This is a genomic window from Variovorax glacialis (genome assembly GCF_051216375.1).
Classification (GTDB): Bacteria; Pseudomonadota; Gammaproteobacteria; order Burkholderiales; family Burkholderiaceae_C; genus Variovorax.
Genome location: NZ_JBPJZT010000008.1, coordinates 166,069 through 223,025, shown reverse-complemented (window position 1 = coordinate 223,025; position 56,957 = coordinate 166,069). Strand labels below are relative to the sequence as shown.

Annotated in this window: 48 protein-coding genes (2 of these 48 only partly in view); 22 read left to right on the top strand and 26 right to left on the bottom strand. The window is 67.6% G+C overall.

Annotation, left to right across the window (positions count from 1 at the left end; genetic code table 11):
- The 3 genes from ACSFBL_RS22065 to ACSFBL_RS22055 all read right to left on the bottom strand — a co-directional run.
- Nucleotides 1–388, bottom strand: the 5' portion of a protein-coding gene (locus ACSFBL_RS22065) for a hypothetical protein (protein ID WP_435517961.1). 146 nt of this gene lie to the left of the window's left edge; only the first 388 of its 534 coding nucleotides appear in the window; its start codon is at nucleotides 386–388; its stop codon lies off the left edge, out of view.
- Nucleotides 389–507: 119 nt separating this feature from the next.
- On the bottom strand, nucleotides 508–1,521 hold the full coding sequence (locus ACSFBL_RS22060; protein ID WP_435517960.1) for an FUSC family protein: 1,014 nt from the start codon (nucleotides 1,519–1,521) through the stop codon (nucleotides 508–510).
- Nucleotides 1,518–1,988 (bottom strand): MarR family winged helix-turn-helix transcriptional regulator, encoded by a 471-nt coding sequence (locus ACSFBL_RS22055; RefSeq protein ID WP_435517959.1) that lies wholly within the window; start codon nucleotides 1,986–1,988, stop codon nucleotides 1,518–1,520. The genes ACSFBL_RS22060 and ACSFBL_RS22055 overlap by 4 nt, the downstream gene beginning before the upstream one ends.
- A 153-nt stretch (nucleotides 1,989–2,141) precedes the next feature.
- Between ACSFBL_RS22055 and ACSFBL_RS22050 the strand changes: the two genes are divergently transcribed.
- Complete coding sequence (locus tag ACSFBL_RS22050; protein WP_435517958.1) at nucleotides 2,142–2,552, top strand: hypothetical protein; 411 nt, start codon at nucleotides 2,142–2,144, stop codon at nucleotides 2,550–2,552.
- A 6-nt stretch (nucleotides 2,553–2,558) separates the two neighbouring features.
- Here ACSFBL_RS22050 and ACSFBL_RS22045 read toward each other — a convergent pair whose 3' ends face one another.
- From ACSFBL_RS22045 to ACSFBL_RS22010, 8 genes are all read right to left on the bottom strand, one after another.
- Nucleotides 2,559–4,613 carry a hybrid sensor histidine kinase/response regulator gene (locus tag ACSFBL_RS22045; RefSeq protein ID WP_435517957.1) on the bottom strand — a complete coding sequence of 685 codons (2,055 nt, stop codon included), beginning with the start codon at nucleotides 4,611–4,613 and terminating at the stop codon, nucleotides 2,559–2,561.
- A gap of 22 nt (nucleotides 4,614–4,635) precedes the next feature.
- Entirely contained in the window at nucleotides 4,636–5,232 is a 597-nt protein-coding gene (locus ACSFBL_RS22040; RefSeq protein WP_435517956.1) for a class I SAM-dependent methyltransferase, read from the bottom strand.
- Between the two features lie 17 nt (nucleotides 5,233–5,249).
- Nucleotides 5,250–6,008: a PIG-L deacetylase family protein gene (locus ACSFBL_RS22035; RefSeq protein WP_435517955.1), complete on the bottom strand. Its 759-nt coding sequence runs from the start codon at nucleotides 6,006–6,008 to the stop codon at nucleotides 5,250–5,252.
- Nucleotides 5,996–7,009 (bottom strand): acyl-CoA dehydrogenase family protein, encoded by a 1,014-nt coding sequence (locus tag ACSFBL_RS22030; RefSeq protein ID WP_435517954.1) that lies wholly within the window; start codon nucleotides 7,007–7,009, stop codon nucleotides 5,996–5,998. Before ACSFBL_RS22030 ends, ACSFBL_RS22035 begins: the two co-directional genes overlap by 13 nt.
- 113 nt (nucleotides 7,010–7,122) lie before the next feature.
- Nucleotides 7,123–7,581, bottom strand: coding sequence for a guanylate cyclase (locus ACSFBL_RS22025; RefSeq protein WP_435517953.1), 459 nt, complete (start codon nucleotides 7,579–7,581; stop codon nucleotides 7,123–7,125).
- Nucleotides 7,582–7,587: 6 nt separating this feature from the next.
- Nucleotides 7,588–8,286: a glycosyltransferase family 2 protein gene (locus ACSFBL_RS22020; protein ID WP_435517952.1), complete on the bottom strand. Its 699-nt coding sequence runs from the start codon at nucleotides 8,284–8,286 to the stop codon at nucleotides 7,588–7,590.
- 175 nt (nucleotides 8,287–8,461) lie between these two features.
- On the bottom strand, nucleotides 8,462–8,668 hold the full coding sequence (locus ACSFBL_RS22015; protein WP_435517951.1) for a DUF3606 domain-containing protein: 207 nt from the start codon (nucleotides 8,666–8,668) through the stop codon (nucleotides 8,462–8,464).
- 224 nt (nucleotides 8,669–8,892) lie between these two features.
- The gene (locus ACSFBL_RS22010) at nucleotides 8,893–10,983 is read right to left on the bottom strand and encodes an NAD(+) synthase (protein WP_435517950.1); all 2,091 of its coding nucleotides are present in this window, start codon (nucleotides 10,981–10,983) and stop codon (nucleotides 8,893–8,895) included.
- 104 nt (nucleotides 10,984–11,087) lie between these two features.
- Between ACSFBL_RS22010 and ACSFBL_RS22005 the strand changes: the two genes are divergently transcribed.
- Nucleotides 11,088–11,348, top strand: a complete 261-nt coding sequence (locus ACSFBL_RS22005) for a hypothetical protein (protein WP_435517949.1) — start codon at nucleotides 11,088–11,090, stop codon at nucleotides 11,346–11,348.
- 23 nt (nucleotides 11,349–11,371) lie between these two features.
- Here the strand turns inward: ACSFBL_RS22005 and ACSFBL_RS22000 are convergent, their stop codons facing one another.
- Nucleotides 11,372–11,584, bottom strand: a complete 213-nt coding sequence (locus ACSFBL_RS22000; protein WP_435517948.1) for a hypothetical protein — start codon at nucleotides 11,582–11,584, stop codon at nucleotides 11,372–11,374.
- Between the two features lie 292 nt (nucleotides 11,585–11,876).
- Between ACSFBL_RS22000 and ACSFBL_RS21995 the strand changes: the two genes are divergently transcribed.
- From ACSFBL_RS21995 to ACSFBL_RS21965, 7 genes are all read left to right on the top strand, one after another.
- Nucleotides 11,877–12,509 (top strand): hypothetical protein, encoded by a 633-nt coding sequence (locus ACSFBL_RS21995; protein WP_435517947.1) that lies wholly within the window; start codon nucleotides 11,877–11,879, stop codon nucleotides 12,507–12,509.
- 85 nt (nucleotides 12,510–12,594) lie between these two features.
- Nucleotides 12,595–15,108 carry a hypothetical protein gene (locus tag ACSFBL_RS21990; protein ID WP_435517946.1) on the top strand — a complete coding sequence of 838 codons (2,514 nt, stop codon included), beginning with the start codon at nucleotides 12,595–12,597 and terminating at the stop codon, nucleotides 15,106–15,108.
- Nucleotides 15,105–18,572: a DUF6603 domain-containing protein gene (locus tag ACSFBL_RS21985; protein WP_435517945.1), complete on the top strand. Its 3,468-nt coding sequence runs from the start codon at nucleotides 15,105–15,107 to the stop codon at nucleotides 18,570–18,572. Before ACSFBL_RS21990 ends, ACSFBL_RS21985 begins: the two co-directional genes overlap by 4 nt.
- A gap of 12 nt (nucleotides 18,573–18,584) precedes the next feature.
- On the top strand, nucleotides 18,585–21,389 hold the full coding sequence (locus tag ACSFBL_RS21980) for a hypothetical protein (RefSeq protein WP_435517944.1): 2,805 nt from the start codon (nucleotides 18,585–18,587) through the stop codon (nucleotides 21,387–21,389).
- Between the two features lie 9 nt (nucleotides 21,390–21,398).
- Nucleotides 21,399–25,916 (top strand): hypothetical protein, encoded by a 4,518-nt coding sequence (locus ACSFBL_RS21975; RefSeq protein WP_435517943.1) that lies wholly within the window; start codon nucleotides 21,399–21,401, stop codon nucleotides 25,914–25,916.
- Between the two features lie 27 nt (nucleotides 25,917–25,943).
- On the top strand, nucleotides 25,944–27,929 hold the full coding sequence (locus ACSFBL_RS21970) for a hypothetical protein (protein ID WP_435517942.1): 1,986 nt from the start codon (nucleotides 25,944–25,946) through the stop codon (nucleotides 27,927–27,929).
- Between the two features lie 123 nt (nucleotides 27,930–28,052).
- Nucleotides 28,053–29,144 (top strand): ornithine cyclodeaminase, encoded by a 1,092-nt coding sequence (locus ACSFBL_RS21965; protein ID WP_435517941.1) that lies wholly within the window; start codon nucleotides 28,053–28,055, stop codon nucleotides 29,142–29,144.
- 6 nt (nucleotides 29,145–29,150) lie between these two features.
- On the opposite strand, the gene ACSFBL_RS21960 is transcribed toward ACSFBL_RS21965, so the two are convergent.
- Nucleotides 29,151–29,573, bottom strand: coding sequence for a nuclear transport factor 2 family protein (locus ACSFBL_RS21960; RefSeq protein WP_435517940.1), 423 nt, complete (start codon nucleotides 29,571–29,573; stop codon nucleotides 29,151–29,153).
- 294 nt (nucleotides 29,574–29,867) lie between these two features.
- On the opposite strand from ACSFBL_RS21960, the gene ACSFBL_RS21955 reads away from it, so the two are divergent.
- Complete coding sequence (locus ACSFBL_RS21955) at nucleotides 29,868–30,365, top strand: flavodoxin family protein (protein WP_435517939.1); 498 nt, start codon at nucleotides 29,868–29,870, stop codon at nucleotides 30,363–30,365.
- 102 nt (nucleotides 30,366–30,467) lie between these two features.
- Complete coding sequence (locus ACSFBL_RS21950; RefSeq protein ID WP_435517938.1) at nucleotides 30,468–30,668, top strand: hypothetical protein; 201 nt, start codon at nucleotides 30,468–30,470, stop codon at nucleotides 30,666–30,668.
- Nucleotides 30,669–30,685: 17 nt separating this feature from the next.
- Here the strand turns inward: ACSFBL_RS21950 and ACSFBL_RS21945 are convergent, their stop codons facing one another.
- The 5 genes from ACSFBL_RS21945 to ACSFBL_RS21925 are packed head-to-tail and all read right to left on the bottom strand — an operon-like array spanning nucleotide 30,686 to nucleotide 35,918.
- On the bottom strand, nucleotides 30,686–31,753 hold the full coding sequence (locus tag ACSFBL_RS21945) for an ABC transporter ATP-binding protein (RefSeq protein ID WP_435517937.1): 1,068 nt from the start codon (nucleotides 31,751–31,753) through the stop codon (nucleotides 30,686–30,688).
- 8 nt (nucleotides 31,754–31,761) lie between these two features.
- A complete protein-coding gene (locus tag ACSFBL_RS21940; protein ID WP_435517936.1) occupies nucleotides 31,762–32,685 on the bottom strand; it encodes a carbohydrate ABC transporter permease in 924 nt (307 codons plus the stop codon).
- The gene (locus ACSFBL_RS21935) at nucleotides 32,672–33,586 is read right to left on the bottom strand and encodes a carbohydrate ABC transporter permease (protein WP_435518122.1); all 915 of its coding nucleotides are present in this window, start codon (nucleotides 33,584–33,586) and stop codon (nucleotides 32,672–32,674) included. Before ACSFBL_RS21935 ends, ACSFBL_RS21940 begins: the two co-directional genes overlap by 14 nt.
- A gap of 4 nt (nucleotides 33,587–33,590) precedes the next feature.
- Nucleotides 33,591–34,946, bottom strand: a complete 1,356-nt coding sequence (locus tag ACSFBL_RS21930; protein ID WP_435517935.1) for an ABC transporter substrate-binding protein — start codon at nucleotides 34,944–34,946, stop codon at nucleotides 33,591–33,593.
- Nucleotides 34,947–34,961: 15 nt separating this feature from the next.
- A complete protein-coding gene (locus ACSFBL_RS21925) occupies nucleotides 34,962–35,918 on the bottom strand; it encodes a TauD/TfdA dioxygenase family protein (protein WP_435517934.1) in 957 nt (318 codons plus the stop codon).
- Between the two features lie 253 nt (nucleotides 35,919–36,171).
- Here ACSFBL_RS21925 and ACSFBL_RS21920 point away from each other — a divergent pair, with 253 nt between their 5' ends.
- Nucleotides 36,172–37,374, top strand: coding sequence for a DUF3095 family protein (locus tag ACSFBL_RS21920; RefSeq protein WP_435517933.1), 1,203 nt, complete (start codon nucleotides 36,172–36,174; stop codon nucleotides 37,372–37,374).
- Between the two features lie 14 nt (nucleotides 37,375–37,388).
- On the opposite strand, the gene ACSFBL_RS21915 is transcribed toward ACSFBL_RS21920, so the two are convergent.
- The 6 genes from ACSFBL_RS21915 to ACSFBL_RS21890 form a co-directional block, all read right to left on the bottom strand.
- Nucleotides 37,389–39,338 (bottom strand): acyl CoA:acetate/3-ketoacid CoA transferase, encoded by a 1,950-nt coding sequence (locus ACSFBL_RS21915; protein WP_435517932.1) that lies wholly within the window; start codon nucleotides 39,336–39,338, stop codon nucleotides 37,389–37,391.
- Nucleotides 39,339–39,346: 8 nt separating this feature from the next.
- Nucleotides 39,347–40,474, bottom strand: coding sequence for a zinc-dependent alcohol dehydrogenase family protein (locus ACSFBL_RS21910; protein WP_435517931.1), 1,128 nt, complete (start codon nucleotides 40,472–40,474; stop codon nucleotides 39,347–39,349).
- Entirely contained in the window at nucleotides 40,471–42,156 is a 1,686-nt protein-coding gene (locus ACSFBL_RS21905) for an acetolactate synthase large subunit (protein WP_435517930.1), read from the bottom strand. Before ACSFBL_RS21905 ends, ACSFBL_RS21910 begins: the two co-directional genes overlap by 4 nt.
- A 57-nt stretch (nucleotides 42,157–42,213) precedes the next feature.
- Nucleotides 42,214–42,750: a TIGR01841 family phasin gene (gene phaP / locus ACSFBL_RS21900; protein WP_435517929.1), complete on the bottom strand. Its 537-nt coding sequence runs from the start codon at nucleotides 42,748–42,750 to the stop codon at nucleotides 42,214–42,216.
- A gap of 168 nt (nucleotides 42,751–42,918) precedes the next feature.
- Nucleotides 42,919–43,710 carry a transglutaminase-like domain-containing protein gene (locus ACSFBL_RS21895; RefSeq protein ID WP_435517928.1) on the bottom strand — a complete coding sequence of 264 codons (792 nt, stop codon included), beginning with the start codon at nucleotides 43,708–43,710 and terminating at the stop codon, nucleotides 42,919–42,921.
- 119 nt (nucleotides 43,711–43,829) lie between these two features.
- Nucleotides 43,830–44,027: a hypothetical protein gene (locus ACSFBL_RS21890; protein WP_435517927.1), complete on the bottom strand. Its 198-nt coding sequence runs from the start codon at nucleotides 44,025–44,027 to the stop codon at nucleotides 43,830–43,832.
- 724 nt (nucleotides 44,028–44,751) lie between these two features.
- Between ACSFBL_RS21890 and ACSFBL_RS21885 the strand changes: the two genes are divergently transcribed.
- From ACSFBL_RS21885 to ACSFBL_RS21865, 5 genes are all read left to right on the top strand, one after another.
- Nucleotides 44,752–45,741 carry a sulfonate ABC transporter substrate-binding protein gene (locus ACSFBL_RS21885; protein ID WP_435517926.1) on the top strand — a complete coding sequence of 330 codons (990 nt, stop codon included), beginning with the start codon at nucleotides 44,752–44,754 and terminating at the stop codon, nucleotides 45,739–45,741.
- 142 nt (nucleotides 45,742–45,883) lie between these two features.
- Nucleotides 45,884–46,717, top strand: coding sequence for an ABC transporter substrate-binding protein (locus tag ACSFBL_RS21880; RefSeq protein ID WP_435517925.1), 834 nt, complete (start codon nucleotides 45,884–45,886; stop codon nucleotides 46,715–46,717).
- A gap of 82 nt (nucleotides 46,718–46,799) precedes the next feature.
- Nucleotides 46,800–47,495 carry an amino acid ABC transporter permease gene (locus ACSFBL_RS21875; RefSeq protein WP_435517924.1) on the top strand — a complete coding sequence of 232 codons (696 nt, stop codon included), beginning with the start codon at nucleotides 46,800–46,802 and terminating at the stop codon, nucleotides 47,493–47,495.
- 12 nt (nucleotides 47,496–47,507) lie between these two features.
- On the top strand, nucleotides 47,508–48,221 hold the full coding sequence (locus ACSFBL_RS21870) for an amino acid ABC transporter permease (protein WP_435517923.1): 714 nt from the start codon (nucleotides 47,508–47,510) through the stop codon (nucleotides 48,219–48,221).
- Between the two features lie 5 nt (nucleotides 48,222–48,226).
- A complete protein-coding gene (locus ACSFBL_RS21865) occupies nucleotides 48,227–48,970 on the top strand; it encodes an amino acid ABC transporter ATP-binding protein (RefSeq protein WP_435518121.1) in 744 nt (247 codons plus the stop codon).
- A gap of 17 nt (nucleotides 48,971–48,987) precedes the next feature.
- Here the strand turns inward: ACSFBL_RS21865 and ACSFBL_RS21860 are convergent, their stop codons facing one another.
- Nucleotides 48,988–50,589, bottom strand: a complete 1,602-nt coding sequence (locus ACSFBL_RS21860; protein ID WP_435517922.1) for a rhodanese-like domain-containing protein — start codon at nucleotides 50,587–50,589, stop codon at nucleotides 48,988–48,990.
- A 108-nt stretch (nucleotides 50,590–50,697) separates the two neighbouring features.
- Between ACSFBL_RS21860 and ACSFBL_RS21855 the strand changes: the two genes are divergently transcribed.
- The 5 genes from ACSFBL_RS21855 to ACSFBL_RS21835 all read left to right on the top strand — a co-directional run bounded on the left by ACSFBL_RS21855 (nucleotide 50,698) and on the right by ACSFBL_RS21835 (nucleotide 56,643).
- Nucleotides 50,698–51,633, top strand: coding sequence for a fatty acid desaturase (locus ACSFBL_RS21855; protein WP_435517921.1), 936 nt, complete (start codon nucleotides 50,698–50,700; stop codon nucleotides 51,631–51,633).
- Between the two features lie 254 nt (nucleotides 51,634–51,887).
- Entirely contained in the window at nucleotides 51,888–53,213 is a 1,326-nt protein-coding gene (locus tag ACSFBL_RS21850; protein WP_435517920.1) for an NAD(P)/FAD-dependent oxidoreductase, read from the top strand.
- A 146-nt stretch (nucleotides 53,214–53,359) separates the two neighbouring features.
- Complete coding sequence (locus ACSFBL_RS21845; protein ID WP_435517919.1) at nucleotides 53,360–53,575, top strand: hypothetical protein; 216 nt, start codon at nucleotides 53,360–53,362, stop codon at nucleotides 53,573–53,575.
- 21 nt (nucleotides 53,576–53,596) lie between these two features.
- Nucleotides 53,597–55,102, top strand: coding sequence for an ATPase domain-containing protein (locus tag ACSFBL_RS21840; protein WP_435517918.1), 1,506 nt, complete (start codon nucleotides 53,597–53,599; stop codon nucleotides 55,100–55,102).
- Nucleotides 55,099–56,643, top strand: coding sequence for a hybrid sensor histidine kinase/response regulator (locus tag ACSFBL_RS21835; RefSeq protein ID WP_435517917.1), 1,545 nt, complete (start codon nucleotides 55,099–55,101; stop codon nucleotides 56,641–56,643). The genes ACSFBL_RS21840 and ACSFBL_RS21835 overlap by 4 nt, the downstream gene beginning before the upstream one ends.
- A 15-nt stretch (nucleotides 56,644–56,658) precedes the next feature.
- Here ACSFBL_RS21835 and ACSFBL_RS21830 read toward each other — a convergent pair whose 3' ends face one another.
- On the bottom strand, nucleotides 56,659–56,957 hold the end of the coding sequence (locus ACSFBL_RS21830; RefSeq protein WP_435517916.1) for a TetR/AcrR family transcriptional regulator. The gene runs 307 nt beyond the window's last position; 299 of the gene's 606 nt are visible here — the last part of the coding sequence; the start codon falls outside the window, past its right edge — the gene reads right to left on this strand; its stop codon occupies nucleotides 56,659–56,661.

Sequence of the window (56,957 nt, the reverse complement as noted above, 5' to 3'; positions counted from 1 at the left end):
GCCGAAAGCTCTCGCCGGGCGCCACCCACCAGCGAGCGGAAAAGGCCTCGTTGTCGACCACGAGCGCGCAGCGATGTTCGCCTTCGGCCACCGGTGTGTCGTGCGAGGGCAATTTCGGCGGTCGCAACGTCAATTCGACGAGCGCATGTGCTTCGAAGGACAGCCGCTGATCGAAGGGCGAGGTCACCGGGACCGACCGACGCCGCACTCGCGCGACAAGCCACGCCACCACGTTGCCGATGATCGGCACCCACAACAGCATCAGCAGCGTGCCGACGTCCCGCAAGGTCGATCCGGGCGCCGCGAAGTGCCGCACGATGCCCCCGCCGACGGCGACGCACAGCAGGATGATCACGATGAGCCGGCGTCTGAACTGGATGGTCGTCATGGATGGTTATTCAAGTGCTCATTCCGGAGGCAATGCGGTGGAAAGCCGCGCCAGATCTGGCGTCGTGCCAGGGTCTCCCGCTGCTACACACAGCGTTATCCACAGAATGGCGGCACAACTCAGGCGTGGAGTTTCGACGATAGGCCCGCCAGGCGCTGAAGATCTTCCAGCAGGAGATGAAGCGGCGCCGCGAGCAGTGCTTCAGAGTGGTGCGACGCCGACGCCGACGCCGGTTCCCCCGCTTCGCGAAGCGATCGAAGATCCGGTTGGCCGAGGCCTGCCAGAGCATCGGCGACGCTCGAAAGTGCCAGGCTCGCGGCGGTGGCCGCATCCTGCGCCGGCTGGACACGCAACACCCGATTCAGCACCGAGGTGTCCTGCACGATGCGGCGAACGAGTGCCGCCGTGCGTTGATGAAGCCGTTCGTCGATCGACGCGCCCTTGCGCCGGAAAAGCCGCGATTCCCGATCCGCGCTCCCCGCGAGCACCGAGAGCCGATCGAGCGCGCCGCGCAGGGCCGCGGCGGCCTTCTCCGCATCCGCGTCGCCGGTTTTCCCGTGGGCCCCGGACAACTGCACCTGCCGGGCCATGCGATGCAGCAGTGCCGCGCATCCCTTGTTGAATCGGGCTGGCGCGCGATACCGCGACGAAACGAGCGCCACGGCCATCGCGACTCCGATGCCGATGGCAATCTGGATCACGCGCAACTCCGCTGCCTGCATCGCCGAATGGCCCGCGAGGTGGCCGGCGCCGAGGACGATCAAGGCCGCGATCGGCGCGCTGCGCAGCGCCGGACTGGCCGCACTCGCAAATGACAGCATCGCCACGATGGCCAGCGTGCTGGCGATGACGTCGACACCCGCATGCTGCAGCCAGGCGCCGAGCAATCCGCTGAGCACGCCGATCATCGTCCCGCGCGCCCGATCCCAGCCCGCATCGAGCGTGCCACCGCTGCTCGGCCGCATCACGATCAAGGTGCTCATCACCGCCCAGAACTGTTCCGGCAGGCCGATCAGCCTCGAAGCCGCATAGGCGAGCACGACGGCGGCCATGAGTTGCAGCCCATGGTGGCGCTTTTCCGCGTCCATGAAGAACTGGCGCATCACGCCGTGTGCGGATGGCGCGAGCTTCATGGCGTGGATCCGCTCTCGCCGGCGGCATCCAGTGTGATGACGAGGCCTTCGAGAATCCCGCAGGCACGTAGCAGCAGGGCGCGCTCAGCCTCGGTGAGCGTGGTCTCGATGATCCTGGCGAGCGAGACATCGCCAGCGTGCACCGTCGACGTCAGGCGCTTGACGCCGGTGCGGGTCAGGCTCAGCAGCGATTGGCGGCCGTCGGATGCATGCGCCTTCCGGGCAAGCCATCCGTCAGCTTCGAGTTCTGCAAGAAGACGCGTCAGCGACTGCAGCTTGACGCCTTCTCGTGCCGCCAGCTCGGTGGGCGTCATCGCGCCGCCCCGGTAAAGCTGCCCGACGACGCTCAACTTGGCGACGCTGAGGCCGCCCTGCTGCGACGTGGGTCGCAAGCGGCGGGAGAGGGTGGTGACGGCGCTGCGAAGGCGCGCGGCGCACTGTGCGGAGTCTGTGTTGGCTTGGGTCACGCGAATTGCTAAGACATGTCGTAGTACCAGATGCTAAGACATGTCTTGGTAAATCGCAAGGCCGGCGCGCTTCCAGCGACGCCCGGTAGCGCCACGTGATACTGACCATCTCCGATGCCTAAAAGCGGCAGCGCAATGCCTACATTCCGCTGCATGAACTTGTTTGCCTCCATCCCTTTCGGCTCCCAGGCTTTCAACGTCGTCGACGAACTGGACGAGGAGGACTGGCAGGAAACGACGCCCATGCCTGACAGGCCCGACACGGCCAGCGCAAGCCCTGCAGGCCGGGACTGGCTTTTCTGGAGCTTCTTCATGTGCATGGCGGTCGCGGCGCTTCCGCTCGTCGGCATCCGATGGACCGCCGCGGACGCCGCCTCCATGGAATGCGCCTTCGAGGACGCCGTGCTGCTGGCGTTGCCCGTGGTCATCCCGCTGCCGTTTCTGTTCGTGGGCTGCCTGGGCAGCCTGGTCTTCCATCGGCCTTCGCGCACGCCGGCCGCCTTCGGCATCTTCGGCATGGCGATGGCGATCGCCCTCGCAGCGGCGCATGCGCTGCTGGGCTGACCCCCGCTAGTGGCCGACCATCTCGCGCACCTTGTTGGCCAGCGCGGCGATCTCGAAGGGCTTGGTCATGACGGCCATCCCTCGCTCGAGATGGCCATTGCCCACGGCTGCGTTCTCCGCGTAGCCGGTGATGAAGAGCACCCGCAGGTCCGGCCGCGTGACCCGCGCCGCGTCGGCCACCTGCCGGCCATTCATTCCGCCCGGCAGGCCGACGTCGGTGATCAGGAGGTCGATCCGGGACTGTGACTGCAGGAGGCGCAATGCCCGCGCGCCTTCTTCCGCCTGGATGACGCGGTAGCCCGCCTGTTCCAGCACTTCGGCGATCAGGAGCCGTATGTTCGTCTCGTCCTCGATCACCAGCACCGTTTCGCCGTCGCCGCGCTCGAAGGTCTCCTGCGCGTAGCGCGGCTCGTCCTCATCGGGCGCACCGAGGTGGCGGGGCAGGTACAGGCACATCGTGGTGCCCGTGCCCAGTTCGGAGTAGATGCGCACCTGCCCACCGGATTGCCGCACGAAGCCGTAGACCATCGACAGGCCGAGGCCAGTCCCCTGGCCGATGGGCTTGGTGGTGAAGAAGGGGTCGAAGCAGCGCGCCTTGACTTCGGCCGACATGCCCGCGCCCGTGTCGGTGACGCACAGCGAGACGTATTGGCCCGGCGGCAGCTCGCGATCGGCCGCGGCCCGTTCGTCGAGCCACTTGTTGGCGGTCTCGATGGTGAGGCGGCCACCGTCGGGCATCGCATCGCGCGCGTTGATGCAGAGGTTCAGCAGGGAGTTCTCGAGCTGCGACGAATCGATGCGCGTGGACCACAGCCCACCGGCGCCGATCACCTCGACCTCCACCGCGGGCCCCACGCTGCGGCGGATCATCTCCTCCATGCTGCCGACCAGGCGGTTCACGTCCGTCGGCTTCGGGTCGAGCGTCTGCCGGCGCGAGAAGGCCAGCAGGCGCTGGGTAAGGGCCGCCGCGCGGCGCACCGATTCCTGGGCCATGGCGATGTAGCGCTCGGCGTTTTCCTGCTTGCCCTTGGCAAGCCGGGTTTCCAGCACCTGCAGGCTGGCGCTGATGCCGCCGAGCAGGTTGTTGAAGTCGTGCGCGATGCCGCCGGTGAGCTGGCCGACGGCCTCCATCTTCTGGGACTGGCGTAGCGCTTCCTGGGCGACGGTGAGTTCGATCTGCGCTTCCTTCTCGGCGCTGATGTCCCGCCCGCTGCAGTAGTACTTGCCGTCCTCGGGTACGCCGGTCCACGACAGCCATCGGTAAGTGCCGTCCTTGCAGCGGTAGCGGTTGACGAAGTTGACCGCCGGGATGCCTTCGGTGAGCTGGTTGAAGCCCTCGCGCGTCTTGTCGAGGTCGGCGGGGTGGAGCAGGTCGAAGATGGGGATGGTGCGGATTTCCTCTTCGGACCAGCCGAGCACCGCCTGCCAGGCGGGATTGGTCCGCTCGAACAGGCCGTCGCCGTTCAGCACGCCGAGCAGGTCCGATGTGAGTTGCCAGAAAAGGCTGCGTTCATGCGACCGCTCGACCACCTGGCGCTCCAGGTCCGCATTCAGGGCCCGCAGCCGGGCTTCGGCGAGGACCTTGGCGGTGGTTTCGACGACCACCGCCATCACGCCGGTGGGCACCCCCTGGTCGTCCAGCAGCGGGGAATAGTCGAGGTTCATCCACGCGGGTTCGGGGCGACCGCTTCGGTTGAGGGTGAGTTCCTGGTCCTGGTAGCTCAGCGTGCCGCCCGCCAGTCCGACCTTCATGACGTTGTCGTTGAAGTCGGCCACCTCTTCCCATCCCTCGCGGACATTGGATCCGAGCAGCCGGGGATGTCGCTCCCCGGCGAAGATCGCGTAGGCGTCGTTGTAGATCATCACGCCCGCTTCGCCCCAGAGCATGACGATCGGCACCACGGACCGCAGCATCAGCGCTGTCGCCGCCTTCATGTACGGCGGCCAGTCCTCGATCGGACCGAGGCTGGTCGTGCGCCAGTCCTGCCGGGCGATCAATTCGCCAAGTTCGCCGCCGCCCGCAAGGAACGGCAGGGAGGGTGCCTGGGCCTCACTTCGCATCTGCTTTGCCACCATCAACCTTTCATCGGATGCCTTCGCGCTGCGCGACCGATCGGCCATCGCCCGACCACACCTGGAGGATGAAATCCTCCTCCTCGTGGTGGACGATGCGCGGCAGGCCGATCGCCGACAGCAGTGATTGCACTGCATCGGTGGCCAGCACGCGCTCCTTGAAATCCGGTCGCCAGTCGCAGGCCACGAGTGTGCCTTGGGGCGCGAGTGAATGTCGACAGCATCCCGCGAGATGGCGCATGGCGGAAGCGTCGAGAAAGTAGCCGAGCTCGCTCAGCACGATCAGGTCGAAGGGGCCGGCGTCGTGCGGCCAGTCGTCCGGCAGGGTGTGCTGCTCGATGCGTACATTGCGCAGTCCGCGGGTGCGCGCGCTGGCGATCTCCACCGCCCGCTCCGAGAAATCGGCGGAAAGGACCTCGTCGCAGCGCTTGGACAGCGCCACGGTGAGCTCGCCGATGCCGCATCCGGGCTCGTAGGCATGCAGGTAGTGCCGCTGCGGAAGGGCTGCGAGCAGGAGCGTCCGCTTGCGCTCCTCGTACCAGCGCGAGCGCAACTGGTAAGGATCGTCGCTGGCACCGTAAAGATCGGCGAAGTAGGCGTCTTGCATCTCGCAGCTCCGGTGGCTCAGGTGAACATCACTTCGAAGGGCCGTGCCGCCCGTTCCACGGTGGTGGCCCGGAGAATCGGCTCGGCCCCCGTGGACGCGTCGGGTTCCAACTGGCTCGTGAAGCATTGCACCGCCTGGCGCTTGCGCCTCGCGGCGTCGGCGTCGAGTGCCAGGCGCGCTGCCCGATGCCAGGGGAGACGCTCGTCGCCCGGTGCGGCCCAGTGCCATGCCCACACCGGCACTTCCACCAGCCGCGCTCCGACGCGCGCCGCTGCAAACGCGCATGCGTGGCCGGTGGCCTCGTGGTCGGGGTGGCCGTCCTGCCGCCAGGTGGTGAAGATCACGTCGGAGCGGTCCAGCAGCGGCAGCATCCGGTCCGCCAGCAGTCCGCGCAATTCGTGCAGGCCGCCGTCGGGCATGCCCAGGCGAATCGGCTCGATGTCGACGCCCAGGCGATGCAGTGCGTCACGGCTCTCCCGGGGACGCTCCCGTGTCAGGCGGTCGGTCGGCCATTCGGTGGACCCGCGATGGCTGGCCGTGCCGTCCGTCACGGCGATCACGCAGATCGGTACACCGCTGCGCGCAAGCTGCGCCAGCAGGCCGCCCACGGCGAGCACTTCGTCGTCCGGATGCGGTGCCACCACCACCGCGCGGGCGCCCTCGGGAACGAGTTGGGCGGCCGTTGCCGGCCGAATCAGCCGCAGGCCCGGCCAATCGTTCCAGTCGAGCTCGGACGTTCCTTGCCCGCGGATCGGGCGATCGGTCACAACTTCCATGGCGGGGCGCCTCCATCCACGACTTGTTGACCCAGTGCCGCGAGGTCGCGCTCGGCGTGGCTCTGGCGCAGGAAGACCGGCAGGTCGGCCACGGCGCGCGCGAATCGCGGGTTGCGGCACAACGGGCCGGCGCCGACCGCGCGCCCGGCGTGGTGCATGACCTCATTGGCCGCGTGCTCGACGATCAGCCGCGCGCGCAGGGCGGCACATCGGGCGTCATCCTTCGGGTGTGCGTCGATCCATGCAGCTGTCTCGCGCAGCGCCGCGGCCGCTGCGATCAGCGCTACGTCGATGGCGCCCAAGTGGGCGAGCCGATGCGCATCGGGCGTCTTGCCGCTGGCCTGTCGCGCCGTGCGCGCGATGCCGAGCGCTCCACCGAACCAGCAGGCCGCGATGCCGGCGCCGCCTTGCCAGAAGCCGGGGCGGTTGACGTAGTCGCCGGGCCGCCCGACCTGCGAGGCGTCGGCATGCTCGAAACGCACATCCACGCTGGCGCTCGCCGCCATGCCCACCGCATGCCAGCCGTCGCCCGTCACGGTGACGCCCGGAGGCGCGATGGCCACCGCCGCCAGACAGGGCTCGCCATCGGCATTCCAGCAACTCACGACCGCGTGCGTCACCGTCGCGGCGCCGGAGCACCATGCCTTGGTGCCATTCAGGCGGACACGGGATGTGGGGGCGTCGTCGTCCAGGGCGTGCATCGCCAGCCGCGCATCCGGCGGCTCGGCGCACCACGTGCCCCAGCGCGTACCCGGAAGCGCAGCCGGCGCGCCAAGCTCCTGGAGGATCGCGAGTGCGTCAGTGTGGCCTTCGAATAACTTGACCAGCGAAAGGTCGAGCGCCGCCACTTCGGCCAGTGTTCGCCATCGCTCCAACGTTCGCCCGGATCCCGGCAAGGGGAGGCGGTCGATGCCGGCTTCGATCAGGTGCGCAAGCGCGAGACCCGTTCCGTGCTGCTGGTCGAGTCGGGCCAGGACATCGTCGGTGACGGAATCGAGCATGCGGACAGGTGGAGTGGTCGAAGGGGCGGGGTCGAGAAGCCCCCGGACCATAGGCGAATCCGTCACGTCGCCTCGTCAGCGCAAGGCGCCCACCCATGTAGGAAGGGCAGGGCTCAAGGCTCGACGAGGAAGCGGGCCAGCATCGGGGCCGCACCCTTCAGCAACTCGAATTCCTCATCAGGCAACGGCACGGGCCCGGTGTCGAAATGGCTGAGCGTGCCCCAGATCGCGCCCGCGCCATCGAGGATCGGGACGCTGTGATAGGACAGCGCGATGCTCGGATACGAATAGCCCTGCAGCCGCGTATCGGCCGCAGAGTTGTCCGTCCGGAACTGGCCATCGCGGACCACGAACTGGCAGTAGCTGCTGTCGAAGGGAATCGCCGCCAGGTACTCCGGCCGCAGCCGGCCGGTCTTGTCGTGCAGGAGCACGTTCTTCAGCGTGAGACCCGCGAGCCGGTAGACGGCGCTGTAGCGGTGGGCCACCCCTTCATTGAGGAAGGCAAGGCCTTTGGACGGACCTTCGGTCTCCAGGATGGATAAAAGCGTGTCCAGTGTGCGAACCAATCCCATGCGCCATTATGGGCTCGCCAATGTCGTCAGCGTCGCCGGATTGAGATGCTGCACCACAGCATTAAGGAGGGCATCCGCGAAGCCGCCGCGCGCTCTTGCTTCACGGCGGGCGCTCGTCACGACGCGAGGCTTCGCGCTCCATGCGATCTTCGCGCCCGAGGCTTCGAGCGCTCGCACGAACTCGACGTCCTCGTCGCAACCCAGGTGGCGGAAGCCGCCCGCGCGGCGGTAGGCCATGGCCGAAACCCCCAGGTTGGCGCCGTGCACGTGGCGGTGGCCGTCGTTGTCGCGGTAGGTTGTCAGGAAGTGCCGGTGCAGGAGATCGGCGTGGATCCCATGGGGCGTCCAGTCCTCCACGCCGACCGTGCCGCAGACCGCGTCGGCGTCGAGCGAGAGCTGGTCCGCCAGCCAACCCGGCGCCACCATCGTATCGGCGTCGGTGAACCCCAGCCACCGCGCACCGCGAGCGAGCAGGACCTCGGCCCCGACGGAACGGGCAACTCCGACATTGCGGGCCCGCACGCTGATGGTGATGGCGCCCGAGCGCGCCGCGATGACGCCCGTGGCATCCGTGCAGCCGTCGAGCACGACGATGATCTCGACCGGTTCGTCCAGCGTCGGGTGGGTGGCGGCATGGCGGGCCGCCTGCACGCATGCGGCGATCGTGTTTTGTTCGTTGTGTGCCGGTATGACGATGCCAAGCATGTAGTGCGTTCGGTGGTGGGGGCTCTGATCTGGATACGACAAAGTAGAGCCTCCGACGGCCGGAACGCGTCGGTCGACACATGGACGGCGCGTAGGGCGCTGCCGAGGAGTGCGGATGAAGATGTCTTAGGACATTGCGCCGCGGTCGGGCGCGTGGCTGGAAAGCGAAACGGTTCTATCGACCGGCTCGACCACCCGCCTGCTCGCGCGCTGCCAATTGCTCCCGCACGGCGGTCACATGGGATCCGACTTTCGCGAGGGCGCTGCGCAACGCCGCTTCGCTGCAGTGGAACTGCGCGCACCAGTACTGGACCTCCACGGGGTCCTGGGCGTTGACACGGCCCGGATCCAGCGGCTTGAAGTGGCTCAGATCGACAGTCATCGCACTCTCCTTGCGGTCCGCAACCAGGACTTATAGAGCGCCGGCCCTTCGCGGACAAGCGCAGGACGTCGACATCCGCAACCCCACGTAACACTGGCTTCATAGAGGAGGCGTACGCTTCGCACCAGACAGTCTGCCGGCGCTGGTAGAGGTTGCTTCGGCGCCCACCCGTCAAGAGTGGTTCCTCGATGCCGGCGGCTGTCCTTGCATCCTTCTTGCGCAAGCTATCGATCGCCGACGATCTCCTCGTCGGGAATGCCCTGCAGGTCCGCAAGCCATACCACGGCTTCCGAATCGCTCGGCGCACGCCAGTCGCCGCGTGGCGAGAGCGAGCCGCCGGAGCCCACCTTCGGCGCATTGGGCACGCACGAACGCTTGAACTGGCTGGTCTTGAAAAAGCGATGCAGGAAGGTGCCGAGGTGCTTGCGGATCTGGCTCAGCGAGTAGGCGTTGCGTTCCGCCTGCAGTTCATCCGGCCACCGCCCCTTGTCGCGGTCGCGCCATGCCGTGTAGGCAAGGAACGCCACCTTGCTCGGCGAAAAGCCATAGCGCAGCGTGTAGTAGAGGTGGAAGTCCTGGAGCTCGTAGGGCCCGACGAAATCCTCCGTGCGCTGTCCCGGCTGTGCATCGTCCGCTGCGCCGGGTTCGTTCGGCACCAGCTCCGGGCTCACCTCGGTGTCCAGGATCGCCTCCAGCACGGTGCTGCCGGCCGGTCCGATCTGTCCGTTCTGCGCGACCCAGTGCACGAGATGCTTGATGAGCGTCTTGGGCACGCTCGCGTTCACGTTGTAGTGCGACATGTGGTCGCCGACCCCGTAGGTGCACCAGCCGAGCGCGAGCTCGCTGAGGTCGCCCGTGCCCACCACGATCGCCCCATGGAAATTCGCGAGCCTGAAGAGATGGCTGGTCCGCTCGCCGGCCTGCACGTTCTCGAAGGTGATGTCGTACTGCGGCACCCCCTCCGCGAAGGGATGGCCGAGATCGACCAGCATCTGGCGACAGCTCGGCCGGATGTCGATCTCGCGCGCGGTGCATCCGACGGCCTGCATGAGCTGGTGGGCCTGGTCCCGGGTCCGGTCGCTGGTGGCGTAGCCGGGCATCGTGAACCCGAGGATGTTGGCGCGGGGCAGCGCGAGGCGGTCCATTGCCTGGGCGCAGACGAGCAGCGCATGGGTCGAGTCGAGACCGCCCGAGACGCCGATCACCAGCTTCCGGATGCCCGCGGCCTCCAGCCGTTGCACCAGCGATTGCACCTGGATGTTGAAGACCTCCATGCAGCGTTCGTCACGATGGCGTGCGTCGGCCGGCACATAGGGAAAGCGTTCGACATTCCGGCGCAGCGCAGGCGATGGGGTCGGGCGCGGCGGCACGCAGTCGAAGGCGACGGTGCGCCAGCCGGCCAGGGCCTGCTTGTGCCGCTGCACCGAAACGCCGAAGGAGTTCTGGCGCATGCGCTCGCGCGAAAGGCGTTCGAGATCGACATCCGACACGATCATGTGCGACCGGTTGCTGAAGCGCTCGCTCTCGGCCAGCATCTCGCCGCTCTCGTAGATCAGGGCCTGCCCGTCCCAAGCCAGGTCAGTGGTCGATTCACCGATGCCGGCCGACGAATAGAGATACGCCGCGAGACAGCGTGCCGAATGCAGGCTGACCAGCCGGTGCCGGTATTCGGACTTGCCGATCGTGATGTTCGACGCGGAGAGATTGACCAGCACCGTGGCCCCGGCGAGCGCGGCGTAGCTCGAAGGCGGAATCGGTACCCACACGTCCTCGCAGATTTCGACGTGCAGCTTCAGCAGCGGCAGTTGGCGTGCCTCCAGGATCACATCGGTGCCGAAGGGCACACGCTGGCCGCAGAGTTCGATCTCGGTCGAGAGGGCGCTGTCGGCGGCGCTGAACTGGCGTCCTTCGTAGAACTCGCCGTAGTTGGGAAGGTACGCCTTCGGCCACACCGCGAGGACCCTTCCACCACTCACGGCGGCAGCACAGTTGTAGAGCCGGTGGTCTACGCGCAGCGGCAATCCCACGATCGCGAGGGCGCCGAGTTCGCTCGACGCGGCGACCACTGTTGCGAGCGCATCCTCGCAGGCGTCCAGCAGCGCGGCCTGATGGAACAGGTCATCGCACGTGTAAGCGGACAGTCCCAGTTCCGGAAACGCGACGACGACCGCACCCTGCGCGCTCGCTTCGCGGTACAACGCGACGGTTTCATCGGCATTGAAGACCGGATCGGCAACGCGATTGCGCGGCACCGCGACCGCAACGCGGGCAAAACCATGGGCATAGGGGTCGAGGAACTCTGAAAGGGTGGTCATGGGTCTTTGCAAGGCCGTGCGGGCGTCAAGCTTGCGGGTTGGCTGCCTACAACGCAACTGTGTCTTCTCGTCCAACAATGTTTCCTTTGGGAACCGGAGGCATCGTGGAATCGCAAACGAAATCTTGGCTTGCAGCGCTCGAGGAAGCAGACGCCAAGCGGCCCGACCTGCCCGGCGAGCATCTCATCGTCCTGGGCGTCGGCCTGTTGCTCTTGATGGCGACCGGCCGCAGCCGCACGCTGATCGGCAGGGCATTGATCGGCGCCGCCGCCGGTGCTTTCATCGGGCGCGCGGCCAGCGGCACAGGCGGACTGGCGCGCCTGACGGCCAAGGTCGACGAACTGCTCACGCGGTACAGGCTCTAGTCGCCGCGTGGCGACGGGTGTGCTCAAAGTGCGCGCTTCGCCGGCGTGAGCGGCACGCGCTGCGCCCGTTTCGCGGGCTTGCGGGGCCCGAGGTCCGCAAGCAACGGCTGGGCTGTGTTTTCCGTTGGGGCCGGCGGCTCCAGGACAGTGCGCATGCCCTTGGAGAATTCGACACATGCGCGGTCGAAGTCGGCGAGCGCCTGCAGGTATTCGCGCCGGGCGGATTTGCTGCTCATCGGCAACACCGTGTGCGGAGGGCAACTGTCATGTGACTGCAATTGACAACGACATCCGTCTTTGTCTTACAAGTGCGTGGATCAGGGCCAATGACAAGGGTACACAATTTGCTGCTCTCCTTCTCTTCGTTGGAGCACCGGGATGAAGTTCTGCGAGGCGTGTCACACGGCGAACAAGGACCGTGCCAGATACTGCTGCGGTTGTAAAGGCAAGTTCTCGGGGGTGCGCTTCGCGGCCAACACCACCGAGTCTTCCTTCGCGGACTCGCGCGAGATTCTTTCGATTCCCCCCGTGCCGACCGGAACCGTCAACCGCGCGGGCGAGGTGCGCAACCGGCGTTCGGGCGGCCGAAAGGGCCTTTGGCTGGCATTCGTCCTGTTGTTGGTGGGAGCGCTGACGTACTGGTATTCGACCCCGCGCCAGATCTTCATCGACTGGTCGAAGGCCGGGGACTCGGTGTCGTCCTTCGCCTCCTCGATGTCGTCCTCGGCTTCCGCCTCCATTTCCTCGGCCTGGTCGTCGGTCCGGCAGACCGTCGCACCCGAGCGGGTCGCCGTCGTCGAAACGCCGGTGCATCCGGCGGTCTCCGCGGCGAGTCAGCCGCCGGTTCCGGTTCCGGTGCCCGCGCCGGCACCTGTGTCACGACGCCGCGATCAAGGCGCCCCCGCCCAGAAGGGCAGCACGAAGGGCAGCGAGATCGCAGCCACGGTCGTCACCGAGCCGCGCTCTGCGCGAGTCGCGCCGGTCGATCGCCCCGAGGTCAAGCCGCCGGGCGCCGTGAGCGCGGCGCTTCACGATCCCGCGCCTTCGTCGATCCCGGACGCGCAGACAGTGACCGTCTCCGAACCGGCAAGTGACGTTGCCGAGCCGAGGCAGCGCGCATGTTCCGAAACGCTCGCCGCATTGGCCTTGTGCCCCAAGTGACGAGGCCGGGGCCGCTTACTTCGTTCGGCGTATAGGCCGTCGGCTGCATTGAGTTTGGCCATCGTGTGGCCCACGATGGCGCCCCATGGCCTGGCAGTCGCTCGCCAACACCCTTTCCACGTTGCCGCGCGTGCTCGCCGGGCCGGTGCTGCGAAAGGTCGCACCGCGCAGCGTCAGCGTGTGGTTCGCGATGCGCATGGGTGGCGATGTCGCCCTCACGGTGCTCGACGCGCTCGACAAGTCCCTGGCCTTCGGCCATCGCCACACGATGGCCGTCGGCACGCAGCTTCACCTCGTGTGCGTCACGGCGCATCCGGACGCCGGGCAGGGCGACCTGGTGGAAGGCATCGTCTACCGCTACAAGCTCGAATTCACCTTCGACGATGGCCAGACCATGGACCTCGCCGCGGCCACCGGCACGCAGACGCTGCCCGGCGCTTTCTGCTACGTGCCCTTCGGCCTGCCCAGCTTCTGCCTGCCGCCCGCGTCGCTCGATGACCTGCGGCTGCTGTGCGGCTCGTGCCGCATCCCGCACGGCAACGGCAGGGACTGCTTCTCGATCGGCGACAAGCTGATCGCACAGGCATCGTCCAACCCGCTCGCACGGCCGCACCAGTTGCTGCTGACCGGCGACCAGATCTACGCGGACGACGTCTCCGCCTCGATGCTGATGGTCATCTCCGATGCCGCGCACGTGCTGCTCGGATGGAAGGAAGAGATTCCCTTCGACGACCAGGGCGGCAAGGCGACGGTGGACAAGCTGCTGCCCTACCTGCGTCGCGATCCGCTGGAGGCCGCGGGCTTCACGTCGGAGGACCTCGACGGGCAGTTGCTGTCGCTCGGCGAGTACCTGTGCATGTACATGATGGTCTGGTCCGAGGTGCTGTGGCCGGTCGACATGCCGGGCTTCAACGATGTCGCGAAGGCCACGGAAGGGGTTCTCGGCGATCAGGTCGCGCTGGGCCACTGGCTCGGGCAGCGCGCGAAAAAGGGCCAGGACTTCGGCGTGGCCAAGGAGGTCACGCGGCTCACGCTGTTCCGTCACGATCTCCAGGACGTGCGCCGGATGCTGGCCAACATCCCGAGCTACATGATCTGCGACGACCACGAGGTCACCGACGACTGGAACATGACGCGCGATACCTGCAAGTCGCTGTACGGCCATCCGCTCGGGTTGCGCGTGAGCCAGAACGCGCTGGTCGCGTATTCGCTGTGCCAGCACTGGGGCAACGTGCCGGAAGTGTTCGAGGGCGGTGGTGCGGGAAGGAACCTGCTCGACCTGCTCGACGGGATCACCAGCGCGGCGGACTACGAAGCGAAATCGCCCGCATTGCGTACCCTGGTGGCCGTGCACGACGAGGCCACGCTCGCGATGCGGCCGGCCAATGCCGTGTTCCACGACCCGGACTCGCTCATCTACAACTTCACGGTCGAAGGCCCGGGGCACCAGATCATCTTCACCGACTCGCGCTCGTGGCGCGCGTTCCCGAACGGCAGGGTGGGCGGCGGCGTGCTCATGCCGTCGGAACAACTCACCCAGCAGATCGTGAACACGCCGCCGGCCGGCGACCGCATCGTGATCGTGGTGATGACCACCAACGCGCCGGCCGTGGAGCCGATCCGTTCCGCCGCGCGGCACGACGCCGTCGCCAACTTCTTCGAGCACTTCCCCGACGTCTACGAGGCCTGGGAGTTGCCGTCGATCCATTTCGACCGCTTGATGGCGAGCCTGACGGACAAGCTGCCGCTGGTCGACGGCCGGCGGACCGGGGCGCTGGCGATGATCTCCGGCGACGTGCACTTCAGCTTCGCGACCCGCTTGCTCTACACCGCGACCACGCGCCTGGAGGACGTACAGCCCCAGCCCGTCAAGGCGGTGATCGCGCAGCTGGTCGCGAGCTCGTTCCGCAAGGAGACCGGGAACACGCTCGGCTTCCATCGCGACGGGTACGCCTATGCGCCCAATCCCATCGCCTGGTTGCTGATCCCGAAGACGACACCGCAAGGCTATGTCGGCTGGAACACCGTGGTGGGCTCCGAGAAGGTCGTGGGCCAGCGCGGCCTGGCGAGCAGCCCCTTCGTGCCGCTCTTCACCCTGAAGCTCGATCAGCCGACGGTGCCGGTCGAGCCGGACGGCTTCTTCCTCGGCACCGCGATCGATCCGCAGACGCCGCCCGACTACAGCTACCGGCTCGACTACCTGACGCCGCCCGAAGCGACCGTGCCCGTCGACATCACGCCGATCGCGCCGCTGCCCGACGGCAGCACGCCCGACCAGCGCAAGATGGCGGCCGAGGCCCTGCGCCTCGCGGCGACGAAGTACCGGATGTACAACGCCGGCGGGGACGTGAACAAGGTCATCGGCACCAACAACTTCTGCGAGATCACCTTCGACTGGCACCCGACCAATGCGAGCGCGCGCCGGCTGCATCACATCGTGCGCTGGCGGAAGGCGAGACCCAAGCCCGAGGATGCGGAAGAAACGGACGAGAACATCGAACTGCTGCTCGCCGAACTGCAACTCAGCGAGTACGTCGTCAGCCTCGATCCCGACGATCCCAAGTTCCCGGCGTTCGTGCCCCGGGCGACGACGTCATGAGTGCATCGCTCTTCGAATCGCTGTCGCGCGGCCTCGGTGGGCTGCTCGCGCCCATCGTCCTTGTGGTCGAGGAGCCGGGCTGGCTCCCGCGCCTGTTCGCCGAACTCGGCGTGCCACCGGACGCGAGCAACAACGCGCTGCTCCAGGCCCTCACCGCGGTGGCCGAACTCAAGGACCGCATCGAAGCGCTCGGTGCACAGGAGACGCCTTCCTTCGACAGCATCGCCGCCGTGCTCGACGCTGCCGCCGATGCCTTCGAAGCGCTGCGTCGCCTCGAACAGCAGGGCCCGCTCGCAGCGCTCGACGGCCTGGGCCGGGAACTGATCGACCTGCTGGTGATGGCTTTTCTCGAAAGCCGCGTGCCCGCCGCACGGCCGGCCGCGGCGTTGCTGACCCTGCTCGACCCCGCGGAGGAGCGCCGCGGCAACGCTCCGCTGGTGCAGGGCGGCCGCCTCGTCCGCGACACCTACCGGCTCGACAGCTGGCATCTCGACCGCCTACCCGCACTGCTGAAGGACCCGCTCGGCGTGCTGCGCGCCGAGTACGGCAACCCGATGCAGACGGTCGCCGACGCGCAGGCCATGGCCGACAAGCTGTTCCCGCGCCTGTTGCGCCTGCTGCGTGCGCTGGGCGTCTCGTGCCGCTACGGCTTCGATCCCGCCGACGCCGTCGCGCTCGGCGACGCGGGCCCGTTGATGTCGCATGCGCTCATCGTCTACGTCGACGATCCACTCTACGGCGCGGCCGCCGAATCCGGCGTCGTACTGTCGTTGTCGTCCGCGCAACAGGGTGATCTCGGCCTCGTCATCAGCCCCTTCGGAACCATCGCCGTCCAGGGCAGCGCCGGCCCCTGGCAGATCGCGGCCAACCTCACGGCGGGCATCGACGTCGTCGCCTGGGGTCGCCACGGCGTGACCCTGCTCGCGAGCCCGGGAACCGTCGAGGTCAAGGGCAGCGCATCGGCCAAGCTCGCGACGATCGATACGCTGCCCGCCTACGTGATCGGCGAGCCGGGCGGCGCGCGCCTCGAAGTCGGCGGCGCCAGGCTCGGGCTCGACGTCACGCTGTCGGAGGCGCACGCATCGCTGGCGGTGTCGGCGGACGTGACGAAGGCGGTGGTGGTCATCGCGGCGGGCGAGGGCGATGGCTTCCTCAGTGCGATCCTGCCCGCAGGCGGGCTCCAGGCGAAGGGCGATCTCGGCCTCGCATGGTCCAGCAAGAAGGGGCTGAGCCTGCGCGGCAGCGCGGCGCTGGAAGCCTCGGTGCCGGTCGGGCTGTCCTTCGGCGGCGTCACGCTCTCGGCCCTGACGCTGGCGATTCGCCCGCAGGATGCCGGCATCGCGGCGGAGGTGTCGGCCAGCGTGTCGGCGTCGATCGGACCCTTGACCGCCGTGCTGGATCGCATCGGCCTCGCCGGCCTGCTGAGCTTTCCGCCCGCTGGCGGCAACATTGGCGTTGCGAATCTCGACCTCGGCTTCAAGCCGCCCAGCGGCGTCGGACTGTCGGTGGACGCCAGCGGCGTGCTCACCGGCGGCGGCTTCCTGTTCCACGACGACGCGCAGAAGCTCTACGCGGGCGTGATGCAGCTCTCGCTGCACGAGACCATCACGCTCAAGGCCTTCGGGCTGATCGCCACGCAGATGCCCGACGGCCGTCCGGGCTTCTCGATGATCATCTTCATCACCGCCGAGGACTTCCGCCCGATCCCGCTGGGGATGGGCTTCACCCTGCAGGGCATCGGCGGCATGGTGGCCGTGAACCGCACTTTCGACCAGGACGTGCTGCGGGCCGGCCTCAAGAACGACACGCTCGCCACGCTGCTGTTCCCGCGCAACCCGGTGGCCAATGCGCCGGCCATCATCCGTTCGCTGGCCAGCGCCTTTCCGGCCCTGCGCGGCAGCTACCTGCTCGGCATCCTCGCGCGCATCGGCTGGGCCACGCCCACGCTGGTGCTGCTGGACCTGGCGCTGATCCTGCAGTTCGGCGCGCGCTCGCGCCTGCTGGTTCTGGGCCGCATCAGCTCGATGCTGCCTTCGCGCGACAACGACCTCGTGCGGCTGAACCTCGATGCGATGGGCGTGCTCGACTTCGACGAGGGCACCGCATCCATCGACGCGGTGCTCGTCGATTCGCGCCTGGTGCACAAGTTCGCGCTGACCGGCGCGATGGCCTTGCGCGCCCGCTGGACGTCCGGGCCGGGCGCGGGCTTCGTGCTGGCGGTCGGCGGGTTCAACCCGCGCTTCGCGCCGCCGGCCAATGTGCCCAAGGTCGACCGCATCGCGATTGCCCTTTGCTCGGGCGACAACCCGCGCATCACCTGCGAGGCCTATTTCGCGATCACCTCCAACACGCTGCAGTTCGGCGCGCGGGCGCAACTGCACGCGGCCGCCTATGGCTTCAGCGTGGATGGCGATATTGGCTACGACGTACTGATCCAGCTGGTGCCGCTGCACTTCCTTGCGGACTTCCATGCATCGGTCCAGCTCAAGCGCGGTTCGAGCAATCTCTTCAAGGTGTCGTTGGAAGGCGAGCTCGAAGGCCCGCGGCCGCTGCGCGTGAGCGGCAAGGCCTCCTTCGAGATCCTCTGGTGCGATTTCTCGGTGCGCTTCGACAAGACCCTGATCGACGGCGAGAAGCCGCCGCTGCCGCCCGCGGTCGACGTGGTGGCCGAACTGAAGAAGGCGCTCACCACGCCGCAGAGCTGGACCACGCTCGGGCCGGCCCATGCGAGCCACGGCGTCGCATTGCGCAAGCTCGCAGCGTCCGGCGCGGGAAGCACCATCGTGCTCGATCCGCTCGGCCGGCTGGTCGTGAAGCAGCAGGTCGTGCCGCTGAACACTTCGCGCGACATCGATTCCTTCGGCGGCGCGCCTGTGGCCGGCGCCAGGCGCTTCAACGTCAAGGCGTCGTTGAACGCGCAGCCGCAGGACGCCGATGCGGTCGCGGTGCGCGACCAGTTCGCGCCCGCCCAGTTCTTCACGATGAGCGACGACGAGAAGCTCGCCGGTCCGTCCTTCGAGGAGATGGATGCGGGACTGGTCTTCGGCAGCGAGGCAGTGAGCTTCGACGCGGCGCAGGTCGTCGGCGCGCCGCTCAAGTACGAGCCGATCGTGATCGACGACATGGCGGCGCCGCCGAAGCCGCCTGCGCCGCCGTTCATCATGAGCTTCGCGCAGTTGCGCTTCCACAGTCGCACCGGCGCGGCGGCCCGCGCGCCGGTGCGCGCCGTCGGCCTGGCGCGATTCCGCCGTGACGACGCGATCGACGAAGCGCCTCCGGTGCAGGCCGTGCGGATCGAAGCGCCCCGGTGGGCCATCGTCCCGTTGGCCGACGGCGCGCCCGCACCCGTGGACGCAACGCTGCAGACCTGGAGCGAGTACCGGGCGGCGCTCGGCACGCTCAACCGGGGCGGCGCACGGTGGCAGGTGGTCCCGCTGCACGAGTTGCAGGACGCACTGGTCTGAAGGGGACGACCGATGCCGACCTCCGACGACGCACAGGCCAACCTGAGCTTCCTGCCCTGGGTGCGCCAGGGTGCGGCCGCCAGCATCACCACGCCGGATTCGCTCGGGGCGGGCCAGCGTGCGGTGGCCGACGTGTCCGCCGTGGTGTCGGTCAACGGCAGCGCCGCACCGCCGGTGACGGTGCGCCTGCGCGGCCCGGCCGACGTGGTCGGCATCGATGCGAACCAGGTCGTGCGGCGCGACCCGCATCCGGGCAGCATCGATTTCGAGCCCAACTATTTCGCGGGCATCGAGTTCGACCGGGCCGACTTCCCGTGGCTCTTCACACCGGCCCGCGCCGACACGACGGGCAAGCTGCGGCCATGGCTCTGCCTGGTCGTCGTGCGCAAACAGGACGGGGTGTCGCTGGGTCCGACGGTCGACGCACCCTGCACCACGCTGCAGATCGCAGCGCCCGCGACTGTCGCGGCCGAGTTGCCAAACCTCGTCGACAGCTGGGCGTGGGCGCATGCGCAGGCGACCGCGAGCGACGCGGGGCAGGTCGGCAATGCACTGGCGGGCTCGCCGGCCCTGTCGCTGTCGCGTCTGCTGTGCCCCCGGATCCTCTCGGCCGACACCGAATACATCGCCTGCGTCGTGCCCACCTTCGAACTGGGGCGCCGGGCCGGGCTCGGCCTGCCGATCTCGGACGCCGATCTCGTCGCCGCCAATGCGCTGGCGCCCGCCTGGATCCCGACGCAGAAGTTGCCCTTCCTGCTGCCGGTCTACCTGCACTGGGAATTCCGCACCGGCCCCGGCGGCGACTTCGAGTCGCTGGTGCGTCGCCTCAAGCCGCAGCCGGTGCCTGACAGCCTGGGGCGTCGTCCGCTCGACATCGGCAGGCCGGGCTTCGAACTGCCGGCGGATTTCCCGCAGCCGACCACGCTCGGGCTCGAAGGCGCGCTGCAGCCAATGGAGTCTCCCGACACGCCCGCGCCGTGGGCGGATGCGACAGCGGCGCCTTTCCAGACCGCGCTGGCCACGATCATCAACACGCCCGGCCTCAACGAAGTGGCCGATCCGAACGCCGATCCGCTGCTCGCGCCGCCCATCTACGGGCGCTGGCATGCGGCGCGTGCCACCGTGGCACGGGGTGTTCCGAAATGGCTGGACCAGCTCAACCTCGACCCGCGATCGCGCACCGTCGCGGCCTTCGGCACGCGCGTGATCCAGGAGCACCAGGAGGCGCTGATGGCAGCCGCCTGGGAACAGGCGGCGGATCTGCAGCGCGCCAACCAGCGGATGCGGCAGATGCAACTCAGCCTCGCCGTCGGCAGCAGCCTGCACGTGCGGCACTTCGCGAACCTCGGGGCGGAGACACTGCTGCGCGTCGGCGCGCCGGCCTTCGCGCGCATCCGCACCATCGCCACGGGCGAGACCGTGCCGCGCACGCTGGTCGCGCGCATCGCCGACAAGGCACTGCCGCTGGCGGCCACGAGCCCGGCGATGCGCCGCATAGGGCGGGAGCGCGGCCCTTTCACGCGGCGCATCGCCGCGCAGGGGCTGACGCGCTCCACCACGCTGACGTGGGTCGCGAAACTCAATCTCGGCCTGAGCTTCTCCACGCCGCCCGCCACCGACCAGGCCACGATCGATGCGGTGCGCAGCCGCGTGCCCAACGTCACGATCCATCCTTACCGCGATGTCACGCAGACGCTCATCGACGGGCTGGTCGGCCGGCCGAACTTCCAGGTCATGCCCGAAGGTGCGCCGCTCAACGTGCCCAGCATCACGGTGATGATCGTGCTGCCCGACAGCCCGACGGCGCATGCCTTCCGGCTTGCCGCGAGCGAGCACCTCGGCCGCATCAACCCCGGCCGCTTCAAGATCCTGCGCGGTCCGCCGGTCGCGATGGAGATGACGGAGTTCAGGCAGACCGTGCTGACGCACATCGACCCGCGCCAGACGCTGGTGGCGCTCGCGCGCGCCGTGGTCGCTGTCGGTGCCGGCGCGGTGCCGCCGGTCGACACGCCTGCCAGCGCAGCCGTCGGCATCGACACCATCATGGCCGCGCCGAGCTTTCGCCAGCCGATGTACGAGCCGCTGCGGGACCTGTCGCAGGAACTGCTGCTGCCCGGGCTGCAGGACGTGCTGCCCGACAGCGTGATCGGCCTCAAGACGAACCGCCGCTTCGTCGAGGCCTACATGGTCGGACTCAACGTGGAGATGGCGCGCGAGCTGCTGTGGCGCGGGTTCCCGACGGACCAGCGCGGCACCTGCTTCGACCAGTTCTGGGATGTGCGCGGCACGCCCAGGCCTCGCCCCGACATCGGGCCCTTGCACCTCTGGGCCGATCGGCCACTGGCCGATCCCGCCACCGCGCCCACGCGCGAGCAGTTCGTGATGCTGATGCGCAGCGCACTGCTGCGGCGCTATCCGAACGCCATCATCTTCGCCGTCCCCGCGGTGGTGGACGCGAATGGCATACGCTCGCCGAGCGAGGTCGCCGCGCTCGAAGTCCCGCCCGCCTTCAGCGGCACGATGCAGCCGGACGTGTCCTTCTTCGGCTTCGACTTCACGGCCGATCAGGCCTCGGGCGCCGACGGCGGACACGGCTACTACATCGTGATCCAGGAGCACCCGACCGAGCCGCGCTTCGGGCTCGACGAAGACACGCCGACGGGCGGCGCCAGTCACCTGGGCATCGCGGGCGGCCCACCCCAGGGCGTGCCGCTGGGCGACCTGCAATGGGGCCGCAATGGCGCACACATGGCGGGCATCGTGCGGCAGTTGCCGGTGCGCATTTCGATTCACGCCTCGCAGCTCGTCAAGCACTGAGAGGCAACCATGGCCACCGTCACCGGCATCTCGACCGCAGCGTTCTTCAGGACCGACCTGAAGCTCGCCGCCGTGGCCCAGCCTCAGTTGCCGCCGCTGATGGCGAACACGCTCTGCCCGAGCGACCGGCCGCTGGCGCTGCTGCCGGTGCGGCTGGAGACGCGCTTCTTCGCGCAGCCCGACGGCAGCAGCGAACTGCGCGTGCGCGTCTATCCCGACAAGATCCACCTCGACTCCCACGAGCCCGAACTGCTTCCGGGCGAGCAGGCGTGGGGCATGCACTACTGGGAGCAGGACTGGCGCGCCGGCCCGGATCAGACCGCGCGTGCCGATGCGTGGCGGCAACTGGCCGACCGCTTCGGCGCCGCGCGCGCGGCATGGATCGCCCGCGTGTTGGCGCCCGTCAATGCGGCGCAGCGTCCGACGGCGGCTGTGGCCGCGGCCGATCCCTTGCCCGATGCGCCGCAATGGCCCGCAGTCCCGGTCGTCGACGACGGCAAGGACGCAGCGTGGCGCCATGCACCGCTGGCCCGATTGCTACCGGACCGCTGGATCGCCATCGTGCAAGCCGGCGGCCGGCCGGTGATCGCCGTCAGCGGCGGCGACATCCGGCGCCCGCTCGCGACGGGGCCCGATCCGAAGGCGCCGGCCGCGCAGGTGCCCAAGGATCAGGTCGCCGTCGACGACGGCATGCGGTGGATGGTCGATTTCGACGAAGCCGAGAAAGCCGGCATGGGGTTGCGCATCGCCATCCCCGCGCCGCTGCTGGCCGCCGGGCTCGACAGTCTCTTCGTGCTCGGCGCCGCGTCGACGAATGCCGCTGATACGGCGACGCAACTGGCCTCGCTGCTCGATGCCCATCACTACACCGACGGCGTCGAGTTCCTGCGCACCGGCACACCGACCAACAACACGGCCGACCGCCGGGCCGGCTACGACTCGACCGATGCCGGCCGCGTGCAGAGTTTCGCCAGCGAAGTCGCCTTCGATCCCTCGACGCTCGAGGGCGCAACGAATGCCGCGAGGCTCGGCCTCGCGCTCGGCCTTTCCACCGAACAGGTAGCCCCCGTGCTCGGGCGCTTGCCGCTCGCGGGCGGACGGCCGGACACCGAGATGCGCGCCATGAACAACGCGCTCTGGCCCGCAGGGTGGGGCTACTTCCTGAGCAACCTGGCAGGGCCGGGCGGCAGCGGCCTGACGCCGGAGCACATCGCATGGGCGCGCGGTCATTTCCTCGATCACGTGCGCAGTGCGGGGCCCTATGCCAGCCTGCGTTGCGGGCGCCAGCCCTACGGCATCCTGCCGGTGACATCGCTCGACGCGTGGCGACCGCGCGCGGGCGAGGAGGCCGCGCTCGCACGTGACACCTGGCTGCAGAAGCTGCTGCTGCAATTGCGCGACGGCGCCTGGCGCCCGCAACTGGGCGACGCCGCGCGCGTCGGTCGCAGGCAGCCAGCCGATCCCGATGGCGACCTGGCCGACGTGATGCGCACCGATGCCGTGTCCAGCAGCTACGGCACGCGGGCGGTGCTTGGCCGCCATTACCTCCAGCATCTGCGCGCCTTCCTCGGCGAAGACCTGCAGGGCAGCGGCTTCATCGCCGCGCAGGACGCCATCGCGACCGGGCTGCTCCAACGCCTGGGTCTTCCGTGGCGTCCGCGGCTGGCCCGCGCGGCCTATGCGGACCTCGACTACGCGGTGACCGTGCCCACGGTCCAGGCGGGCGAAGTATCACCATGGCAGAAGCTCGACCCCGACTACATCGCCGCGTTGCTGGCCCAGCCCTCGATCGAAGCGCTCGTGGCGATGCGGCCGGACCCCGCCAACCCCGCCAGCACCGCGAGCCTGCTGCAGATCCTTTTGCGTCACGCGCTGCTGCGCGAACTGGCACAGGCCACGGCGATGATCGCGGCCAGCCTGCCCGGCAACGACTTCGCGACATTGCTGCGCGACCCCGAACTGGTCGACCTGGGGACCGGCGCGGCGCCCACGCTCACCTGGAAGCGCCAACTCGACCTGCAGGTGCCGGCCCTCACCGGCGACCGCACGATCCGCCAGTTCCTCGAAAGCGCGACGAGCTTCGAACTGCCCGCACTCGCGTCGCTGGGCGCCTTCCGTGACAGCCTCTCCCGGTTGCAGACGCTCGACAGCGAGGCGCTCCAGTTGCTGATGCAGGGCACGCTGGACCTTTCCTCGCACCGGCTGGACGCGTGGATCACCTCGTTCGCCAGCAAGCGACTCGCAGCGATGCGTTCGGAGGCGCCGCAAGGCATCTATGCGGGCGGCTACGGCTGGGTCGAGAACCTGCGGCCGGCGGCTCCTGCCGCGCCGCTGACCCCGCCGGCAGGCGAGCCCGGACCGCTGTTCGCATCGCCGGACGACAGCGGCTTCATCCATGCACCGTCGATGACCCACGCCGCCGCCGCGGCGCTGTTGCGCAACGCGCACCTCGGTGCGACCGGCGTGCCGCAGGAGGAGGGCCCCTTCGCGATCAATCTCACGTCACGCCGTGTGCGCGAGGCGACCCAGTTGCTCGACGGCGTGCGCCAGGGTCAGCCGCTCGGCGCGTTGCTCGGCTACCGCTTCGAGCGCGGCCTGCACGAGCTGTCGCTCGACCGCTTCATCGCATTGTTGCGGGACTTCGCACCCCTGGTCGCGGGCAAGCTGGAGCCGAAGACGCAGCCGGTGGAGGCGATCGCAGCGAACAATGTCGTCGACGGCCTCGTCCTGCACAGTCGCTGGCGCGCGGACGGCCGGCCGATCAACGCGCTGCTGCAGCAGGCGGGCGCTGGCGACGATGAGATGAAGAAGATGGTGCAGGAGCTCAACGCCCTCGGCGACGCCATCGACGGGCTGGGCGATGCCCTGACCGCGGAGGCCGCCTACCAGATGGCGCGCGGCAACACTTCGCGAATCGCCAGCACGCTGGCCGCGATCGCACACGGCGATGCGCCTGCGCCCGAACTGGAGGTCGCCCGCATGCCGCGCAGCGGCGTCGCGCTAACGCACCGGCTGCTGCTGCTGTGGAGTGGCAAGGCGCCCGCAGCCACCGGCTGGGTGGCGGCATCCGCGCGCGCGACCGCGGAGCCGATGCTCAATGCCTGGGCCGCGAAGCTCATGGGCGATCCGCGCAACGTGCGCTGCACGATCGAGCGCATCGACGACGCGAGCGGCGCGGTGGCCGAAACACGCGTCCTGCGGCTGAGCGACCTGCAGCTGGCACCGCTCGACGTGGTGTACGGCGTGGAGGACGTCTCCGGTCCGCGCCGGGCCGACATCTCGACGGACGACATCGAGCAGCGCCTGCTGTATCTCGCGCGGAACCAGCAGGGCGGCTTCGGCGGGCAGGCCAGCCTGCGCATTCAGCATGCAAGGCCCACCGATCTCGCGGCCACGGAACTGACGCTGCTGGACGTGCTGGAGCAGGCACGCGCCGCCCGCCGCCTTCTTTCGAACGCGCGCGGCGCGGATGCGGAGGACCTCAATCCGCCGGAGCGCGCGAGTGCAGGGACGCTCGACCTCGCCGAACTGGAGGCGCGCGTCGTAAAAGCCGAGAACGCCCTCAACGCGGCCAGCAAGGCGCTCGACACGCTGGTGACGAAGGGCGCGGCGAGCACCGCCGATGCCCTGCGCACGGCAATGCTCAAGCTCGGCAGCTTCGGCCTTGCGCCGGCCGTCCCGGCCATCGCGGCGGGCGACGATGCGCCGACGCGCGATGCGTTGCTGCAGCAGGCGGCCGCCTTGCTCAAGCAAGGCAAGCCGCGCCTCGATCAAGGTGCGACGCTGCGCGCGGCAGCCGCATCGACCGAGCCGCGCGTGCGGCGCGATCAGTTGATCGAGCGCATGCGGGCGGTCTTCGGTTCGCCTTTCGTGGTGCTGCCGCGCTTCACCTGCGATGGCACCGCAGCGACCGAACTGAGCGCCGCGCTCGCGGCCACCACGCTCACGCAGGGTGGCGATCCGCTCGCCGCGCACACCTGGCTGACGCGAAGCGCGCGCGTGCGCGATCCGGTAGCGCGCCTCGCTGCCTGCCTGCGCGGCGCCGAGGTATTGAACACCGGCGAGCGCCTGAACCTGCGCGTGGCGCAACTGCCCTTCGTGAACGGCGAGCGCTGGGTGGGCCTGCCATGTGGGCCGGATGCGGAGCCGCCCTCGGGCAAGCTCTCGCTGGTACTGCAGACGTCGGCCGGCTTCGATGCCGCGTCGCCGCTGTGCGGCCTTGCCGTCGACGAATGGATCGAGGTGGTGCCGAGCCGTCGCGAGACCACTGCGATCGCCTTCCAGTACAACCCGCCGGATGCCTGCGCGCCCCAGGCCGTGCTGCTCGCATTGCCGCCGGTGCCCGAACAGGCATGGACCATCGCGACCCTGCATCGCGTGCTCGCCGAGACGCTGGACCTGGCCAAGCTGCGCGCCATCGATCCCGAGGCGCTGACCGGCACGGCCCAGTACCTCCCGGCGCTCTATCTCGCCTTCAACGCGAAGGACGACGTCGTGTCGACCGACGCGGCGGCGCTGGCCCGCTAGGCCATCACCCGAGTGCCCGGACACGCCATGCCAGCTAAGCCCCCGCCGCCGACCGACGCAGCCGCCGAGGCCCCGAAGCCTCGCCTGCCAAGGCAGCCGCCCGAGCCGCCGGATCCACCCGATCCGCCGCCGCCCCGTCCGCCCAAGCCGCCGCGCCCGCCGCCGCCACGGCCGCCGCCGCAACCGGCACCACCGGCGCCGACCGGCCCGACCACTGCATCCATCACGAGTTGGACCCGCATCGAGCCGCATTGCCGCGACGACGCCATGTCGACCGGCCCCGGCGCGCGGGTGTTCGATCCGCTGTGGTTCCTGGCGCGACAGTGGCAGGTCGGCGAATTCCAGGCCGAGGACACCGGCTCGCCGGTGATGGCGCGCGTGCGGGCGACCAGCGCGATGCTTTCGCGCTGCCACCTTGGCGCGTTGAAGCACGACACGCAGGTGCAGGCGCCAGCCTATGACCCGATGGCCGTTCCGCTGGAGGTGCAGGTCGAGCGCCGCCGCATGCGGGCCGCCGACCCGAACGACGCGTGCATGCTGACGCTGGCGGTCGAAGCGGGCCTGCAGTTCCTGCGCATGCTGGAGGCGCAGCCCTTGTCGAAGAGCTACCGCGCCGCGCTGATCCAGCGCTTCGCCCTGCAAGCGCTGCCTGCGCGACCGGCCGATGCCGACCCGCTGGACGAGGCCACGTCGCGATTCATGCAGACCATGACGGGGCGCGCGCCCGATGCGCGCCGCCTCGCCGACGCTTTCCGCAACGGAGGGGCCGCTCAGGTCGTGCTCGAGGCCGCGCTGAAGATCGCCGTGGGCGACCGCGCCGAAGTGCAGCAGACCGCGCTGGCCTGGCTGCAGTGGTACGACGGCCTGGTGCACGAGCCGGCCGCAGCCGGCGACGGGACCGACGATGCCTGGCAGCCTTCGCGCCTGGAATACGCCGTGTCGGTCGCGGGACGCCTGTCCGATCGGCCCGAAGACGAATTCGCGTTGACCGCCGCCGAGTTCGATGACGGCCGGCTCGACTGGAGCAGCTTCGACCTCAACCTCGAAGTGCGCATGGGAACCGACGGGGACCGCAAACTGACCACCCTCGTCGAGACCACCGTGCCCGCACCGGTCAGCTTCCGCGGCGCACCGGCAGCGCGCTTCTGGGAGATGGAGGATGCACGCATCGCCTACGGGCTCGTGCCGGTGGGCCCGACCGACCTCGCGCAGTTGATGGTGATCGAATATGCGGGCAGCTATGGCAACGACTGGTTCGTCATTCCGCTGACGCTGCCGGTCGGCTCGCTGACGCGCGTGGAATCGTTGGTCGTGACCGACACCTTCGGCGTGCGCAGCCTGCTGCGGCCGCTCGGCGATCCGGCCTTGCCGCGACCCTGGTGGTCGATGTGGCAACTGGCCTGCCTGCGCAGGGCGGGCGAGGTGCCCATCGACGTGCCGCAGGCCAATCTCTTTTTCCTGCCGCCATCGCTCGGGCGGGTGATCGAAGGGAGCGCGCTGGAGGATGTGCTGCTCATGCGCGACGAGATGGCCAATCTCGCATGGGCCATCGAGCGCAGCATCGAGAGTCCCGTCGAACAGTCGGTGCAGCGCATCGAATACGAGGATGGGTCGCTTGCATCTTCGGGATCCGATGCACCCGCGACGTCGGCTTCGCCAGCGCGCTACGTGCTGTCGTCGACCGTCCCGGGCAACTGGGTCCCGCTGCTGCCCGTGCAGCTTGCGGAAGAGGACGGCAAGATTGTCCAGCGCCTGCGGCGCGGCGCGGTGCTGCAGCCCGACGGCTCGAAGAAGATCCATCCCGCGCAGGGCACGGTGCTCAATGCCGGCACGCAGTTGCTGCTCTACGACGAGGAGGTTCCGCGCGAGGGCGCGCATGTAACCCGGGGCCGTCGCATGGCGCGGTGGACCGACGGGACGACCTGGGTGTGGACCTCATTCCGTCGGCAGGTCGGGCGCGGCGAGGGATCGAGCGGCTTGCGCTTCGATCAGGCAGAGGACGGCGGCAGCTAGCGCGCAGAGTGGCAGCGAAGGCTGCCGTTTCGCCAGGATTGCTGTCGAAACGCTGCAAGCTTCCGTCTGTCGCTTGCCCTGCGCCGTGCGCACACTGGCCCTGCGTCCACGCAGGAGTCCGTCATGTCCGCCAGTCACCGCCCCAGCATCGTCTACCTCAGCGCGCCCGAAATGATCCGGCTCGTGCAGCGCAAGGGCCTGTCAGCGTGCATCGCCGGCGTGGCCGAGCGGATCGAGCGCGATTTCCTGCGCTGGAACGAATTCGACAAGAGCGCGCGCGTCGCCAGTCATTCGGACGTCGGCGTGATCGAACTCATGCCCATCGCCGACGCGACGCAGTTCGCCTTCAAGTACGTCAACGGACACCCGGGCAATCACCGTCACGGCTTGCCGACCGTGATGGCCTTCGGTGTGCTCGCCGACGTGGCCACCGGCGCGCCGCGCTTCCTGTCGGAGTTGACATTGACCACGGCCATCCGCACCGCGGCGATGTCGGCCCTCGCGGCGCGCAGGCTGGCGCGTCCGGGCAGCCGCAGCATGGCGCTGATCGGCAACGGCGCGCAGGGCGAATTCCAGGCGATCGCGTTCCGCGACCTGGTGGGCATCCGTGAGCTTCGCCTCTTCGATACGGACCCGGCCGCCAGCGCCAGGCTCGCTGCGAACCTCGGCGGCCATGGGTTTCAGATCCTGATCTGCGAGAGCACCGCTGAAGCTGTGCGAGGCGCCGACATCGTGACCACCGCCACCGCCGACAAGACCAACGCGACCATCCTCACGCCCGACATGATCGAGCCCGGCATGCACATCAACGCCTTGGGCGGCGACTGTCCGGGCAAGACGGAGCTTCATCGCGGCGTGCTCGAGAAGGCGTCGGTCTTCGTAGAGTTCGAGCCGCAATCGCGCATCGAAGGCGAGATCCAGCAGATGCCCGCCGACTTCGCGGTCACCGAGTTCTGGCAGGTGCTCACGGGCGACCGGACGGGACGTGTCAGCGCATCGGAGGTCACGGTGTTCGACTCGGTCGGGTTCGCGCTCGAAGACTTCTCCGCGCTCGCCTACATGCGCGAGACCGCGCAGGCGCTGGGCCTGGGCGAGATCCTCGACCTGATGCCGGACATGGACGACCCGAAGAACCTGTTCGGCGTCTTGCGCATGAAGAGCAATGTCGAGGAGGCCCGACCGGCGGCGCGGGTGGTGCTGCAGGTCGCAGCCTGAGCCGGCTCAAGCCTTCTGTACGGGATCGGGCGCGTATTTGTCGCCCACCTCTTCGCGCAGCGGATGCGTGTCGTAGACGATGTGCATGCTGGCGATCCGGTCGCTGCCCGGCCGGAAGCCGAACACGTCCACGCAGGTGAAATCGACCAGCCTGCCGTCGCTCAGTGTCCAGTCGTAGCGGAAATAGGCGGCGACCCGCACCGTGTCGCCGTCGGGTTGCACCGAGGCGAACAGGTCGATCAGCGTGATCACGCTCTGGCTGGATGCCTGTGCCAGTCGCGGGAAGAAGTCGCGCGCCTTCATCGTGCCGAGGAACGGCGAGTGGACGACGCCGTCGTCCTCGAAGGTCGAGACCAGGCCCGCGGTGTCGCTCGCGTTCAGGTGGCGCAGGTAGACGCGGACCGTGTCCAGTTGAAGTTGATGGTTCACGCAGAGGCTCCTTCTATCAGCGGGTTGGATATTCGCAGTTCTGTGAAGTAATGCACACCCACTATTCCGTCCGTTCGATGGTGGGGCCAGTGAAGCGAGCCTAACGTTGCCCCTGTCGCGCGGCCCCACGGACGCGCATCAGGACTGACGGCGCGAACCAGTCACTTCGCCCGTCGACCCCTTCTGGCTGGTTAGCAAGGCGAGGGCGCTCATTGCGCGCGGATCGCCACCAGCCAGCCTTTTGCCCCCGGCCACCACCCCTCCAGGCGGGTCCGTGCCGCTATGCTGGGTGACATGACTCCCAAGACGCTGCTCGTGGTCTATCACACGATGTCCGGCGGCACCGCGCAGATGGCGCAGGCCGCTGCCGAAGGCGCGCGCGACGAGCCCGGCGTCCACGTGCGGCTGCTGCGCGCGCCCGAGGCACAACCGGACGATGTGCTCGGCGCGGACGGCTACGTGTTCGCCACGCCCGAGAACCTCGCCGCAATGGCGGGTTTGATGAAGGACTTCTTCGACCGCTGCTACTACGCCGCGCTCGACCGCCTGAACGGCAGGCCCTATGCCACGCTGATCTGCGCGGGCAGCGACGGCCAGAACGCGGCGCGGCAACTCGACCGCATCGCCACCGGATGGCGGCTGAATGCCATTGCGCCCGCGTTGATCGTCTGCACCCACGCACAGACGCCCGAGGCCATCGCGCGCCCGAAGCAGATCGGCACGGAAGACCTGGCGCGATGCCGCGAACTGGGTGCGGCGCTCGCGGCGGGGCTTGCTTTGGGCGTGTTCTGAACGTCTGCGGCCATTGTTTCCCCGGAACGAACACTGCAGTTCCTTTTGCGCCGATTTTGTCCGGGCGAATTGGCTCAAACTCTCGTCACAGAGAGAAAAGCTATGAACACGACTTGGAACTTCATCTTGGCCGCCGCGGTCACCCTGGCATCCGCGGCGGGAATCGTCGGCGGTGAGGCCGCGAAGGGCGAATTGCGTCTGGCCGAGGCGGCCACGTCGGTAGGTACCGATTCCGCCGTGTTGGCCTGGCTGAGCGGCGACACGGTCGCAGGCAAGACGACCCCGGTGGTCTCGACCCAATAACGGCCGACCCTCGGGCATCAGTTGAGCCGTTGACCGCCAGCCGCGTCGAAGAGATGTGCTGCCTCGGCCACGGGCCAGAGTGGCAGCCGGTCGCCCGGCCGCGCGGCAATCCGGTCGCGAAACGCGGCCATGACGGACTGGTTGCCCAGCCGTAGCGCCACCTGCGTCTCGGAGCCCGTAGGCTCCACGACGATCACCTCCGCGGTCGCGCCGCGGCCCGGATCGATCGTGAAATGCTCGGGCCGGGCACCATAGAGCACGCGATCGCCGTGCAAACCGCGCGAGACCTGCGCCACCGGCAGGCGCAGGCCATCGTCGGTCAGCACATGAGGAGCGCCATCCAGCTGCAGCCGTCCGGGGATGAAGTTCATCGCGGGCGAGCCGATGAAACCTGCGACGAATGCGTTCCGGGGGCGGTCGTACAGCTCCAGCGGCGCGCCGATCTGTTCCACCCGCCCGTCCTTCAGCACCACGATCCGGTCGGCCATGGTCATGGCTTCGACCTGATCGTGCGTGACGTAGACCGTCGTGGTCCCGAGGCGCTGGTGCAGCGCCTTGATCTCGGTGCGCATCTGGACGCGGAGCTTGGCGTCGAGGTTCGACAGCGGTTCATCGAAGAGGAAGGCCTGCGGCTGGCGCACGATCGCGCGGCCCATGGCCACCCGCTGGCGCTGGCCGCCCGAGAGCTGGCGCGGCCGGCGCTGCAGCAGCTCGCCGAGCCCGAGGGTCTCGGCCGCCTGCTCCACGCGACGCGCGATGTCGGCGGCCTGCACGCCCTGGATCTTCAGGCCGAAGCCCAGGTTCTGCGCCACCGTCATGTGCGGATAGAGCGCGTAGTTCTGGAACACCATGGCGACGTCGCGATCCCGCGGCGCCAGCTCGTTGATGCGCCGTTCGTCGAGCAGGATCTCGCCGCCGTCGATGCTTTCCAGGCCTGCAATCATGCGCAGCAGGGTTGACTTGCCGCAGCCCGACGGGCCGACCAGGGCCACGAACTCGCCGTCCCGGATGTCGATGTCGATGCCGCGGATGACCGGCGTGCTGCCGAACTGCTTCACAAGATTTCTGACTTTGATGGATGCCATGGGAGAGATCAGTCCATGATGCTGCCGGCCGTGAGGCCCCGCACCAGGTACTTCCGGACCAGCACGGTGAAGATGACGACCGGAAACATCACCAGCGTCCCGCTGGCGGCGATCTTGGTCCACTCCCAGCCTTCGTACTGCAGGAAGTTGACGATCGCCACCGGCGCGGTCATGGCGTGGGTCCGGGTGAGGATGAGCGCGTAGAAGAAGTCGTTCCACGAGAAGATGAAGCACAGCACGGCCGTCGCCGCGAGCCCCGGCGCGGTTAGCGGCAGGGCGACCCGCCAGAACGCCTGCCAGATGCCGCAGCCGTCGATCCAGGCGGCTTCCTCCAGCGAGGCCGGCACGGCCTCGAAGAAGGTCTGCATCAGCCAGATGACGATCGCGAGGTTGAAGGTCAGGTAGACGATCGCCAGGCCGATGACCGTGTCCTGCAGCCCGAGGTACTGGTAGGCAAGAAAGAACGGGATCGTGAATGCGATCGGCGGCGCCATCCGCGTCACCAGGATCCACAGCGCGATGCGGTCGCGGCCCTTGAAGTTCCAGCGCGTGAGCGCGTAGGCGGCCGGCACGCCGATCAGCAGCGAGAAGCCGGTCGAGAGCGTGCTGACCAGCAGGCTGTTCCAGAACGACTTCAGGAAGTTGCCCTTCAAAAGGCTGGCGAAGCCTTCGAGCGTGGGCACGAAGAAGAGTCGCTCGTCGAAGATGTCCGCCGCCGGCCTGAATGCGAGCTGCACCAGCCAGAGGAAGGGCGACAGCACGAGCAGCAGCAGGACCGAGACGATGATGGCCCGGGCATGGGCGGACCACCAGGCCAGGAGCCGCGAGCGCTTCGCGGGCGGCCTTGCAACGGCAGCCTGTCGAACGGGGCGATCGCCAGTGCCGACCGGCCTCGCATTGCCGGCATCGATGGCAGGGTTAGCGCTTGTCATGGTCACTCCAGCCCAGCCGGCCCACCAGCCAGCTCAGGATGAACACGCCCACCAGCATCACCGTCGCGATGGCGCTGGCATAGCCCCAATAGGAGAAATTGAAGGCCTGGATGAAGCCGTAGTAGTTGGTGACCTCGGTCACGGACCCGGGCCCGCCGTTGGTCAGCACGTAGATCAGCGGAAAGGCCTTGAAGCTGTCGATGAGGCGAAACAGCCCGCACACGACGAGCACCGGCCGGATGTACGGCAAGACGATGTAGCGGAAGAGCTGCCAGCGGTTCGCACCTTCGAGGGTCGCGGCTTCGATGGGGTCGTCCGGAATCATCTGCAGCGCCGCGAGCACCATCAGCATGGTGAAGGGAAACCACTGCCAGGTGTCGGCCAGCGAGATGGCCCAGAGGGCGGTGTCGGGGTTGGCGATGAGCGAACGCACGGGCCAGCCGAGGGCTTCGAGCGTCCGGTGGATCGGGCTCACGTCCGGCGTGTACATGATCTTCCAGATGAGCGCCACCACGATCGGCGGCAGCACCATCGGGATCAGGAACACCGTGCGCGCGCCTTCGAGCAGGCGCGACTTGCCGTTCAGCAGCAGCGCCAAGCCCAGGCCAACCGCCAGTTGCAGTGCCACGCTGGACGCCGAGAGCTTCAGCTGCACCGCAATGGACGCGAGGAAGCGATCGTCGTGCAGCAGCTGCCGGTAGTTGACCAACGGGTCGTCGAAGCGGAAGGTGCCCGAGGGATCTGTGAGCTGCAGCGGCGTGAAGCTCGCCACCAGCAGCGCGGCGGCCGGCACCAGCGTGATCAGTAACAGGACGCCGAGGGAAGGCGTCAGGCCGATCAGGAAGGCGCGACGCCGCTCCGCCTGCCAATTCCCCGCGGGAAGTGCGTGTGCCACCGCCATGCCCTCAGAGCTTCGCACCGGCGCGCTTGAGCTCCGAGATCGAGTTGGCCTGCGCCTGCTGGAAGGCCTGCTTCGCCGAGAGCTGCCCACTGGCGATCAGCTCGATCGCCTTGTTCAACTGCTGGTCGACTTGCGGATACACCGAGACGGTGCGGTACTTCATGTGGCCGGTCTTCGCAGCCATCTCGATGGACTCGAGCGAGAGCTTGGCGAGGTCGTTGCCGTTGATCACCTGCTTCTGGCGGAACTCGGCCGAGTCGATGTCGGAGCGGCGGGCCGGTGAGCCATAGCCCGCGGCGACGGCGCGCCGGGTGGTCTCCTTGCCGAGCGCCCACTGGATGAAGGCCCAGGCGGCTTCCTTGTTCTTCGATCCGGCTGGGATGCCGAGCGCATGCACGGCCGTGCCGGGGAAGCGGCCGGCCGGTCCCTTCGGCAGCGGGCCGAATTTCACGGTGTCGATCGTCTTGGTGGTGCTGCGATCGCCCAACTGGGCCAGGTAGAGCTGGCCCGCGTCCGCGAAATTCGTGCGGCCCGACTTGAGCGCCTGCGTGACTTGGTCGGGCTGATAGGTGATCGCGCCATCCGGGCCGAACTCCCTGAGCAGGTTGGCGTAATACTCGCCCGCGGCGATGACCTCGGGCGTGTCGAGCGTCGGGAACAGGTCGTCGGGTGCCTTGCGAAACACGTCGCCCCCGAAGGCGTGCAGGTAGGGCACGAAGGTCCAGCCATAGTGGTTGTCGCTCACGAAGCCCGCGACCCGCTCCTTCTTGTTGACGGCGCGCAGCACCTTCACGAGGTCGTCGGTGGTGTCCGGAAATGCGAGGCCAGCCTTCTGCACGAGATCGAATCGCGAGGAGGCGGACAGCAGCACTTCGGCCGTCCATGGGATCCCGTAGAGCTTTCCGTCGCGGCCTGTCTCGGGCGCACGGGCACCGGGGAGGAAGTCGTTCAGGTCCCAGTCCGCCGCGGTCAGGTTGGGGTTCCTGATGTAGTCGTCGAGTGGCGTCAGCCAGCCCGAATTGATCCACCGGCTGGTGTAGATGTAGGTGACGTTGACCACGTCGTAGGCCGAGCCCTTGGTCGACAGCTCCAGGTCGGCGCGCTGGTTGTAGACCGGGAACGAAGGTGCATCGAAGTTGACCTTGGCGCCCGTGAGTGCCTCGAACTCGGGCAGCCACTGCTGCAGGAGCTTGGGGTAGGCGGCGCTGAAGGTCGAGACATTGAGCGTCACGCCGGCATACTTTTTCGCGGCGGCTTGCGCGTGCGCCAGTCCCGGAAGCAGTGTGGAAGCACCGAGCGCGGCACCGGCCTGGAGCAGGCTGCGACGTTGGCGGTCGAAGGTCGGGAATTCTTTGGTCATGGCAGCTCGCTGCTTTCAGGCCGTGGCCGCAATGACTTCGTCGATGCGCTCGTCGTTGGTTGCCTCGGGGCGGCTGCGCGTGCGGCTGCGCTGCCCGTCGAGGGCCACGGCGGTGTCGCCATGCACGGTCACGCGTCGCACCAGGCGGGGCTGGTTGCCGTAGTCGTTGATCGCGAAGTGCTGGGTCGCGCGGTTGTCCCAGATCGCCACGTCGTCCTGGCGCCAGTTCCAGCGCACCGTGTTCTCGAGGCGCGTCACGCGGTTCTGCAGCAGCTCGAAGATGCGTGCCGACTCGGCGCTCGACAGGCCCACGAGCTTCTTGACGAAGTGCCCCAGCAGCAGCGCGCGCTCGCCCGACACGGGGTGCACGTGCACCACCGGATGCTCGGCCTCGTACACGGCCGAAACGAAGACGTTGCGGTGGTGGCGCAGGCGCTCTTCCTCGACCACGACACGGTCGGCGCCATAGTCGTAGTCGTTGCTGTGGATGGCCCACAGGCTGTCGGCCAGTTGCTTGAGCTGGGACGGCAGGCGCTCATAGGCCAACGCCGTGTTGGCCCAGACCGTGTCGCCGCCGTACGGAGGGATCTTGACCGCGCGAAGAATCGAGATCTTCGGGAAGGCGTCGACGAAGGTCACGTCGGTGTGCCACGAGTCGGCCCGGCCGCCGCACTTGGAGGCATCGAGCTCGAACAGTTTCGTGCCCTGGGGCGAGGGCACGGTGGGATGCGCGACCGTGCGGCCGAAGCGCGCGCCGAAAGCCTGGTGCGACGCGTCGTCGAGATGCGACTGGTCGCGGAAGAACAGCACCTTGTGTTTCACCAGGGCCGCGTTCAGTTGGTCGACGGACTCCGGGGACAGGTCGGCGGACAGCTTCAGGTTCTGGACCTCGCCACCGATGTGGCCGGCCACGCGGCGAATGCGCAGGTCGCCAAAGCTCGTGTCGATGGAAGAGGGTGCGTTGATGCTCATCGGGAGACTCTCGGTTTGGATGGGATGAATCAGAGCGCGCGATTCTCTGGTCGCGAAGCCCATCACCGAACTACCGAATCGTTGCTTCCAAATGAGCGAATGATCTGAAGCGCCAAGTCGAGGGGCTTACTCGTTTTGCGGATAAGGGTGCGCGGGCCGTGATTCCATTGCTCGCCCTTCGATGATCCGAAGCGCCTGGCGTTGCGTAGAAGTACCCGTGCGCGCATCGCCTGCGGCATTACGATGACCTCCCATGCCTTCCTCGACCGCTGAGCGATCGATCCTTCCTGCAGGGTTCTTCTCGGAACTCCCGGTGCTCGGCCGCGAGCGCGACACCTTCGACCTGAGCCGGTACCGACCTGCGCCCGACGACTGGGCGCTGGTCGTGACCGACATCGTCGACTCCACGGGCGCGATCGGCAAAGGGCTTCACAAGACGGTCAATTTCGTCGCCGCCATGGGCATCGCGGGTTTACGGAACCTCTGCGCACCGGTGCGGATTCCCTTTCTGTTCGGCGGTGACGGGGCGGTGGTGCTCGTTCCGCCGTCGAACATCGCGCAGGCCCGCATCGAACTGGCGCGGGCCCGCGGACAGGCGCAGCGTGACTTCGGTCTTGCATTGCGGGTGGGCTTGGTGCCCGTCGACGTCCTGCGGCGATACGAATGCGAAGTCCTGGTGGGGAGGTTCGAGCCGACGCCCGGCAACAGCTTCGGTGTCTTTCACGGTGGCGGGGTCGGCGTGCTCGAAGCCGCGGTGAGAGGCAAGGGCAATGCCGACCTGGGCCGCCTCGCTGCCATCCCCGAGTCGCTGGACGATGGCGAGCCCGTCGATCTGGAGGGCTTGTCCTGCCGGTGGGACACGCTGCACTCCGCCCGAGGAACGATGCTGACGCTGATCGTTCGTGGTGCGAACGGCCTTCAGGAGGTCTACGAGGAGATCATGACGCTGGCAGGGCCGGAGGTGCAGTCCCGCCCTGTCAGCCTGAACACGCTACAAGCGCGGTGGCCACCCACAGGCTTCATGCTGGAGGCGCGGGCCCGGCGACGGGGAGGATCGCTGTTCGCCTCCAGCGCGCGCGTGCTCGCGGAGACGCTTCTCGCGCGAATCGTTCTCGCGCGGGACAAGCCTGTCGCCGGTTTCGATCCACAGCGTTATCGACGCGAGATCGTCACCAACACCGATTTCTGCAGGCACGACGAGACGCTTTGCCTTGTCATCGACTGTCCGCTTGCCGCCGTCGAGCGAATCAAGGCCTGCATGTCCGAGGCGGCGCGGGCACACGGCCTGCGCTACGGATTGCATCTGTCGGAGACGGCGCTGATGACCTGTCTGGTCACGTCGCCGGCCGACAGCCTGCATGTGCACTTCGTCGATGGGGGCGGGGGCGGCTATACCAGCGCGTCAAGGGGCTTGAAGGGAAGCGCCGGGACGCTCGAAATCCCTGGGTCGAACTGAGGGCGCAGTCAGCCTCAGGCTGCCAGGACGTGCGGCCGGCGGCGCAGGAACTCGATCGCTTCGGTTTGGGTCTCGAACAGATGCGCGGCCCCCTGACGCGACGACAGCGACGAGCCGAGCTTCATTCGCATGAAGGCACTGGTCGTGTAGCGTGTCGCGGTGCTGTAGTACTGCGCGTGCAGATCCTCGACCATCGCGAAGTACGAGTCGCTCAAGGATTCGTCGATCAGGAATCCGTCGTAGTTGGCGACGAGTGCCACCTTGCGGCCAGCTTTCTCGTACAGCGCCGCGAACACCCGGCGAACGCTTTCGACGCCGTCCATGTCCTCAATCGCATAGCCCTGGAAGTTGACGAAGAGGATGTTCCGCTCGCCGTCGTAGCTGAGGCGCTCGGCCAACTGGAGATCGAGGAGCGCGGCCGACAGCCCCATCGGGCGGGCGCGGTACAGGCGCTCATCCATGCAATTGATCTTCCCGATCAGCGGCCGGAAGTCCATGTGCGCCAGGATGTCCCGGTCGATGTCGATGCCGGGCGCCACCTCGGTCAACTGCAGTCCGTTTGGCTGCAGGCTGAAGACGCAGCGTTCGGTCACGTAGTGCACCGACTGCCGCTTGCTCATGGCTTGTGGCCCGCTGAACGTGATCTGCTCGACGGCCGTGACGAACTTGGGCGCCTGGCCTTCGGTCACGATACGCAGGTTTCCATCTTCGATCGCGACTTCGAGACCACCCGCGGTGAAGGTGCCCGCGAAGACCACGCGGCGCGCGTTCTGGCTGATGTTGATGAAGCCGCCAGCACCCGCCAGCCGCGTTCCGAAACGGCTGACGTTGACATTGCCTGCGCGATCGATCTGTGCCATGCCGAGACACGCAAGGTCGAGCCCGCCGCCGTCGTAGAAGTCGAACTGCTGGTTCTGGTGCAGCAGGGCTTGCGTGTTGACTGCTGCGCCGAAATTCAACCCGCCCTTGGGCATTCCGCCGATGACTCCCGGCTCCGCCGTCAGCGTCAAGTGGTCGAGCACGCGTTCCTCGGCGGCCACGGCGCCCAGGATCTCCGGCATGCCGATGCCGAGGTTGATGACGCCTCCCAGCGGCAGTTCGAAGGCGCAACGACGTGCGATGAGCTTGCGTTCGTCCAGTGGCGCGACAGCGATCCTGTTGGCCGGCACACGCATCTCGCCGGAGAAGGCAGCGTTGTAGGCGGTGCCGTAGGTCTGCTGATGAAGCTCCGGCGACGCCACCACGACGCAGTCGACCATGACACCCGGCACCACCACGCTGCGTGGGTCGAGCGTTCCCGCGGCAGCGATGCGCTCGACCTGGGCGATGACCAGCCCATTGGCATTGCGCGCCGCCATGGCGGCCGCCTGCGCGTCGAGCAACAGCGCTTCGTGCTCCATCGTGATGTTGCCGGACGGGTCGGCGGTCGTGCCGCGTATCAGCGCCACGTTGACCGGAAAAGCCTTGTAGAAAAGCCACTCCTCGCCGTCGATCTCCATGACGCGCACGAGCTCTTCCTGCGTGCGCTGGTTGATGCGCCCGCCGCTCTGGCGCGGGTCCACGAAGGTGCCGAGTCCGACCTTGCTCAGGGTGCCTGCGCGGTGCGCCGCGGCGTCGCGGTACAGGTGCGAGATGGTGCCCAGCGGCAGGTTGTAGGCCTCGATCAGGTTGTCGGTCGCCAATTTGGCCAGTTGCGGCACCAGGGCCCAGTGGCCGCCGATGGCGCGCCTGATGAGGCCCTCGTGGGCCAGCCTGTTGACGCCGCGCACCTTGCCATCGCCCGGCGCAGCCGCAAAGATGAGCGTCAGGTCGCGCGGGCCCTGTGTCGTCACGAACCGCCTTTCGAGAGCGACGATCAGTTCCTCCGGCGTCCCGATGCCGACGAAGCCCGAGCAGCTCACGCTGTCGCCATCGCGGATGAGCGCGATGGCCTCATCGGCGCTGACGACCTTGTTCCGGTTCATGAGGTCCTTCAGTCGAAGACGACGACCTGTCGTGTGGCTTTTCCTTCGTGCAGCAGATCGAAGCCACGGTTGATGTCTTCGAGCGAGAGGCGGCCGGTGAGGAGCTTGTCCACCGGCAGGCGCCCTTGCCGGTACAGCGCGATGTAGCGAGGGACGTCGCGCGACGGGACGCAGGTGCCGATATAGCTGCCCTTGAGCGTGCGCTCTTCCGCCACGAGATTGACGGCGGCCAACGGCAAGGTTGCCGTCGATGGCGGCAGGCCCGCGGTGACGGTCGTGCCGCCGCGACGCGTAATCCTGTAGGCCAGATCGAGCGCCCGGATCGAACCGGCGAATTCGAAGGCGTACTCGACTCCACCCGCGCTGAGCTCCCGAATCTGCTCGATGGCGTCCGGTTGCGCGGCATTCACCGTGTGCGTGGCACCCAGTTCGCGTGCCTGCACCAGCTTGTCGTCCGACAGGTCGATGGCGACGATCTGCCGCGCGCCGGCGGCCTGCGCTCCGATCAGTGCGGCAAGACCGACGCCGCCCAGGCCGACCACCGCGACCGAAGCACCCAAGGGCGCCTTCGCCGTGTTGACAACGGCACCGACGCCCGTCAGGACGGCGCAACCGAAGAGGGCGGCTTCCTCCAGGGGAACGGCACTGTCGATCTTCACGAGCGAATGACGCGAGACGGTGGCGTACTCCGCAAACACGGAGCAGCCGAGGTGATGGTTGACGGCCTGTCCGACCTGCGAGATGCGGCGCGCGCCGGAGAGCAGCGTGCCCGCGCCATTGGCGGCGGCACCGGGCTCGCACAAAGCCGGCCGGCCTTCGGCGCAGGGCGCGCAATGGCCGCAGCTGGGCACGAACACGACCACCACGTGGTCGCCCGCTTGCAGGTCGGTGACGCCGTCGCCGAGACCTTCGACGATGCCCGCGGCTTCGTGGCCCAGCGCCATCGGCATCGGCCGGGGCCGATCGCCATTGATGACCGAGAGGTCCGAATGGCACAGGCCCGCGGCGACGACCTTGATCAGCACCTCGCCCGGCCCCGGCGGGGCCAGGTCGACCGTCTCGATCGAGAGTGGCCTGGACGATGCATAGGGCGGCGCAACGCCCATCTGCCGAAGTACGGCGGCCTTGATCTTCATGCGAGTGTTCCGGGTTGGGCGGCCGTTGCCGCGACGCGATTGCGCAATTCGTCGACGAGCACCCGGGTGTTTTCCGAATAGTCGATCGGCACGGCGACGATCTGCAGGCCACCTTCGGAGAAGGCCGCTTCGAGCGCCGGCGCCAGTCCTTCGGCGGATTCGACGCGGCGCCCCTTCGCACCGTAGGCGTCCGCGTACTTCACGAAATCCGGATTCCCGAAGGTCATGCCCCAGTCGGTGAACTGGTCGACCGACTGTTTCCAGCGAATCATCCCGTAGGCGTTGTCCTCGATGATCAACACCACGAGATCGAGCTTGAGCCGGATGGCAGTCTCGAGCTCTTGCGAATTCATCATGAAGCCGCCGTCGCCGCACACTGCCAGTACCCTGCGCCGCGGATGCAGCAGCGCCGCCATCATGGCCGATGGCAGGCCGGCACCCATCGTCGCGAGCGCGTTGTCGAGCAGCAGGGCATTGGCCGTGCGCGTGGGATAGCAGCGCGCGAACCAGATCTTGTACATGCCGTTGTCGAGCGCGACGATGCCGTCGTCGGGCATGACCTGGCGCACGTCGTGGACGATGCGCTGCGGCGTCAGCGGAAAGCGCGACTCGGTGGAACGGCTCATGGTGCGCGCGAGGATTCCCTCTCGCTGCGGCAGCAAGGCCCCGGCGTTCGGGAGGCGGCCTTCGACGCGATCGGCCAGCAGTGTGAGGCTCGGGCCGACGTCGCCCACGACCTCGGCATGCGGGAAGTACACCTGCTCGACGGCGGCCGGCATGTAGCCGACGTGGACCACCAGCGGGCCGCGGGGTCCCATGATGAACGGCGGCTTTTCGATGGTGTCGTGGCCGATGGCAAGAATCAGGTCGGCGCGGTCGATCGCCTCGTGCACGTAGTCGCGCTCCGTGAGCGCCGCAGTACCCATCCAGAACCCGGTCCGGCCTTCGGCAATGCCGCCGCCGGCCACCGTTCCCTTGCCCATCTGCGTGTTGAAGAAGGGAATGCCGACGCGGCGCACGAAATCGGCCAGCTGGCCATGCAGCCGGGGGCGGTTGCTCGCGGCGCCGAACATGACGAGCGGCCGCTTCGCGCGCATCAGCATTTCAGCGGCCCGGACGATGGCCGCTTCGTGCGCCACCGGCAGATCGATGGGGTGAACGGGAATGACGTCCACGTCCCCGGCCACCTGCTCGGCGGCCACGTCTTCCGGCAATTCGAGATGCACCGGCCCGGGGCGCTCTTCGGCGGCAACCCTGAACGCGTCACGGACCACGGTGGGGATACTTGCCGCACTGACGATCTGCCGCGATGCTTTCGTCAACGGCTTCATCGTCGCGACGATGTCGACGATCTGGAAGCGCGCCTGCCGCGCCGTCATGATCGCCTTCTGTCCTGTAATCAACACCATCGGCATGGCACCCAGGTGTGCGTAGGCCGCGCCCGTGACCAGATTGAGCGCGCCCGGACCGAGTGTGGCCATGCACACGCCGGGCTGTCCGGTCAGGCGGCCGTGGGTCGCCGCCATGAAGGCAGCGGATTGCTCGTGCCGCGTGAGCACGAGTTCGATGGTGGATCGTCGCAGGGACTCGACGAGATCGAGGTTTTCTTCACCGGGCACGGCAAAGATCCGCTGGACGCCCTCGTTTTCCAGCGCCTTGACGAAGAGGTCGGATGCTTTCATAGCGGGCTCCGAAGGGTGGAGACGCGCCTTGAGGTGCACGCCATCGTCAACGCCAGATCAGACTTCAATCTTCGCCAGTGCGCTGGATGCGCCTTGCGTGACCGCCTCCTCGGCTTTCGTCACGTTGGCTGCCAAGGTATCGGACAGTCGCTTTGATGTCGCGTTCATGTTCCTGTAGGCGCTGTTCGAGGCATCCACCGCGGACTGCGCCATCGACAGAATCTTCTCGGAGCCGGGGGCGTTCTTGAAGAAGCCGTTCATCGCCTCGAGGAACTTGGCTTGTGCCCCGGCAATGCCGTCTTCGTATGCGACCTGCCGCGCAGCGCCCAATGTCGCAAAGACCTCCTGTACCTGGCGCCCATACGCCAATGCCTTTAGCGGCGCGGCTTGCAGGGTGGCCACCTGGAGCTTGACAAGTTCTGCCGGATCTCTGGTGGAGCTCGCGAGTCGGCTGGTTTCCTGGCTCTCGGCCATCAAGGTCTTGAGCGTCTGCAGGTTGAGCGATGCGAGCGTTTCCGCCCCTTTGAAAGCCTCGCCGGCCAAGCCGAACATCGTGTCAACGGAAGCGGTCGGGCCAGCGGCGTGGGAGGTCATGATGAGCTTTCTGTGAGGTTGGGAGACAAGCCGCGATGCTTGTTGCACTGCAGCATGGCCCAGTCTGGGGGCGGGTGCCTGTCCACACAAGCGAAATACCCGTCGGTGCGCCGCATTAGAGGAACGCACTTAAAGCCGTATCGGCTCGATGCGCAAATCTGGGCGCGTTCACTGCGCAGGTGCAACGCTGTGCACCGTGACTTTCATGTCGCCCATTTCAAGCGGGCCATAGTTGGAAAGAAAGGCGACATCGGCGGCGTCGCGGCCATAGGCGACGACGATCCGGCCGCCGCGCGCCTCGCCCTGCGTTGCATCGAAGGTGTACCAGCGCCCGCCCACATAGGCCTCGAACCACGCATGCATGTCCATTGGGTCGAGTTGGTACAGATAGCCCACCACCATGCGGGCCGGGATGCGAAGCGCGCGGCACAGCGCCGCGCCGATGTGCGCGAAGTCGCGACATACGCCTGATCCGGTGTCGAGCGTGTCGAGTGCGTCGGTGCTGCCGTCGCTCACGCCGTACTTGTATTCCACGTTCTCGTGGATCCACGCGCGGATGGCCTCCACCTGCGGATAGCCGGGTGCCGCGCCATGGGTGATGTCCTTCGCCCGATCCTCCATCTTGTCGGACGGGCAGTAGCGGCTCTGAAGCAGGTACACGAGCACGTCCGAAGGCAATTCGGGGATCGGCGTGATGCCGGCGTCCGGCGCGACCGCGATCTCTTCCTCCGTCTCCATGACCGTGCTGACCTCGATGCGCATCTCGCCGGCGGGGATCGTCAGCCGCTGGCAAAGGTTTCCATACTGGTCCACGTATTCGGTCGTCGGCACCCAGGGCCGCATCTCGTAGATCTCGCTCACCATCCACTGCGCTTCGCCACTGCGGGGGCGCATCATGGCGACGACCGGACAGTCTTCGGAGGCCTTGACCGTCATCTTGCACTCGGCATGAATTCGCATGTGGCATTCCTTGTTGCGGCGCGTCGGCAGACTGGAGCGCATTCGACATCGGCGCATGCCTGAAGGAGCACGCACTTTGCGTGCCCGTCTCCCGGCCGGATTGCAAGCGGCCGGTCCGACTACCGGCCCTGACTCAACCGACGCGCCCCTTGATCAGTCAGGTATTCGCGGCCTTTGCGGTCCGATGCCACCAGTCCGTTGGATCTCAGGCGATGCGACACGCCGGGCGTTTCGTCGGGGGCGCTCCTGCCATTTTCATTTGCCAGCCGTTGCAACCTGTTCCACTGCGCGTCGTTGAGTTGGATTTTCTTGGCCATGTGACCTGTAGCCAGATGAGACAGCGGTCATTCTCGGACCGCTCTAGTACTTTGGTATGTCATTTGACATGTCCTCGGCAGGTGCTGACCGGGAACGCGAACAAAGTCACAGGCGAGTGCACGCGGCGCGGAGCGCTTCCCGAAGGGCTTCAAGGCGATCCGTTGCTACTCCGCCTGACGCCGCAGCCGAACAGGTGAAAGCGGACCGCGCGCCCGATCACTGGCGCGCCGGCAGGAAATGGTTGGCGGGGGCGGGGCAGGCCCGTACGAAGCCATGCATCGGCCTGCGGCCTCGACGGAAAGCGCATCTGCTAACTCGCATTCCTTCGTTCGCGGGAGTGCCGGACGTCCGCAGAATTCGTCCACTGAACCCAGGAATTCTTCATGCGCCCTGTTCCCTCTGATCCGACGCCCCGCGAACACGCCCTCCGAGTGGTCGCGCAAACTGTTTCGCTCTGGAAGATCGCGCCAGCCTCGCCGCACGAGGTGGCCCGTCGAGCGCCGCACGGTCATGTGCCCGTGCGGATCATGCGGCGCATCCGGGCCGCGGCGGTGGCGCACGGTCGGCCGGCGCTTGCGCATTCGTGGTGAGTCCGAGTGGGCAGCACAGCACGACAGCAAGGTGCGCAGAGAACGCATAAGCAAACGCGATTAGCGTATTCGACAAGGGCCTCGGCCCCGCCTAAGGTGCGAGCCATTCGTCATCGCGTTAAAGGAGCCTGCTTTGCCAACCGATTCCCTTTTCCGTCTGCGCCGCCGTGATGTCGGCCCGGCGCTCCTGGCGCTGACCTCGGCTGTGGGCCTGGGCAGGTCGGCCTGGGCGCAGGCCCCGCTGCCCGGCGAGGTCACGATCGGTTTCCAGAAAGGCTCGGCCGTGCTGGTGCTGGCTCGCAAGCAGCAGGTGATCGAGAAGCGACTGAAGGCGCTCGGCGTCCCAAGCGTGAAGTGGGTGGAGTTCCAGTTCGGCCCGCCGATGCTCGAGGCGCTCGGTGCCGGTGCGATCGATCTCGGATCGGTCGGCGATACACCGCCGGTCTTCGCGCAGGCAGGCGGCTCCAGTCTCGTCTATGCCGCCGCCACGCCTTCGGCCCAGCATGCGGTGCTCGTGCCCAGGAATTCGCCCATCAAGTCGGTGGCCGATCTCAGGGGAAAGAAGGTCGCCTTCGGCAAGGGGTCGAGCGCGCACAACGTGACGATCAAGGCCTTGGCGACCGCCGGCCTGACGTTCCAGGACATCGTGCCGACCTACCTCGCGCCGGCTGACGCCACCGCCGCTTTCAACGGCGGCAACATCGACGCGTGGGTGGTGTGGGATCCGTTCTACGCCATTGCCGAGGAACGCTACGGCGCACGCGTGATCGCCGACACCACGGACAAGCGCCTGGCCAGCGCGTCCTACTACATGGCCGGCAAGGATTTCGCCACGCGCTACCCAGCCGTGCTTGCCGCGGTGCTCGACGAGATCGGCAAGCTCACCGTGTGGTCGGGCAAGCATCGCGAGGAGCTCGCAGCGCTGGCCTCGGACGCCACCGGCATCGACGTCAAGTCGTGGTCCGCCGCCTTTGCCAGGGCGGAGTTCACCTTCGGCCCGGTGACCGATGCCCACGTCGCGCAGCAGCAGCAACTGGCCGACACCTTCCAGTCGCTGGGCATCATCCCGCGCAAGATCAACGTGCGCGACATCGTCTGGCGTGCACCTTCCGGTACGTCATGAGCGGTCGGCAAGTGCGGTCAGCAGCGCTAGACTGGCCGCGTGCGTCCCCGCTGCAGAGCATTTGCAGTATTCGAAATCTGTATTTAGTCGTTGGGCGGTTGCTTGGTATCTTCACGGGCCGCTCATCAAGGAGGAAAACCTCATGCGCCGCCGCCCCCTCATCGCGACCTTGCTCGCCACCGCTGCATTGCTGCCGATGTTCAGCGCCCATGCCGACCAGCTCGCCGACATCAAGAAACGGGGTGAACTCGTCATCGGCGTGCTCGGAACGGACGAGCCCGCCACCTTCATCGATCCCAAGACGCGCCGGATCGTCGGCTATGAAGTCGACCTGGCCGAGGCGATCGCGCAGAAGATCGGCGTGAAGCCCGTGCTCAAGCAGATCGCGGTCGCCGCACGCATTCCGGAACTCCAGCAGGGCCATGTGGACCTGGTCGCCGCCGGGCTCACCCACAACAAGGAGCGCGAGGCGCAGATCGACTTTTCGCTGACCACCTTCGTCACCGGCCAGAAGGCGATCGTGAAGAAGGACAGCGGCATCGCCGAGGTGCCGCAGCTCGCGGGCAAGAAGGTGCTGACGATTCGCGGAGGCACGCAGGAGCCCAACCTGCGCAAGGCGGTGCCGGGCGTGGACGTGGTCACCTTCGACACCAGCCAGCAGGCCTTCCAGGCGCTGCAGCAGGGCAAGGGCGTGGGCTACGTGGACGACGAGGCGGCGCTGTTGCGCAGCTATGCCAAGCTCGGCCCGCAGAAGGCGCAGTACGTCGTGCTCAAGCAGAACCTGAGCACCGAATCGCTGGCGATCGGCATCAAGAAGGGCGAGCCCGCGCTGAAGGCCGTGGTCGACGACACGCTGCGCGATCTGGAGAAATCCGGCCAGGCCGAGAAGATCTTCTTCAAGTGGTACGGGCCGGACACCGCGTCGGGTTTCCAGACCCGCGACTTCCGCTTCGAGACCGACAAGATCACCGAGTGAGCGCGGACGGCCTGGCCGTCGCGATCTCCTGAGACGGGACCCATGCCGGGTACCATGGCCGGCTCGCGCCGGTCACCCCGACATGCCTTTCTTCGACTACACATTGCTCCTGAGCGGGCGGTACCACGACATGCTGATGGCGGGCCTCTGGCTGTCGCTCCAGTTGCTCGTGGCATCGCTGCTGTTCGCGCTGCCGATCGCCGTCGCGGTGGCGCTTCTGCGGCTGTCGCCTGTGCGCTGGCTGCAGGCCCTGGGCTTCGCGTACGTGGAAGTGATACGGAACATCCCGCTGCTCGCGCACATGCTCTTCTGGTACTTCGGCGCGCCCGAACTGCTGCCGACCGGATTCAAGGAATGGCTCTACGCCCGCAACATCGAGGCGGTCAGCGCCGTGATCGCGCTGGCGCTGTATAGCGCGGCGTACATGGCCGAGGACATCCGCAGCGGCATTCGCAGCATCCCGGCGGTGCAGTTCGAGGCGGGCCGTGCGCTGGGCTTCGGCTTTCTCGCGACGATGCGTCGCGTGGTGCTGCCGCAGGCCTTGCGCGTGACGGTGCCGCCGCTGATCTCGCAGACGCTCAACCTGTGGAAGAACACCTCCATCGCCACCGTGATCGGCGTGGCGGAGCTGATGTACCAGGCGGGGCAGGTGGAAAGCGCGAGCTTCCGCAGTTTCGAGTCCTTCGCCTTCGCGACCGCGGCGTACCTGACCGTGTCGATGCTCATCACGGCCCTGGCCGGCTGGTACCAGCACCGGTTCCCGGTCCGCCTGGCATGAGGGGAACGGCGCATGCTTGAGCTGATCCGGACGTACTGGCTCTACTTCCTCGTCGGGCAGTATCCCGAAGGGCCTTTGGGTGGCCTGGTGCTCACGATGCTGCTGGCCAGCAGCGCGCTGGTGCTGGCCCTGCCGTTGGGCATCGTGTTCGGGCTGGCCCGGCTGAGTCCCTGGCGCTGGCTGCGCTGGCCCGTCACGGCGCTCGTCTACGCGGTACGTGGCGTGCCGCTGCTGATGGTGGTGTTCTGGGCGTACTTCTTCCTGCCCAGCGTGACCGGGGTCAAGACCGACCAGTTCAGCACCATGCTGATCGCACTCGTGGTGTTCGATGCCGCCTACCTCGCCGAGATCGTGCGCGCGGGCGTGCAGGGCCTTCCGCGCGGCCAGTCCGAAGCGGCGCGCGCGCTGGGCCTGGACTACGGACGCACCATGCGGCTGGTGCTGCTGCCGCAGGCCCTGCGCAGCATGCTGCCCTCGCTGGTGAACCAGTTTGTCTCGACCATCAAGGAGACTTCGCTCGGCTACATCATCGGGCTGGCCGAGGTCTCCTTCATTGCGACCCAGATCAACACACAGGTCTTCACCCGGCCGGCCGAGGTGTACGGCATCCTGGGCCTGACCTATTTCATCCTTTGCTTCGGCCTGTCGCGTGGCGCCTTCTGGCTGGAGCGCAGGCTCGCCAGGCGCACGGCGGCCACCACGGCGAATCGGGAGGTGTCCGCGTGATCGAAATGGAGGGCGTCAACAAGTGGTACGGGGCCTATCACGCACTGGCCGATATCACTGAAAGCGTGCGTGCGGGCGAAGTGGTCGTGGTCTGCGGACCCTCGGGCTCGGGCAAGTCGACACTGATCCGCACGCTCAACCGACTGGAGCCGATCCAGTCCGGCCGCATCCTCATCGATGGCCAGGACATCCACGCGCCCGGCACGGACGTGAATGCCTTCAGCTCGCGAATCGGCTTCGTGTTCCAGCAGTTCAACCTGTTCCCGCACCTGACGGTGCTTGGCAATTGCACGCTCGCGCCAATGCAGCTTCGCGGACTCACGCGCGCGCAAGCGCAGGAGCGCGCCATGGCCCTGCTGGACCGCGTCGGGCTGGCCGCAAAAGCGAATGCCTGGCCGTCGGAGCTGTCCGGCGGCCAGCTGCAGCGCGTCGCGATCGCGTGTGCGCTGGCCATGCAGCCGCCGCTGATGCTCTTCGACGAACCGACCAGTGCACTCGACCCCGAGATGGTCGGCGAAGTACTGCTGGTGATCCGGGACCTGGCCAATGACGGCATGACCATGGTGTGCGTCACGCACGAGATGGGCTTTGCGCGCGAGGTTGCGGACCGGATCTTCTTCATGGACCAGGGCAAGGTGCTCGAACGCGCGACGCCCGATGATTTCTTCAACCGCCCGCAGCATCCGCGAACGCGGCAGTTCCTCGCCGACATTCGCTCGCCGTTTTCGGATTTCTCCAGCCGATCCTGAAGCGGGGAAGGGCTCCGTCAGAAGAGTCGGAACCGCACCGTGGGATCGATCGCAACACGCGCGCTCACCCCGCGCTCCCACGCCAGGTACTTCGTCCACGCGCGGCCGCGGTCCGATGCCGGCACGCGCATGACGGAACCCCAGTCATCCTCGAACGGCGTGAGAAGCTGTGCCAGCGCCCAAGCCTGCTCGGTGGGCAGGCCTGCGGCCCTCCAGCCCCGCGTGCCGCCGGAGAGCCAGCGTGCATCGCAGCCGGGCCAGCGCTCGCGCGCATCGCGTGCCACCGTTCGGGCAGCCTGTCCATCGGGTGAAGTGAAGACGATGCGATCCCCCGTTCGCTGCAAGGCATCCAGGGGATCAAGGGTGAAGGGGAGCAGAAAGTGTGCGCCGGGAAGATGCGCGCGCTCGAAATCCGCGCTCGGGCCGACGTCGACGATCCGGGTGCGATGGGCCGCGCCATCCATCCATCCGACCAGTTCGGCGGGGGAGAGCGACTGGCCGTCGATCGGCCCGGGACCGTCGGCTTTATCGGCCTCTGCCCGCCCGACCGGCAGTTCCCCATCGAGGATGAACACCTCGGCCTGATTGAGCTGCATCAGCCAGAAAGCGGTGACCGCCGCGCGCAAGCGGTGCGGGTCGTCTAGCAACACGATGCGGGCGTTCCGGGTGCCGACCAGGTTTTCGAAGTGCATCAGGAGTTGACCGCCGGCCATCGGGCGCACGCCGTCGCGCGCGTCGTCGATGCTTGCAGACGGGCGCAGGTCGAAGACATACAGCGTGCGATGAGCATCGCCCCGCAAACGCACGAACTCGTCTGGGCGCACCAGGGGCAGGTGGTAGCGCGCCATCAGCGTGCTGGCCCGATGACGCAGTTCGTCATCCGTGGCCGCGGGCAGGTCGGCGCCGGGCCTGGCATTCTCCTGGACCGGCGCGCCGTCCAGCGTCCACTGCATCACCCCGTCTTCGAGGAAGTGCGCATCGGGATGGCCGAGCACGCGCAGCGTGGTGGCGCCGATGATGCCGCGGGTGCGGCTGAAGCAATTGACGACCCAGGGGCCATCCTGGGCATCGGCGCGCCACTGCCGCAGTGCGAGTTCGGTGCCTGCGTGATTGCGGGCATCCGGAAGCGCAAGGTAGGCGTATTCGTCGGCCGGCCGTGCGTCGATCAACGTTGCGGGTTCGCCGGTTGCCCGGCGTGCACGCAATGCCTCGCCGTTCAGGGTGGGTGTCGCGTGGCGCTGTCGCACCTCGTCGCCGAAGGCCTTGACCAACGTGCCGTAGCCGTCCACCAGCGCCAGCCCTGCTTCACGCCAGGCGTGGATGCCGCCGGCCAGTATTCGCACGTCGATGTAGCCGAGACGCCCCAGCAATGCCGCAGCGCGGGCCGCCGGACCGTGTGCGTCGCCCGCGTCGACCAGCACGACGGGCGCGCCATGGCGCGGGACCAGCGCCCGCACTTCGCGTTCGAGCGACGACAGCGGTGCGAGCCGCGCGAGGCTCAGGTGCTCGCCGACATAGGCGCGCGCTTCCCGCACATCAAGCAACGCCAGCTCCTCGCGGCCCACCAGGAGCGCGAGCAGGGCCTGCGGCGCAATGGTCGATGGCGAAGCGAGCGGCATGAAGCCCGGACTCTAGTGCAAGACGGGTCGCGGACAACAAAGCTTTGCGCATGTGCTCATGCGCAATGGAAGCAAGCGATCGGGGCATGCGCCGGCAAGATCGCCCCGATGACCACCCTTGCCCGCATGCCCTCGTCGAACACGGTTGGCACCGTGTCGTGGTGGCGCCGCTGCGAGGCGCCGACCCTCTCGCTCGGATTGGCCGTCTATGCCGCCTGGGCCGCGTTGGTGTATTGGCACGCCGCGCTGCCGGTAGTGCTGGTGTTCGTACTCGGAGGCTGCCTGGGGCAACTGCACGCGTCGTTGCAGCACGAGGCGATCCACGCCATGCGTCGGCTTCCGAAGGCCCTGCGGCTTGCATGGGTCTGGCCGCCGCTCAACCTCTGGCTTCCGTATCCGCTCTTTCATTGCAGCCACAGCAGCCACCATGTCAATTTCCATCTCACCCACCCGCACAAGGACACGGAGAGCAACTACCACTCCGAGGCCGCTTGGAGGTCGTACGGACCGGTGCGGCGGGCGTTGATCGCCGCCAACCAGACGCTGGCCCTCCGCCTGATCGCGGGACCCTGGCTTCAGTTGTACGGCCTCGCGCGATCAGAGCTTGGCCGGCTGGCGGGAGGCGATCGGTCGCACGTGGGCATCTGGCTTGTGCACGCGGCCAGTGCGGCGCCGATCCTCTGGTTTGTGACCCAGGTCTGCGGCATGAGCCTGGCCGCCTATGCGCTGTGCTTCATCTACCCGGGGATGATGCTCGGCGCGCTGCGCGGTTTTACCGAGCACCGCTGGGGCGATGCGCCGCATGAACGCGCAGCCATCGTCGAGTCGAATGCCTTTTTCGGTCTGATCTTCCTCAACAACAACTTCCACCACGTGCACCATCGCTGGCCGACGATGCCCTGGTACGAGATCCCTGCGCACTTTCGCCGCAACCGCGCCGCCATGCTCGAGGCCAACGGCAACTTCTACTACCGCGGCTACGGGCAGATCGCGCGATGCTTCCTGCTGCGTCCGGTGTTCCGGCCGGTGCATCCGCAGTGGTGAGCACCGGCCCGGGGGTCGGCTGATCTCGCCCCCGGATCAGGAGATACTCCAGGTCGCCCATCGATCCGGCCTGGCAATGTCCCTGACGCTTCTCTTCCTGCAATTCACCGTCATGCTCGTCACCGCACGCGCTTGCGGTCTCGTGCGGCGCGCTTTCGGTCAACCCGGTGTGGCAGCGCCGTAGGGCCGTTTTTTCTTCGGTGGCGATGTCCACTTCATTACTTCTATTCCGAGATCAAGAGGCAAGTTCGTTCATGGAAACAAGGCAGCAGTGCGATGTTCTGGTGATTGGTGGCGGGCCGGCTGGCTCGACCATCGCGACTTTGTTGGCGCAAGAGGGCCGCCGGGTCGTACTGCTCGAAAAAGAGCATCACCCGCGCTTCCATATCGGCGAGTCGTTGCTGCCGGGCAATGTGGCGCTGTTCGAGAAGCTGGGCGTCCGTGACGAGGTGGAGAAGATCGGCATGCCGAAGTTCGGCATCGAGTTCGTCCCGCCGGACCTCGACTACTGCAGCTACGTCGACTTTTCCGAAGGCTGGGATCCGACCAAGGATTCGGCATGGCAGGTGCGGCGCTCCGAGCTGGACACGGTGCTGTTCCGCAACGCGGCCCAGAAGGGCGCGCTGACCCTCGAGGGCGCGAAGGTGCGACAGGTGGACTTCGACGACGAAGGCGCCAACGTCCGCGCGGAGTTCGAAGGCGGCGCGACGCGCGAATGGCGTGCGCGCTTCGTGGTCGACGCCAGCGGCCGCGACACCTTGCTGGCCAACAAGTTCAAGTGCAAGCAGAAGAACCCCGACCACAACAGCACGGCGCTGTTCGGTCACTTCCGCAACGCGCGGCGGCTGGAAGGGCGGCGCGAAGGCAACATCAGCATCTGCTGGTTCGAGCACGGCTGGTTCTGGTTCATTCCGCTGGCCGATGGCACGACCAGCGTCGGCGCGGTCTGCTGGGCCTACTACCTCAAGGCGCGCGACAAGCCGCTGAAGGACTACTTCTTCGACACCATCGCGCTGTGCCCCGAGCTGAAGGACCGCCTGAAGGACGCCACGCTGGTCGACGACAAGGTGCACGCCACGGGCAACTTCTCGTATTCCAGCACCCATGCCAGCGGCGATCGCTACCTCATGGTGGGCGACGCCTACACCTTCATCGACCCGATGTTCTCCTCCGGCGTGTTCCTGGCGATGCAGAGCGCGTTCGACGGCGCGCAGCTGGTGGCGACCGCGCTCGACCGCCCGGGCGAACTGGCGCCGGCACGCGTCGCGCTGGAGCAGCGCATGCGCGTCGGCCCGCGCGACTACTCGTGGTTCATCTACCGGGTGACCAATCCGACGATCCGCGACATGTTCATGCACCCGCACAACGCCTTCAAGGTCAAGCAGGGCCTGATGTCGCTGCTGGCGGCCGACATCCACCAGGGGCCGGGGTATCGCCGCTCGCTCTTCATGTTCAAGGTGATGTACTACCTCGTGTCGCTGGTGAACTGGCGCCGCACCTACGCGGGCTGGACGCGGCACCGGTTCAACATCCGCGACATGGGGCCGTTGAAGGGGGAGACGATTCAGCGGGCGGACTGACGGGAGGCCCTCGCAGGCGCTGCGAAGGGATGGGCCGGAGCCTACAGGGGCATGGGCTGGAGACCGACCTGCGTCGGGATTCCTGCCAGCTATCGTCGATAGCTCTTGCCCGCTGTCCCGTGCCCGTTGTCCCTATTGAGGTCTCCATGCCAGCCAATGCCCAAGTGGTCGGAAAAGTCGAATATCGCGCCGGCGACGGACCGACCCTGGTCATTCCGCCGGGCCCCATCGAGGTGCAGACTTCCTTTGACAGCGCCGTGATGAGCTGGGGCGACGAAGGCACGGTCCAAAGCACCGCGATGCCGATCGCCGAGTACAAGCGCTACGTCGCGGAAGGCGCCATCGTCGAAGGCCAGGGCTGACATCGACCTTCGGAAGCACGAATGACCACCCACGTTTCCCCCGAGGCCGTGGACGGCGAAGCGCAGGGCCTCTTGCGGATCGGCGTGCCTGGCCTGGATGACATCCTCGGCGGCGGCTTGACCGCGCACCGTCTTTATCTGCTGGAAGGCGCGCCCGGCGCGGGCAAGACCACCGTGGCGATCCAGTTCCTCCGCGAAGGCGCGTCGCGCGGCGAGTCGGTGCTGTACGTCACGCTCTCGGAGACGAAGGCCGAACTCGACGGCGTGGCGCGCTCCCATGGCTGGGACATGAGCGGCATCGAGGTCCGGGAGATGCTCCCGGCGCAGGACGCCCTCGAACCGGACGATCAATACACGATGTTCCACCCCTCGGAGGTCGAACTGAGCGAGACCACGCTGCGCATCCTTGCGGACGTGGACGTCATCAAGCCGACCCGGATCGTGTTCGACTCGCTGTCGGAACTGCGCCTGCTGGCCGGCGGATCGCTGCGCTACCGGCGGCAGATTCTTGCGCTCAAGCAGTTCTTCACGGGACGGCTGTGCACGGTGCTGCTCTTGGACGACCTCACCGCGTCGGACCAGGACCTGCAGGTGCAGAGCATCGCGCACGCGGTCATCCGGCTGGAGCAGTTGAATCCCGACTACGGTTCGGCCCGGCGGCGCCTCCTGGTCACCAAGTACCGCGGCAAGGACTTCCGGGGTGGCTTCCACGACTACAAGATCGCTCGCGGCGGCCTGCAGGTGTTTCCCAGGCTCGTCGCGGCCGAGCATGCGGCGCCCTTGACGCAGACGCGGATACCGAGCGACCTTCCCGCGCTCGACGAACTGTTGGGCGGCGGCCTCGAGAAGGGCACCAGCACGCTCTTCGTGGGCGCGCCGGGCACCGGCAAGTCGAGCGTGGCGGTGCAGTTCGCAATCGCGGCTGCACGGCGCGGCGAGTGTGCGGCGCTGTTCATCTTCGACGAGAGCATCAACACGCTGCGCACGCGCTGCGAGGGCATGGGGATGGAGCTCGCGACGCACATGGACTCCGGGCGCATACGGGTGCGCCAGATCGATCCGGCGGAGCTGTCGCCGGGCGAATTCGTTCACGAGATTCGCCTCGCTGTCGAGGAACACGGCGCCACGGTGGTTGTCATCGACAGCCTGAACGGCTATCTGAACGCCATGCCGGACGAGCGCTTCTTGATCGCGCAGTTGCACGAGTTGCTGACCTACCTCGGGCAGCACGGCGTAGCTTCGATGCTGATCGGCGCGCAGCACGGGCTGATCGGCATGCAGATGCAGACGCCGGTCGACGCGAGCTATCTCGCCGATGCGGTCGTGCTGCTTCGCTACTACGAGTTCAACGGCGAGGTGCAGCAGGCGATCTCCGTGCTGAAGAAGCGCGGCGGCGCGCACGAGCGCACGATCCGGTCGTTCTCGCTGACCTCCGAAGGCGTGCGCGTCGGCGAGCCGCTGCGCAATTTCCGCGGCATCCTGTCGGGGATCCCGCTCCCGATCGACGGGGTCCGTCCGGAACCGTGAGCGAAGCGCCTTCCGAGCTCGAGTTCCGCATCCTGCTGCGGGCGGCGACCTCGAGGGACGCCATGATGGCGAGCGCGGTGCTGGAGCGGGCGTCCTTCGATCCGCACGTCTGCGTCGACATCGGCGAGCTCCTCCGCGAGATGGCGCGGGGCGCGGGCGCCGTCATGATGGCCGAAGAGGTGATCACCGGCACTACGATCGCCGAACTGAAAGTCGCGCTGGCGTCCCAGGGGCCGTGGTCGGACTTGCCGGTGCTCGTGCTGGCCCGGCAGGGTGCGGACTCGCGGGCGATCTCGCATGTCATGGACGAGTTCGCCAACGTGACCGTCATCGAGCGGCCGATGCGGGTGGCGTCCCTTGTGAGCGCGGTGAGAACGGCCTTGCGCTCGCGCCGCCGGCAGTACGAATTGCGCAGCCTGCTGGACGGACTGCGCGACGCCGACCAGCGCAAGACCGAGTTTCTCGCGACGCTGGCGCACGAGCTGCGCAATCCCCTGGCGCCGCTGAGCACGGCGCTGTCGCTGCTGGCGCGCAAGAAGCCGTCGCCCGAAGAGTCCGAGAAGTACTACGAGCTGATGGGCCGCCAGGTGGAGCACATGGTGCGGCTCGTGAACGACCTGATGGAGGTGTCACGCATCACGCGCGGCAAGATCGTGCTGCAGATGGAGTCCGTGCTGCTCGATGCGGTGATCGAGGATGCGATCGAGCTGAGCCGGCCGCTGGTCGAGCGGGCCGGGCACACGCTGTCCGTCGAACAGGCCGGCGATCCGCTCGTGGTGCGCGGAGATGCCGTGCGACTCACGCAGGTGTTCTCGAACCTCCTGAACAATGCGGCCAAGTACACGCCGGCGGGCGGCCGCGTGCAGGTGGTGGCGCGCCAGCAGGACCGGCATGCCGTGGTCGAGGTGCGTGACACCGGAACGGGCTTGTCGCCGGACATGCTGAAGTCCATCTTCGACATGTTCGTGCAGGTGAGCGGAACGTCCAAGGCGGCGCAGGGCGGGCTGGGCATCGGCCTCACGCTGGTCAAGAGCCTGGTCGAATTGCATGGCGGCAGCGTCGAAGCCGCAAGCGAAGGCTTGGGCCGCGGTGCCACGTTCACGGTTCGGCTTCCGTTGGCGAAGAGCGTGTCCGCGCCGAGTCCGCGCCGACCGATATCCCAGGATGGCTTGGCGCGGTCCATCGAAGCCGTGATCCTTGTCGTCGACGACAACCGCGACGCGGCCGACAGCCTGGCGGAATTGCTTGAATCGATGGGCGCCGTCGCGCTGGTGGCCTACGGCGGTGAGGAAGCGTTGCAGATCGCGGCAGCCAACGGGATCGACATCGCGGTGCTCGACATCGGCATGCCGGGCATGGACGGCTGCGCGTTGGCGGAGCATCTTCGAGCCGGGCCGGGCGGCGCACAGATGCTTCTCGTCGCGCTGACGGGATGGGGCCAGCAGGGCTACAAGGAACGCATCGCGGCAGCGGGCTTCGATCATCATCTGTTGAAGCCGCTGAACTTGTCGGCGTTCATGGCGCTGCTCAGGGGCTCCTAGAGGCCATCCTTCACTTCAACGGGCGTCGCCCAATGGCGGGAGGTCGAAGCGCGAAAGCGACTTCGCTTCCCTGCGGGACACACCGAGCGCGGTCAGCACGAACTCGACGGTGTCCGAGCCGATGCTTCGCCAGGTGCTGTGGCCGGCCAGCACGGGGATCATCGCCGCCAGGGTGCTGCCGCTGATCATCGAGAGCATGGCCGGCATCTGCTCGCTGTCAATCTTGAACCGGCCCGACGCGATGCCAGCCCGAAGGTCAATGGCCGGATCGCTGGCCTCCACGGCCTGCAAGGTCATGAGGCTCAGGCCGAACC

Coding starts and splice junctions, on each gene's coding strand:
- ACSFBL_RS22060 (WP_435517960.1), bottom strand. CDS start 1,521: ATGAAGCTCGCGCCATCCGCACACGGCGTGATGCGCCAGTTCTTCATG.
- ACSFBL_RS22050 (WP_435517958.1), top strand. CDS start 2,142: ATGAACTTGTTTGCCTCCATCCCTTTCGGCTCCCAGGCTTTCAACGTC.
- ACSFBL_RS22045 (WP_435517957.1), bottom strand. CDS start 4,613: ATGCGAAGTGAGGCCCAGGCACCCTCCCTGCCGTTCCTTGCGGGCGGC.
- ACSFBL_RS22040 (WP_435517956.1), bottom strand. CDS start 5,232: ATGCAAGACGCCTACTTCGCCGATCTTTACGGTGCCAGCGACGATCCT.
- ACSFBL_RS22035 (WP_435517955.1), bottom strand. CDS start 6,008: ATGGAAGTTGTGACCGATCGCCCGATCCGCGGGCAAGGAACGTCCGAG.
- ACSFBL_RS22030 (WP_435517954.1), bottom strand. CDS start 7,009: ATGCTCGATTCCGTCACCGACGATGTCCTGGCCCGACTCGACCAGCAG.
- ACSFBL_RS22025 (WP_435517953.1), bottom strand. CDS start 7,581: ATGGGATTGGTTCGCACACTGGACACGCTTTTATCCATCCTGGAGACC.
- ACSFBL_RS22020 (WP_435517952.1), bottom strand. CDS start 8,286: ATGCTTGGCATCGTCATACCGGCACACAACGAACAAAACACGATCGCC.
- ACSFBL_RS22015 (WP_435517951.1), bottom strand. CDS start 8,668: ATGACTGTCGATCTGAGCCACTTCAAGCCGCTGGATCCGGGCCGTGTC.
- ACSFBL_RS22010 (WP_435517950.1), bottom strand. CDS start 10,983: ATGACCACCCTTTCAGAGTTCCTCGACCCCTATGCCCATGGTTTTGCC.
- ACSFBL_RS22000 (WP_435517948.1), bottom strand. CDS start 11,584: ATGAGCAGCAAATCCGCCCGGCGCGAATACCTGCAGGCGCTCGCCGAC.
- ACSFBL_RS21990 (WP_435517946.1), top strand. CDS start 12,595: ATGGCCTGGCAGTCGCTCGCCAACACCCTTTCCACGTTGCCGCGCGTG.
- ACSFBL_RS21985 (WP_435517945.1), top strand. CDS start 15,105: ATGAGTGCATCGCTCTTCGAATCGCTGTCGCGCGGCCTCGGTGGGCTG.
- ACSFBL_RS21980 (WP_435517944.1), top strand. CDS start 18,585: ATGCCGACCTCCGACGACGCACAGGCCAACCTGAGCTTCCTGCCCTGG.
- ACSFBL_RS21975 (WP_435517943.1), top strand. CDS start 21,399: ATGGCCACCGTCACCGGCATCTCGACCGCAGCGTTCTTCAGGACCGAC.
- ACSFBL_RS21970 (WP_435517942.1), top strand. CDS start 25,944: ATGCCAGCTAAGCCCCCGCCGCCGACCGACGCAGCCGCCGAGGCCCCG.
- ACSFBL_RS21965 (WP_435517941.1), top strand. CDS start 28,053: ATGTCCGCCAGTCACCGCCCCAGCATCGTCTACCTCAGCGCGCCCGAA.
- ACSFBL_RS21955 (WP_435517939.1), top strand. CDS start 29,868: ATGACTCCCAAGACGCTGCTCGTGGTCTATCACACGATGTCCGGCGGC.
- ACSFBL_RS21950 (WP_435517938.1), top strand. CDS start 30,468: ATGAACACGACTTGGAACTTCATCTTGGCCGCCGCGGTCACCCTGGCA.
- ACSFBL_RS21945 (WP_435517937.1), bottom strand. CDS start 31,753: ATGGCATCCATCAAAGTCAGAAATCTTGTGAAGCAGTTCGGCAGCACG.
- ACSFBL_RS21940 (WP_435517936.1), bottom strand. CDS start 32,685: ATGACAAGCGCTAACCCTGCCATCGATGCCGGCAATGCGAGGCCGGTC.
- ACSFBL_RS21935 (WP_435518122.1), bottom strand. CDS start 33,586: ATGGCGGTGGCACACGCACTTCCCGCGGGGAATTGGCAGGCGGAGCGG.
- ACSFBL_RS21930 (WP_435517935.1), bottom strand. CDS start 34,946: ATGACCAAAGAATTCCCGACCTTCGACCGCCAACGTCGCAGCCTGCTC.
- ACSFBL_RS21925 (WP_435517934.1), bottom strand. CDS start 35,918: ATGAGCATCAACGCACCCTCTTCCATCGACACGAGCTTTGGCGACCTG.
- ACSFBL_RS21920 (WP_435517933.1), top strand. CDS start 36,172: ATGCCTTCCTCGACCGCTGAGCGATCGATCCTTCCTGCAGGGTTCTTC.
- ACSFBL_RS21915 (WP_435517932.1), bottom strand. CDS start 39,338: ATGAACCGGAACAAGGTCGTCAGCGCCGATGAGGCCATCGCGCTCATC.
- ACSFBL_RS21910 (WP_435517931.1), bottom strand. CDS start 40,474: ATGAAGATCAAGGCCGCCGTACTTCGGCAGATGGGCGTTGCGCCGCCC.
- ACSFBL_RS21905 (WP_435517930.1), bottom strand. CDS start 42,156: ATGAAAGCATCCGACCTCTTCGTCAAGGCGCTGGAAAACGAGGGCGTC.
- phaP (WP_435517929.1), bottom strand. CDS start 42,750: ATGACCTCCCACGCCGCTGGCCCGACCGCTTCCGTTGACACGATGTTC.
- ACSFBL_RS21895 (WP_435517928.1), bottom strand. CDS start 43,710: ATGCGAATTCATGCCGAGTGCAAGATGACGGTCAAGGCCTCCGAAGAC.
- ACSFBL_RS21890 (WP_435517927.1), bottom strand. CDS start 44,027: ATGGCCAAGAAAATCCAACTCAACGACGCGCAGTGGAACAGGTTGCAA.
- ACSFBL_RS21880 (WP_435517925.1), top strand. CDS start 45,884: ATGCGCCGCCGCCCCCTCATCGCGACCTTGCTCGCCACCGCTGCATTG.
- ACSFBL_RS21875 (WP_435517924.1), top strand. CDS start 46,800: ATGCCTTTCTTCGACTACACATTGCTCCTGAGCGGGCGGTACCACGAC.
- ACSFBL_RS21870 (WP_435517923.1), top strand. CDS start 47,508: ATGCTTGAGCTGATCCGGACGTACTGGCTCTACTTCCTCGTCGGGCAG.
- ACSFBL_RS21865 (WP_435518121.1), top strand. CDS start 48,227: ATGGAGGGCGTCAACAAGTGGTACGGGGCCTATCACGCACTGGCCGAT.
- ACSFBL_RS21860 (WP_435517922.1), bottom strand. CDS start 50,589: ATGCCGCTCGCTTCGCCATCGACCATTGCGCCGCAGGCCCTGCTCGCG.
- ACSFBL_RS21855 (WP_435517921.1), top strand. CDS start 50,698: ATGACCACCCTTGCCCGCATGCCCTCGTCGAACACGGTTGGCACCGTG.
- ACSFBL_RS21850 (WP_435517920.1), top strand. CDS start 51,888: ATGGAAACAAGGCAGCAGTGCGATGTTCTGGTGATTGGTGGCGGGCCG.
- ACSFBL_RS21845 (WP_435517919.1), top strand. CDS start 53,360: ATGCCAGCCAATGCCCAAGTGGTCGGAAAAGTCGAATATCGCGCCGGC.
- ACSFBL_RS21840 (WP_435517918.1), top strand. CDS start 53,597: ATGACCACCCACGTTTCCCCCGAGGCCGTGGACGGCGAAGCGCAGGGC.